48 protein-coding genes and 1 pseudogene (2 of these 49 running past the window's edge) are annotated in these 57,671 nt (G+C 33.0%); 36 read left to right on the forward strand and 13 right to left on the reverse strand.

All coding sequences use genetic code 11. From position 1 onward, the window contains the following. Nucleotides 1–1,729, forward strand: the 3' portion of a protein-coding gene (locus tag DFQ02_RS06250; RefSeq protein ID WP_116040146.1) for a SulP family inorganic anion transporter. 134 nt of this gene lie to the left of the window's left edge; 1,729 of the gene's 1,863 nt are visible here — the last part of the coding sequence; the start codon falls outside the window, past its left edge; its stop codon occupies nucleotides 1,727–1,729. A 24-nt stretch (nucleotides 1,730–1,753) separates the two neighbouring features. Then, complete coding sequence (locus tag DFQ02_RS06255) at nucleotides 1,754–2,383, forward strand: carbonic anhydrase family protein (RefSeq protein ID WP_116040147.1); 630 nt, start codon at nucleotides 1,754–1,756, stop codon at nucleotides 2,381–2,383. Nucleotides 2,384–2,432: 49 nt separating this feature from the next. Here the strand turns inward: DFQ02_RS06255 and DFQ02_RS06260 are convergent, their stop codons facing one another. Beyond that, a complete protein-coding gene (locus DFQ02_RS06260) occupies nucleotides 2,433–2,966 on the reverse strand; it encodes a CvpA family protein (RefSeq protein WP_116040148.1) in 534 nt (177 codons plus the stop codon). 68 nt (nucleotides 2,967–3,034) lie between these two features. Here DFQ02_RS06260 and DFQ02_RS06265 point away from each other — a divergent pair, with 68 nt between their 5' ends. Continuing rightward, complete coding sequence (locus tag DFQ02_RS06265) at nucleotides 3,035–3,391, forward strand: hypothetical protein (RefSeq protein ID WP_116040149.1); 357 nt, start codon at nucleotides 3,035–3,037, stop codon at nucleotides 3,389–3,391. 37 nt (nucleotides 3,392–3,428) lie between these two features. Continuing rightward, nucleotides 3,429–4,448: a phenylalanine--tRNA ligase subunit alpha gene (gene pheS, locus DFQ02_RS06270; RefSeq protein WP_116040150.1), complete on the forward strand. Its 1,020-nt coding sequence runs from the start codon at nucleotides 3,429–3,431 to the stop codon at nucleotides 4,446–4,448. A gap of 176 nt (nucleotides 4,449–4,624) precedes the next feature. On the opposite strand, the gene DFQ02_RS06275 is transcribed toward pheS, so the two are convergent. Next, nucleotides 4,625–5,077 carry a DUF3157 family protein gene (locus DFQ02_RS06275; protein ID WP_116040151.1) on the reverse strand — a complete coding sequence of 151 codons (453 nt, stop codon included), beginning with the start codon at nucleotides 5,075–5,077 and terminating at the stop codon, nucleotides 4,625–4,627. Nucleotides 5,078–5,139: 62 nt separating this feature from the next. Here DFQ02_RS06275 and DFQ02_RS06280 point away from each other — a divergent pair, with 62 nt between their 5' ends. From DFQ02_RS06280 to DFQ02_RS06320, 9 genes are all read left to right on the forward strand, one after another. Continuing rightward, complete coding sequence (locus DFQ02_RS06280; protein ID WP_116040152.1) at nucleotides 5,140–6,279, forward strand: aminotransferase class I/II-fold pyridoxal phosphate-dependent enzyme; 1,140 nt, start codon at nucleotides 5,140–5,142, stop codon at nucleotides 6,277–6,279. Next, nucleotides 6,276–6,689, forward strand: a complete 414-nt coding sequence (locus tag DFQ02_RS06285; RefSeq protein ID WP_116040153.1) for a putative signal transducing protein — start codon at nucleotides 6,276–6,278, stop codon at nucleotides 6,687–6,689. Before DFQ02_RS06280 ends, DFQ02_RS06285 begins: the two co-directional genes overlap by 4 nt. Further along, nucleotides 6,686–7,303, forward strand: a complete 618-nt coding sequence (gene bioD, locus DFQ02_RS06290) for a dethiobiotin synthase (RefSeq protein ID WP_116040154.1) — start codon at nucleotides 6,686–6,688, stop codon at nucleotides 7,301–7,303. The genes DFQ02_RS06285 and bioD overlap by 4 nt, the downstream gene beginning before the upstream one ends. After that, a complete protein-coding gene (gene bioA / locus DFQ02_RS06295; protein ID WP_116040155.1) occupies nucleotides 7,300–8,565 on the forward strand; it encodes an adenosylmethionine--8-amino-7-oxononanoate transaminase in 1,266 nt (421 codons plus the stop codon). Before bioD ends, bioA begins: the two co-directional genes overlap by 4 nt. Nucleotides 8,566–8,664: 99 nt before the next feature. Then, nucleotides 8,665–9,822: a beta-ketoacyl synthase N-terminal-like domain-containing protein gene (locus DFQ02_RS06300; RefSeq protein WP_116523814.1), complete on the forward strand. Its 1,158-nt coding sequence runs from the start codon at nucleotides 8,665–8,667 to the stop codon at nucleotides 9,820–9,822. Between the two features lie 79 nt (nucleotides 9,823–9,901). Beyond that, nucleotides 9,902–10,789 carry a carbon-nitrogen hydrolase gene (locus DFQ02_RS06305; protein WP_116040156.1) on the forward strand — a complete coding sequence of 296 codons (888 nt, stop codon included), beginning with the start codon at nucleotides 9,902–9,904 and terminating at the stop codon, nucleotides 10,787–10,789. Nucleotides 10,790–10,792: 3 nt separating this feature from the next. Further along, nucleotides 10,793–11,833 carry an agmatine deiminase family protein gene (locus DFQ02_RS06310; RefSeq protein WP_116040157.1) on the forward strand — a complete coding sequence of 347 codons (1,041 nt, stop codon included), beginning with the start codon at nucleotides 10,793–10,795 and terminating at the stop codon, nucleotides 11,831–11,833. 69 nt (nucleotides 11,834–11,902) lie between these two features. Next, nucleotides 11,903–12,997: a biotin synthase BioB gene (gene bioB, locus DFQ02_RS06315; RefSeq protein ID WP_116040158.1), complete on the forward strand. Its 1,095-nt coding sequence runs from the start codon at nucleotides 11,903–11,905 to the stop codon at nucleotides 12,995–12,997. Nucleotides 12,998–13,143: 146 nt separating this feature from the next. Continuing rightward, nucleotides 13,144–14,016 (forward strand): cupin-like domain-containing protein, encoded by an 873-nt coding sequence (locus DFQ02_RS06320; protein ID WP_116040159.1) that lies wholly within the window; start codon nucleotides 13,144–13,146, stop codon nucleotides 14,014–14,016. Here DFQ02_RS06320 and DFQ02_RS06325 read toward each other — a convergent pair. Beyond that, the gene (locus DFQ02_RS06325) at nucleotides 14,006–14,479 is read right to left on the reverse strand and encodes a regulatory protein RecX (RefSeq protein WP_116040160.1); all 474 of its coding nucleotides are present in this window, start codon (nucleotides 14,477–14,479) and stop codon (nucleotides 14,006–14,008) included. The genes DFQ02_RS06320 and DFQ02_RS06325 overlap by 11 nt on opposite strands. Before the next feature lie 76 nt (nucleotides 14,480–14,555). Between DFQ02_RS06325 and DFQ02_RS06330 the strand changes: the two genes are divergently transcribed. Beyond that, a complete protein-coding gene (locus DFQ02_RS06330) occupies nucleotides 14,556–16,934 on the forward strand; it encodes a T9SS type A sorting domain-containing protein (protein ID WP_116040161.1) in 2,379 nt (792 codons plus the stop codon). Nucleotides 16,935–16,936: 2 nt separating this feature from the next. Here the strand turns inward: DFQ02_RS06330 and DFQ02_RS06335 are convergent, their stop codons facing one another. The 4 genes from DFQ02_RS06335 to gdhA form a co-directional block, all read right to left on the reverse strand. Next, complete coding sequence (locus DFQ02_RS06335; protein WP_116040162.1) at nucleotides 16,937–19,348, reverse strand: TonB-dependent receptor plug domain-containing protein; 2,412 nt, start codon at nucleotides 19,346–19,348, stop codon at nucleotides 16,937–16,939. 4 nt (nucleotides 19,349–19,352) lie between these two features. Next, on the reverse strand, nucleotides 19,353–20,072 hold the full coding sequence (gene recO / locus DFQ02_RS06340; RefSeq protein WP_116040163.1) for a DNA repair protein RecO: 720 nt from the start codon (nucleotides 20,070–20,072) through the stop codon (nucleotides 19,353–19,355). Next, nucleotides 20,072–22,423, reverse strand: a complete 2,352-nt coding sequence (porZ, locus tag DFQ02_RS06345) for a type IX secretion system anionic LPS delivery protein PorZ (protein WP_116040164.1) — start codon at nucleotides 22,421–22,423, stop codon at nucleotides 20,072–20,074. The genes recO and porZ overlap by 1 nt, the downstream gene beginning before the upstream one ends. Before the next feature lie 107 nt (nucleotides 22,424–22,530). Beyond that, on the reverse strand, nucleotides 22,531–23,874 hold the full coding sequence (gene gdhA / locus DFQ02_RS06350; RefSeq protein ID WP_116040165.1) for an NADP-specific glutamate dehydrogenase: 1,344 nt from the start codon (nucleotides 23,872–23,874) through the stop codon (nucleotides 22,531–22,533). A 199-nt stretch (nucleotides 23,875–24,073) separates the two neighbouring features. Between gdhA and DFQ02_RS06355 the strand changes: the two genes are divergently transcribed. Continuing rightward, nucleotides 24,074–24,904: a THC0290_0291 family protein gene (locus tag DFQ02_RS06355; protein ID WP_116040166.1), complete on the forward strand. Its 831-nt coding sequence runs from the start codon at nucleotides 24,074–24,076 to the stop codon at nucleotides 24,902–24,904. 11 nt (nucleotides 24,905–24,915) lie between these two features. Here the strand turns inward: DFQ02_RS06355 and DFQ02_RS06360 are convergent, their stop codons facing one another. Then, nucleotides 24,916–25,374, reverse strand: a complete 459-nt coding sequence (locus DFQ02_RS06360) for a DinB family protein (protein ID WP_116523815.1) — start codon at nucleotides 25,372–25,374, stop codon at nucleotides 24,916–24,918. A 77-nt stretch (nucleotides 25,375–25,451) separates the two neighbouring features. On the opposite strand from DFQ02_RS06360, the gene DFQ02_RS06365 reads away from it, so the two are divergent. After that, a complete protein-coding gene (locus DFQ02_RS06365; RefSeq protein ID WP_116040167.1) occupies nucleotides 25,452–25,805 on the forward strand; it encodes an arsenate reductase family protein in 354 nt (117 codons plus the stop codon). A 177-nt stretch (nucleotides 25,806–25,982) separates the two neighbouring features. Here DFQ02_RS06365 and DFQ02_RS06370 read toward each other — a convergent pair. From DFQ02_RS06370 to DFQ02_RS06385, 3 genes and pseudogenes are all read right to left on the reverse strand, one after another. Beyond that, nucleotides 25,983–27,210 (reverse strand): annotated as a pseudogene (locus DFQ02_RS06370) (IS3 family transposase). A 378-nt stretch (nucleotides 27,211–27,588) separates the two neighbouring features. Further along, nucleotides 27,589–28,428, reverse strand: a complete 840-nt coding sequence (locus DFQ02_RS06380; RefSeq protein WP_116040169.1) for a DUF4382 domain-containing protein — start codon at nucleotides 28,426–28,428, stop codon at nucleotides 27,589–27,591. A gap of 974 nt (nucleotides 28,429–29,402) precedes the next feature. Further along, the gene (locus DFQ02_RS06385; RefSeq protein WP_245940216.1) at nucleotides 29,403–29,825 is read right to left on the reverse strand and encodes a hypothetical protein; all 423 of its coding nucleotides are present in this window, start codon (nucleotides 29,823–29,825) and stop codon (nucleotides 29,403–29,405) included. Between the two features lie 729 nt (nucleotides 29,826–30,554). On the opposite strand from DFQ02_RS06385, the gene DFQ02_RS06390 reads away from it, so the two are divergent. The 5 genes from DFQ02_RS06390 (at nucleotide 30,555) to DFQ02_RS06410 (ending at nucleotide 35,261) form a co-directional block, all read left to right on the forward strand. Beyond that, the gene (locus DFQ02_RS06390) at nucleotides 30,555–31,259 is read left to right on the forward strand and encodes a DUF4382 domain-containing protein (protein WP_116040170.1); all 705 of its coding nucleotides are present in this window, start codon (nucleotides 30,555–30,557) and stop codon (nucleotides 31,257–31,259) included. A 292-nt stretch (nucleotides 31,260–31,551) separates the two neighbouring features. Continuing rightward, nucleotides 31,552–32,874 carry a tyrosine-type recombinase/integrase gene (locus DFQ02_RS06395; RefSeq protein ID WP_116040171.1) on the forward strand — a complete coding sequence of 441 codons (1,323 nt, stop codon included), beginning with the start codon at nucleotides 31,552–31,554 and terminating at the stop codon, nucleotides 32,872–32,874. Between the two features lie 3 nt (nucleotides 32,875–32,877). Further along, a complete protein-coding gene (locus tag DFQ02_RS06400; RefSeq protein WP_116040172.1) occupies nucleotides 32,878–33,588 on the forward strand; it encodes a hypothetical protein in 711 nt (236 codons plus the stop codon). A 103-nt stretch (nucleotides 33,589–33,691) separates the two neighbouring features. Further along, entirely contained in the window at nucleotides 33,692–33,955 is a 264-nt protein-coding gene (locus DFQ02_RS06405; protein WP_116040173.1) for a helix-turn-helix transcriptional regulator, read from the forward strand. A gap of 7 nt (nucleotides 33,956–33,962) precedes the next feature. Next, entirely contained in the window at nucleotides 33,963–35,261 is a 1,299-nt protein-coding gene (locus DFQ02_RS06410) for a primase-helicase family protein (protein ID WP_116040174.1), read from the forward strand. 121 nt (nucleotides 35,262–35,382) lie between these two features. On the opposite strand, the gene DFQ02_RS15250 is transcribed toward DFQ02_RS06410, so the two are convergent. After that, nucleotides 35,383–35,721: a helix-turn-helix domain-containing protein gene (locus DFQ02_RS15250; protein ID WP_220340227.1), complete on the reverse strand. Its 339-nt coding sequence runs from the start codon at nucleotides 35,719–35,721 to the stop codon at nucleotides 35,383–35,385. Nucleotides 35,722–35,751: 30 nt separating this feature from the next. On the opposite strand from DFQ02_RS15250, the gene DFQ02_RS06420 reads away from it, so the two are divergent. From DFQ02_RS06420 to DFQ02_RS06450, 7 genes are all read left to right on the forward strand, one after another. Further along, a complete protein-coding gene (locus DFQ02_RS06420; RefSeq protein ID WP_116040175.1) occupies nucleotides 35,752–37,077 on the forward strand; it encodes a tetratricopeptide repeat protein in 1,326 nt (441 codons plus the stop codon). A 93-nt stretch (nucleotides 37,078–37,170) separates the two neighbouring features. Beyond that, on the forward strand, nucleotides 37,171–37,617 hold the full coding sequence (locus tag DFQ02_RS06425; protein ID WP_181896365.1) for a JAB domain-containing protein: 447 nt from the start codon (nucleotides 37,171–37,173) through the stop codon (nucleotides 37,615–37,617). 11 nt (nucleotides 37,618–37,628) lie between these two features. Next, nucleotides 37,629–37,916, forward strand: coding sequence for a helix-turn-helix domain-containing protein (locus tag DFQ02_RS06430; RefSeq protein WP_116040177.1), 288 nt, complete (start codon nucleotides 37,629–37,631; stop codon nucleotides 37,914–37,916). A gap of 191 nt (nucleotides 37,917–38,107) precedes the next feature. Next, nucleotides 38,108–41,545 carry a VIT domain-containing protein gene (locus tag DFQ02_RS06435; protein WP_116040178.1) on the forward strand — a complete coding sequence of 1,146 codons (3,438 nt, stop codon included), beginning with the start codon at nucleotides 38,108–38,110 and terminating at the stop codon, nucleotides 41,543–41,545. Nucleotides 41,546–41,705: 160 nt separating this feature from the next. Further along, nucleotides 41,706–42,614: a trypsin-like peptidase domain-containing protein gene (locus DFQ02_RS06440; RefSeq protein ID WP_116040179.1), complete on the forward strand. Its 909-nt coding sequence runs from the start codon at nucleotides 41,706–41,708 to the stop codon at nucleotides 42,612–42,614. Between the two features lie 97 nt (nucleotides 42,615–42,711). Then, nucleotides 42,712–43,254: a YcjF family protein gene (locus tag DFQ02_RS06445; RefSeq protein ID WP_116040180.1), complete on the forward strand. Its 543-nt coding sequence runs from the start codon at nucleotides 42,712–42,714 to the stop codon at nucleotides 43,252–43,254. Beyond that, nucleotides 43,254–44,078: a hypothetical protein gene (locus DFQ02_RS06450; protein ID WP_116040181.1), complete on the forward strand. Its 825-nt coding sequence runs from the start codon at nucleotides 43,254–43,256 to the stop codon at nucleotides 44,076–44,078. The genes DFQ02_RS06445 and DFQ02_RS06450 overlap by 1 nt, the downstream gene beginning before the upstream one ends. 26 nt (nucleotides 44,079–44,104) lie before the next feature. On the opposite strand, the gene DFQ02_RS06455 is transcribed toward DFQ02_RS06450, so the two are convergent. Then, nucleotides 44,105–45,172, reverse strand: coding sequence for a competence protein CoiA family protein (locus tag DFQ02_RS06455; protein WP_116040182.1), 1,068 nt, complete (start codon nucleotides 45,170–45,172; stop codon nucleotides 44,105–44,107). A gap of 157 nt (nucleotides 45,173–45,329) precedes the next feature. Here DFQ02_RS06455 and DFQ02_RS06460 point away from each other — a divergent pair, with 157 nt between their 5' ends. The 8 genes in view from DFQ02_RS06460 to DFQ02_RS06495 are tightly spaced (at most 45 nt apart) and all read left to right on the forward strand, a layout consistent with a single transcriptional unit that may run on beyond the window. Continuing rightward, on the forward strand, nucleotides 45,330–46,802 hold the full coding sequence (locus tag DFQ02_RS06460) for a DUF2779 domain-containing protein (protein WP_116040183.1): 1,473 nt from the start codon (nucleotides 45,330–45,332) through the stop codon (nucleotides 46,800–46,802). Between the two features lie 18 nt (nucleotides 46,803–46,820). Further along, complete coding sequence (locus DFQ02_RS06465) at nucleotides 46,821–51,695, forward strand: DEAD/DEAH box helicase (RefSeq protein ID WP_116040184.1); 4,875 nt, start codon at nucleotides 46,821–46,823, stop codon at nucleotides 51,693–51,695. Between the two features lie 5 nt (nucleotides 51,696–51,700). Then, nucleotides 51,701–52,330, forward strand: a complete 630-nt coding sequence (locus DFQ02_RS06470; protein WP_116040185.1) for a hypothetical protein — start codon at nucleotides 51,701–51,703, stop codon at nucleotides 52,328–52,330. Nucleotides 52,331–52,375: 45 nt separating this feature from the next. After that, nucleotides 52,376–54,937 carry an AAA family ATPase gene (locus tag DFQ02_RS06475; protein ID WP_116040186.1) on the forward strand — a complete coding sequence of 854 codons (2,562 nt, stop codon included), beginning with the start codon at nucleotides 52,376–52,378 and terminating at the stop codon, nucleotides 54,935–54,937. After that, complete coding sequence (locus DFQ02_RS06480) at nucleotides 54,930–56,180, forward strand: McrC family protein (RefSeq protein WP_116040187.1); 1,251 nt, start codon at nucleotides 54,930–54,932, stop codon at nucleotides 56,178–56,180. The genes DFQ02_RS06475 and DFQ02_RS06480 overlap by 8 nt, the downstream gene beginning before the upstream one ends. Nucleotides 56,181–56,194: 14 nt before the next feature. Further along, nucleotides 56,195–56,713 (forward strand): hypothetical protein, encoded by a 519-nt coding sequence (locus DFQ02_RS06485; RefSeq protein ID WP_116040188.1) that lies wholly within the window; start codon nucleotides 56,195–56,197, stop codon nucleotides 56,711–56,713. Further along, the gene (locus DFQ02_RS06490; RefSeq protein ID WP_116040189.1) at nucleotides 56,700–57,317 is read left to right on the forward strand and encodes a hypothetical protein; all 618 of its coding nucleotides are present in this window, start codon (nucleotides 56,700–56,702) and stop codon (nucleotides 57,315–57,317) included. The genes DFQ02_RS06485 and DFQ02_RS06490 overlap by 14 nt, the downstream gene beginning before the upstream one ends. Before the next feature lie 7 nt (nucleotides 57,318–57,324). Further along, nucleotides 57,325–57,671, forward strand: partial view of a hypothetical protein gene (locus DFQ02_RS06495; protein ID WP_116040190.1) — the 5' portion only. 277 nt of this gene lie beyond the right edge of the window; 347 of the gene's 624 nt are visible here — the first part of the coding sequence; the start codon lies at nucleotides 57,325–57,327; its stop codon lies off the right edge, out of view.

The raw sequence follows: 57,671 nt of genomic DNA on the forward strand, positions 1-57,671 counted from the left end.
TTTTATTAGCTTTTTTGCAGCACTTTTTGGAGGAACAAGTACACAGATTTCTGGACCAACAGCTCCTATGACCGCTGTTAGTATGGTAATTATTGCCGGTATTATTGCTGCTAATGATGGCGACGTCAATAAGGCTTTACCAGTAATACTCACAGTATTTTTGTTAGCAGGACTCATGCAGATAGGTTTGGGGGCTTTAGGTCTTGGTAAATACATAAGATATATTCCATACCCAGTGGTATCTGGCTTTATGACAGCCATAGGTGTTATTATACTCATTACTCAAATTTTACCATCGCTGGGTTATTATCCTAAAGAAGATTTGGAGTATGTTAATCAATTTAAACCACAATCTGAGGAGATTATATTAAAGAATATTCTTAGAGAAGAAGCTGGCGAAGGTGTTTTGGTATTGGAAAATTTTAAAGAAACCATAACCCGCGCAGAAAAAATTACAGAAGAAGACATTTTAAGAGAGAGTAAAACCTTAGCAGGTAAAAAAGCCTCGGGAGTTTTAGGTACTATTAAAGTTTTACCAAGAGCTTTACAAAACACTAAATGGTTAGAGTTGGCATTGTCTATAGGTACTATAATTATCATATATGGATTTAAACGAATCACTAAGCTAATTCCTAGTACTTTGGTAGCACTTATTGTTATGTCTGGAATAGCTATTGGTTTTGGTTTAAATTATAGACCAATTGAAGAAATTCCCAGTGGCTTGCCAATTCCAAATATTGAAATATTCACTCAATTTAAGTTAAGTAGTCTAACACCATACATTTTTACGGCACTAACGCTATCATTATTAGGAGCTATAGATTCTTTGTTAACCAGTGTAGTTGCAGACAACATGACAAAGACCAAACACAAGCCAAACAAGGAATTGGTTGGACAAGGTATTGGTAATAGTATTGCGGCAGTTTTTGGAGGTATTCCAGGAGCAGGAGCAACCATTCGTACAGTTGTAAATATTACTTCAGGAGGAAAAACCAAACTATCTGGTATGATAGCTGGTTTGTTATTATTTGTTATTTTACTGGGTCTGGGACCAGTGGCATCAAAGATTCCTGCTGCGGTTCTTGCAGGTATTTTAGTTACTGTTGGTATCGGGGTAATGGATTATAAAGGTTTAAAGGCTATTCCTAATTTACCAAAAGACGTTAGTATTGGTCCTGTAAAATTCAGTATGGAAGTAGTCATCATGCTAACTGTTTTAATTTTGTCTACTTTTTGGAACTTAGTTTATGCTGTAGGTATAGGGTTGGTTATTGCTTCACTAATGTTTATGAAAAAAATAGGAGATCTAACAGCAGAACGCTCTGATGTAAAACCACTTAAAGAAGAGACTTGGGCAGATGAGTTTGGTTTTCCTGAAAACTTAAAAGAAGAAGTATTTATTAAACATATTAAGGGCCCTTTGTTTTTTGGGTCAACAAGTGAATTTCAACAATTAGCTGCTCAAATACCCGATACAGCAAAAACTGTTGTAATTCGTTTTGATCGTATGCAATATATGGATCAGACTGGTTTATATGTTCTAGAAGACATATTATTAGATTTAAGAAAAAGAGGGGTAGATTTCTTGTTTGTTGATTTATTGCCACAACCAAGATATATGATGGAAAGAATTGATATTATTCCAGATTTTGTGCCTGAAGAGCATATTTTTGACACTTTTAATGAGTGTATGAAATGGATAAAAGAAAATGTAAAAGATAGATATTAATTGAATTAATTAAGACAAAATATTATGAAAGCACACACGCAAGAAACTCAAGCAACAATGACACCAGAAAAGTCATTACAGTTCTTAAAAGAAGGTAATGAAAGGTTTGTAAAGAACTTAAAAGCTAATAGAAATTTATTAGAACAAGTTAATGACACAAAAGAAGGGCAATTTCCTTTTGCAACAATTTTAAGTTGTATAGATTCCAGAGTTTCTGCAGAATTAGTTTTTGATCAAGGATTAGGAGATATATTTAGTGTAAGAATAGCAGGAAACTTTGTTAATGAAGATATTTTGGGTAGCATGGAATTTGCTTGTAAACTTGCAGGTACCAAGTTAATTGTAGTTTTAGGACATACCAGTTGTGGAGCTGTTAAAGGCGCTTGTGATAATGCCGAAATGGGTAATTTAACTAAACTCATACAAAAAATTACACCAGCAGTCAATGCGGTAACAGAACCAAAAGATGAAAGTTTGAGAACCTCTAAAAATTTAGATTTTGTAGATACAGTTTCTAAAAAGAATGTAGAGTTAACAATAGAAAGAATTCATAAGGAAAGTCCTATTCTTGATGACATGGAAAAAAATGGAGAAATAAGAATCATTGGAGCCATGTATAATATAACTACAGGAGCCGTTGAATTTTATGACTAAGCAAAAACTTATTTAAATGTTTTAATGCCGCTTATAAGCGGCTTTTTTTTTATGCCTTATTGTTCATTACATCATTATCGGTCTTAGTAGATTCTTTATTTTCAAACTCTAAGATATAAGGTAAAACAACAGGCACAATAGCCTTAACATGAGTATACAAAATAGAATTCTCTAAATCATCTTCATTAGCAAAGGGAATAGATTTATTAAACTTATCAAAAACAATAAGAATTACGCTCAATATAGCAGCAATTTTCAGAGCTCCAAAAACACCTCCTAGAATTTTATTAACGAATCCTAAAAAAACAAAATCTGCTATTTTTGTAAGGGCTTTTCCAGCTAAAAAAATAACTACCACAATTACAACAAAGGTCATGGTAAAGGCAACAATATTGATGTATTTTAATTCCCAGTCAACTTTTTCAACCAAATAATCGGCTGCAAAATTACTAAAGTGAATAGCACCCCAAACTCCAGCTACTAATGCCACTAAAGAGGCTATTTCAACAAAAAGTCCTTTCATCAATCCTCTAATAAATCCATATAAAATTAAAGCCCCTAAAATGATGTCTATTACACCCATAATATTTCAATTTAAACAAATATAAATAAGAGTCCCTAGTTTATTAACTTTGCAGCTTAAAAATTAGTATGTCTAGAGATGAACAGTTAAAGGCTCGTTGGGAGCAAGTAGTTGAGAAATTATCAATTCAATTTGCTGATGGAGATACTATAGACCTTGATGCTATTATTTATTTAATAGGGGTTCAAGAGCTTGGTCAATTGAATAGAACTTTTAAAAAAGACCAGAAGCTAGACCTCATGCACATAGCTATTTGCAAACTGTTGGTGCCCTATGGCTATTACGAGTTAGATTTTGTAGATTCTGATGGATGGCCACACTACAAGATGTTGGAAAAATTACCTCATTTAAAAGCGGGAGAACAAAGTGTACTTATGAAAGAGGCTATAGTAAACTATTTTTTAGAAACTGAGTTTATAGATTAACTTTTATTAAATTTGCCCTCTATTTTGAATTTATATCATGATTGATAAGTTAAAAGAGCTCATATCAGAAGCAGAAACATTTTCAGCCCAAACAAAAGAAGAGGTAGAAGCGTTCCGTATAAAGTACTTAGGTAAAAAAGGATTGTTAAATGACTACTTTGCCGAGTTTAAAAACGTAGCAAATGAGCAAAAGCGTGAGTTTGGTCAAACTATAAACCAGCTTAAAAAAATAGCTGAAGAAAAAGTAAAATCCTTAAGAGATGAGCTTGAAAGTAAGGAAGAGGTTAAAGGTGTTTACGGTGATTTATCACGACCAGGAGAGCCTATTCAAATAGGAGCGCGTCACCCAATCTCCATAGTGAAAAATCAAATTATAGATATTTTTTCACGTATTGGTTTTAATGTAAGTGAAGGTCCAGAGATTGAAGACGATTGGCACAACTTTACGGCCTTAAACTTACCAGAATATCACCCCGCTCGTGATATGCAGGATACCTTTTTTATTCAAACCAATCCTGATATACTTTTAAGAACACATACCAGTTCGGTTCAGGTGCGTTACATGGAAAATAATAAACCACCTATTAGAACCATTTCTCCTGGTAGAGTGTATAGGAATGAAGCCATTTCTGCAAGATCGCACTGTTTTTTCCATCAAGTGGAAGGATTATACATTGATAAAGACGTAAGTTTCGCAGATTTAAAACAGACATTGCAATATTTCACAACCGAAATGTTTGGTAAGTCTGAGATTCGTTTGCGTCCATCGTATTTTCCTTTTACAGAGCCAAGTGCTGAGGTTGATGTGTATTGGGGTTTAAAAACTGAAACTGATTACCGCATTACCAAAGGTACTGGTTGGTTAGAAATTATGGGATGTGGTATGGTAGATCCTAACGTTTTAGAAAATTGCGGGATTGATTCTAAAGAATACTCTGGTTTTGCATTTGGTATGGGTATAGACCGTATAGCCATGTTATTACATCAAATTGGGGATATTCGTTTGTTAAGTGAAAATGATGTGCGTTTCTTAGAACAGTTTAAATCGGCTTTATAATTCCTACCTTTTCTTAACACGTTCAAAAGTTATCTTTAAAACATACCTAAAAGAAACTCACCTTTGGCTATCTCCAACAGGAGATTTTCTGAAACCACAAATTTGTTGTCACTTTTAGAACACACTTAGCATACTCCTCTAAACTAAAAGAATCAATAAAGTTTGATTCTTAAGGCTTAAAAAATATTCAATTTTTTAGCAATATTGTGTCCTGAACGCTTATAAGTGACTTTGGTGCCTTTAACACAAAAATCATAGTTACCACTAGCTTTAGTTTCTTTAACAGACAAGAGTATGACATCTTCCACATCACATTTAAAATCTTTGGCTACTTTCTTTTTTACGTGTTCTATGGTAGCACGTCCTTTTTTTAGCTGATTTTGAATTTTTTTATCAAGGTTAGGTTCTTCAAAATCTAAGGGTAAATTACAGACTGTTTCGTTTGATGATTCCAGTTTTTGAGTTTCTTCTTGTTTAGTTGCTTGAGGTTTTACTAAATCAATATATTCCCAAGTAAAGTCGGCCTTTAATAATACACGACGACCATCTTCTGTTTTAACAATATGGTTGTCCTGAGAAAAACTTAAAAGTGAAATAAAAAAGAATACTGTGATGAGAAATGATTTCATGATTATAAGAAAATATAAATTTTGTGAAACTCAAAAGTACAAATTTTGCATACATTTGTTTTATGCAATTCCCTAAAAAACTTGAAGACAAACTAAATCATCGAAAGGTAAATAATGCTTTGCGAACGTTAAAAAATCAAAATAATCTCATTGACTTTTCATCCAATGATTATTTAGGGTTTGCAAAAAACCATACCATTTTTGATAACGCCCATTATTACTTAACCGGACATAACATAAAGCAAAACGGCGCTACAGGATCGCGGTTGTTATCAGGAAATCACAGTCTATATCCTGTTGTTGAAAGTATTTTAACCAATGTTCATAATAGTGAAGCAGCCCTCATTTTTAATTCGGGCTACAATGCTAATGTAGGATTCTTTTCGTCTGTTCCTCAAAAAGATGATATAATTATATATGATGAGCTAAGTCATGCCTCTATTAGAGATGGCATTGCTTTAAGTCATGCCAAAGCCTATAAGTTTAAACACAACAACTTAGAACATCTTTCTGAGATGCTGAAACGAGTTCAGCATGACAATGATACTTATGTAGTCACCGAATCTGTTTTTTCAATGGATGGTGATTCTCCGGAATTAGTAAAATTATCTGAGTTATGCAGAAAACATAATGCTTATTTGGTGGTTGACGAAGCTCATGCGGTTGGTGTTTTTGGAAATAATGGTGAAGGCCTCGTTCAGCATTTAAAACTAGAAAACTATGTTTTTGCACGTTTGGCAACTTTTGGAAAAGCTCTTGGGTGCCATGGAGCCGCTATTTTAGGAAATGAACAGTTAAAACAGTATTTAATTAATTTTAGTAGAAGTTTCATTTATACTACGGGTTTACCACCTCACGCTTTGGCTACTATACAATCCGCCTATTCAGAAATGTCAGTTACAGACCAAAGACGTAAATTACTTCAAAACATTGTCTATTTTAAGAACGGTATCTTGAATAACAAACTGCATGATGTATTTATTGAAAGTCATTCAGCCATTCACTGTTGCATTATTTCAGGTAACGAAAATGTAAAATTTATTTCAGAAAAACTTCAAAGTAAGGGGTTTGATGTTAAACCTATTTTATCTCCAACAGTTCCTGACGGTCAGGAAAGACTGCGTTTCTGTTTGCATAGTTATAATTCTGAAAAAGAAATTATGGAAGTTCTAGCCTTACTTGGTACTTTTGTCAAAGCATGACAACAACTTTTAGAACTTTAGCAAAATACACCTATTCCTCGGAAGCTCAAATTATTAAAGGCCGATTAGAAGCAGACGGAGTACAGGTGTTTTTGTCGGATCATATTACCATTAATACAGATCCATTGGTTAGTAATGCTATTGGAGGAGTTAAATTAAAAGTACTTTCAAGTCAATTTGATGAAGCCAAAGACATTCTTGATGCTATAGAAACATATTCAATTAATGATGAAGGGAATGCTATTCACTGCCCAAACTGCCAGAGCGATAAAGTTGAATTATTTTCTTCGGTTAAAGATTTTAAATCGCTATTCTGGTTTATTTTTGGACTTTTATTTTCAACACTTCCGTTCTATACAAAATATAAGTATAAGTGCGAAAATTGTAAAACAGAATTCAATTTAGAATGAACACATATTTCATAACAGGTATATCCACCGATGTTGGAAAAACAATCGCCTCGGCTATTATTACCGAAGTATTAGAAGCTGATTATTGGAAGCCCGTTCAAGCCGGAGATTTGAATAATTGTGATACTAAAAAAGTGCAAAAACTGGTATCAAACTCCAAATCAAGATTTCACCCTAATAGTTTTGCTCTAAATACACCCATGAGTCCGCATGCCTCAGCTGAAATTGATGGAGTTTCTGTTAAAGCATCAAAGATTAAGCGTCCTGAAACTACAAATCATTTAGTGATTGAAGGTGCAGGAGGACTTCAAGTACCAATTAATGACACAGAAACTATTCTAGATTTAATACAACCCGAAGACAAAATTATTGTGGTATCGCGCCACTATTTGGGTAGCATAAACCATAGTTTACTAACCATAAATGTATTGAAAGACAATGGATTTAAGGTAGCTGTTATTTTTAGTGGAAATGAACACCCATCAACAGAGGGAATTATAAAAAAAATGACCAACGTCACCGTTATTGGAAGAATAAACGAAGAACCCTATTTTGACCAAAATGTGATAAAAGAATATGCTAATTTATTTAGGGATAGTTTGAAAGCAATATGAGTTTAAAACAACGTGATAAAAAACATATTTGGCATCCCTTAACACAGCATAAGTTGCACCCAGAAGCTATAGCCATAGTTAAGGCAAAAGATTGTATACTTTATGATGAAGATGACAATGAGTATATCGATGCTATTGCTTCATGGTACACCTGCATGTATGGGCATTGTAACGACTATATAATTGATAGAGTTACAGCCCAAATGAAACAATTAGATCAAGTTGTTTTTAGTGGTTTTACGCATGAACCGGCGATAAAATTATCGGAAGAGCTTATTAAAATCCTTCCTAAAAATCAAGAAAAAGTATTTTTTAGTGATAATGGCTCTACTTCTGTTGAGATAGGTATTAAAATGGCGTTACAATACCACTCCAATAAAGGCAGTAAACGCAATATTTTAATCGCTTTTGAAGATGGTTTTCATGGAGACACCTTTGGAGCTATGAGCGTTTCTGGCCTATCCGTTTACAACGGACCTTTCGAAGAATTTTTTATTACGGTTGAACGCATTCCAACACCAAATGGAACCAATAATCAAGACGTTCTCGACAAACTAAAAAACATCATCGAAAACAACAAAGTAGCTGGATTTATCTATGAACCATTAGTGCAAGGGGCAGCCGCTATGAAGATGTATGATATAAATGGTCTAACTGATATCTTAAAACTTTGTAAAGAAAATAATATTATTACTATTGCCGATGAAGTAATGACAGGTTTTGGTAAAACAGGCAGTTATTTCGCTTCAAAACAATTAGAAATAAAACCAGATATTATTTGCTTAAGTAAAGCCTTAACCGGAGGTTTATTACCTATGGCAATTACATCTTGTTCTCAGGAAATATACAATGCCTTTTTCAGTGATGATATTGGCAAAGGACTTTTTCATGCGCACACCTATTCTGCTAACCCTATAGCTTGTACTGCTGCCGTGGCAAGTTTAGAGCTATTACAATCGGATGAAATTCAGAATTCTATTAAAGCCATAATAAAATCACACAAAAAGTTTGGAGAACGAATTGTAAATCATTCGAAGGTTAAATCTATTAGGCAGACTGGCGTTATTTTTGCTTTAGATTTAGACATTGAAATGGAGCGTTATGGCAACCTTCGTGATAAGTTATTGAACTTTTTTATGGATAATGGTATTTTTCTGCGTCCGCTAGGTAATACCATTTACATACAAGCACCCTATACCATTTCTCAAAAACAATTAGAGAAAATATACAAAACCATTGAACAGGCTCTGGAAATAATATAAATTTGCCAGTTGATGTCACCCTGAATTCGTTTCAGGCTCTCATCAAAAAAATTAAGATGCTGAAACCATCCTGATATTAATCGGGACACCATGAAAAAAATGTATAAACCAATTTCTATTACTGCTGTTGCTTCTATTTCGTCTTTAGGAAAAAACCATGAAGAGGTTTGGAAAAATTACAAGAACAACAATCATTGTATTTTAGAAAAAATATTTCAAGGAAACAGCGCGTTGGTGGCTTCCATTTCTGAGGATAACAAAAAGGAAATTGAGAAATTAAAGTTGTCAGACAGTAAATACAAATCGTTGGATGATACGGTACTTTACGCCATTTACGCTTCACGTGAGGCAGTAAAACAAGCTGGTTGGAAATCTTCCGAAAACTTCGGAATTAATATTGGGTCATCCAGAGGAGCCACATCTCTTTTTGAAAATTACCACAAAAGTTTTTTAAAAAATAACAAGGCTAAAACACTAAGTTCGCCAACAACTACTTTAGGCAATATTGCTTCGTGGGTAGCTCATGATTTACAAACTCAAGGCCCTGAAATAAGTCACTCCATTACTTGTTCCACGGCGTTACATGCCCTATTGAATGGTATAGCTTGGATTAACTCAGGCATGTGTAACAAGTTTTTAGTTGGAGGCAGTGAAGCACCACTAACCCCGTTCACTATTGCACAAATGCAGGCCCTAAAAATTTATGCCAACAATAATGAAGATTATCCCTGTAAAGCTTTAGACCTTTCTAAAAATCATAATACCATGGTGTTGGGAGAAGGTGCTGCTATGGTTTGTTTAGAAGAAGGTGAAAAAGATAATGCTTTGGCTACAATTAAAGGAATAGGTTATGCCACTGAAATTCTAGAACATAACATTTCTATTTCAAGTGATGCTCAATGTTTTCAACGTTCCATGAAGATGGCTCTAGGTGATTTTCCTGCTGAAGACATTGATGTTATTGTTATGCATGCTCCAGGAACTATAAAAGGAGATCTTTCAGAATATAAAGCTATCGAAGCTATTTTTAAAAATGATTTGCCTGCCGTAACATCTAACAAATGGAAAATTGGGCATACATTTGGGGCTTCGGGTACCTTAAGTTTAGAGTTGGCTATATTAATGTTACAACAGCAACAATTTATTGAAATACCATATTTAAAAAACCAAAAACAGCCTAAAAAAATTAAAAATGTTTTAGTAAATGCTGTTGGTTTTGGTGGTAATGCTGTTTCTATTTTACTTTCTAAACTTTAGAGGCTAAATTTTCAGGGAAAAAAAACATAAAGACCTTAAAATACTTATATTTAAACCCCTTTTATAACATCAAAATAAAATGTCAAAAAGAGATTATACTATTGCGGTTATCCAGTTAAATTTAAACAATACCCCTGAAAACAATCTTAAAAAATGTATTGAATGGGTTAAAAAAGCTGCTAAACAAGGAGCAGAAGTAATATGCTTACCAGAGTTATACAGCAGCCATTATTTTTGCCAAAGCGAAGACACTGATAATTTTAAATACGCCGAACCTTTATACAGTACATCTTTTAATGCCTTTAGTGAACTATCAAAGGTATTAGGAGTTGTAATCGTTGTACCATTTTTCGAGAAGCGAATGGCTGGTGTTTACCATAACAGTGCTTATATTATTGACTCTGATGGAACTGAAGCAGGTTTGTACCGTAAAATGCATATTCCTGACGACCCGCATTTTTATGAAAAGTTCTATTTCACACCTGGCGATTTAGGTTTTAAAACTATAAAAACCAAAAAAGGTAATATTGGCACCTTAATTTGTTGGGATCAATGGTACCCTGAAGCGGCGCGTTTAACTGCTTTACAAGGAGCAGAAGTATTGTTTTACCCTACAGCTATTGGGTGGCATCCCAAAGAAAAAGAAGAATTTGGAAAAAATCAACATGGTGCATGGATGAATGTGATGAAAGGACATGCGGTTGCCAATGGTACGTATGTGGCTGCAGCTAATAGAATAGGTTTAGAAAAATATGTACCAAATACCGATGGTATTCAGTTTTGGGGTTCTTCCTTTATTTGTGGCCCCCAAGGTGAAATTTTAGCACAAGCTTCGCATGACCAAGAAGAAATTTTAATGGCTACTGTTGATTTAGATTTACAAGAAAATGTTCGTCAAAATTGGCCATTCCTTAGAGACCGTCGCATAGATATGTACGATAACATCACCAAAAGGGTAATTGATTAAATAATGGATAGTAATGCTTGGCGGTTTCCTGCCGAATGGGAAAAACAACAAGGGATTTTATTGTGCTTTCCGCATAATGGCAACGATTGGCCCGGGAAATACGGCGCTGTTCAATGGGCATTTGTAGAGTATATTAAAAAAATCGCAACTTTTGAAGATGTTTTTGTTGTGGTGGCTAATAAAAAGCTTCAAGATAAACTACAGGCTATGTTGCAAATGGCCGCTGTTAATTTGAATAGAGTATCTTATATTATTCATAAAACCAATAGAAGTTGGATGCGAGATGCGGGTCCAATCATCGTTAAAAAAGGGACTAAAAGAAAAGCCTTGAACTTCAATTTTAATGGGTGGGCAAAATATACCAATTTCAAATTAGACAAACATGTTCCTAAAAAAGTTGCTTCATTTCTAAATATAGATTTAGAACAAGTGGTTTACAATGGCAAGCCAGTTGTTTTAGAAGGTGGAGCTTTAGAAGTAAACGGTAAAGGAACTCTAATAACCACCGAAGAATGTTTGTTAGACCAGAAAGTGCAGGTTAGAAATCCAGGACTAACAAAAGCTGACTATGAGGCTATTTTTAAAACATATTTGGGAGTTACCAATACCATTTGGTTAGGCGATGGCATTAAGGGGGATGATACCCACGGACATATTGATGATTTGGCGCGTTTTGTTAACGAAAACACCATTGTAACGGTTGTAGAACCAAACAAAAGCAACAATAATTACAAACCTTTACAAGATAATTTAAAACGTTTGGAAAACGCTACCTTAGAAAATGGTAAAAAACCAAATATTATAACCTTACCAATGCCTAAAACCATCATTTTTGAAGGGTTGGAACTACCTGCTAGTTACGCCAATTTTTTAATTTTAAATAACTGTGTATTGATGCCAACGTTTAATGATGTGAACGATAGAGAAGCTTTAAACATATTATCAAACTGTTTTAAAGATAGAGACGTTATTCCTATAAATGCCATAGACCTTATTTGGGGTTTTGGCACATTACACTGTTTAAGTCAGCAAATACCTAAGTAAGTTTTATTTACTAACGGTATACCTTACATTTTAAATTAGTATTTTTGATTTTGATTAACCCATCTGTTTATGAGTGAAACAAGACACAACTGGACTAAAGAAGAAATTCTAAATATTTACAATAAACCTTTAATGGAATTACTTTATGAAGCGGCTACGGTTCATAGAAAAAATCACGACCCCAATGTGGTTCAGGTAAGTACATTACTTTCGGTAAAAACAGGTGGTTGTAGCGAAGATTGTGGATACTGTCCACAAGCGGCGCGTTATCATACTAATATTGAAGGCAACGATTTAATGAGCGTGCAACAAGTAAAAGCGCAGGCATTAAGAGCTAAAGCAGGAGGAAGTTCTCGTGTTTGCATGGGAGCTGCTTGGAGAAACGTAAAAGATGGTGAAGAGTTCGATCAGGTTTTAGAAATGGTACGTACCATCAACAAACTAGACATGGAAGTTTGTTGTACATTGGGTATGCTTACCGAAAATCAAGCTAAAAGGCTAGCAGAAGCAGGTTTGTATGCCTACAATCATAACTTAGACTCTTCTGAAGAATACTATAAAGAAGTTATTTCAACCAGAGGTTATCAAGATAGATTGGATACTATTGATAACGTTAGAAAAACCAATGTAACCGTTTGTAGTGGCGGTATCATTGGTATGGGTGAAAGCTTAGAAGACAGAGCTGGTATGCTAGTGGCACTCTCCACTTTAAATCCGCAACCAGAATCTACTCCCATAAATGCCTTAGTGGCAGTTGAGGGTACACCTCTAGAAGACCAAAAACCGGTTTCTATTTGGGACATGATACGAATGGTAGCCACAACCAGAATTGTCATGCCAGAAACTCAAGTTCGTTTAAGTGCTGGAAGAACGCAAATGACACGCGAAGGGCAAGCCATGTGTTTCTTTGCGGGAGCCAATTCTATTTTTGCAGGAGATAAACTATTAACAACACCAAATCCTGATGTAAATGAAGATATGGAAATGTTTGCGGTTTTAGGATTAGAACCTCAAAAACCGTTCACTAAAAAAGTACAACCTCAAACAGTTGAAGCTGAAGACTCCCAGTTTAAAAGTTTAGGTGAAAAACCCAAATGGACACGACCAGACCACAAAATTGACCGTAACGAAGCTGCTAAAGAAAAAGCGAAGGATTTTAAGTAGTTTACACGTTTTTCATACTGCGTTTAGGGTTGCAGGCAGGCGTGTAATGCCAAAAGCCCAACCATGCTAAAGGCGTGGTAACATTCAAATATAATATTTCAAATTTATTAACGTTTTCTTAACTTTGGGCATCTAATTTCAACAACTTGAAACTGAATCTACAAGACATTCCAAGGGTTAAAACCATTACCAAACAGGATTTTATCAAGTATTATTTTAAACCACAAAAACCAGTGGTTATTGAACATTTAATTGAAGATTGGCCTGCATACCAAAAGTGGCGCTTAGACTATATTAAACAGATTGCCGGTGATATAACAGTACCTCTTTATGACGACCGACCTGTAGATTACAAAGATGGCTTTAACGAACCACATGCAAAAATGAAAATGGCAGATTATATTGATTTGCTAAAGCGCGAACCCACCAAATACCGTATTTTTTTATGGAATATCTTAAAGGAGATTCCACAGTTACAGAAGGATTTTAAATTTCCCGATTTTGGCTTGCGTCTCATGAAAGGAATCCCTATGCTATTTTTTGGCGGTGAAGATTCTCATACCTTTATGCATTACGATATTGATTTGGCCAATATTTTTCATTTTCATTTTGAAGGCAAAAAACAATGCATCTTATTTGACCAAACCCAGAATGATTACCTTTATAAAATTCCACATTCCTTAATAACCAGAGAAGATATTGATTTTAAAAACCCAGATTTTAATAAATGGCCAGCCCTTAAAAAAGCCAAGGGCTATGTTACAGAATTAAATCATGGTGAAATATTATATATGCCTGAAGGTTATTGGCATTACATGCGTTATATAACCCCAGGATTTTCTATGAGTTTGCGTGCCACGGCTAGAAACCCTAAAAATTTTAGTAAAGCTGTTTATAATATATTTTTTATGCGCCATTTTGATAATGCCATGCGCCGTTTAAAAGGTCAAAATTGGATTGATTGGAAGAACAAACAAGCCATTATTAGAACTCACAAAACAAATGGTATTAGGGTATAAGCTCATTTACTTTTTTGTAAACCAAATCACTTTCCCAGCCTCTATACAATAAATAATCTGCTAACTTCTTTCTTTTCTTATATTTGTTTTTGTCTGTTATACTTAAAACTTGCTTTTGAGCTAAATGATTAAAGACATTATAATAATTTTCATCATCAATTTCATTAATTGCTTGATTTATATTAGTTTTGGATATATCTTTTTTCTTTAGTTCTGAAGTTAATCGATATTTCCCCCATTTTTTAATACTGAACTTACCCCTTACAAATGCTTTGGCAAAACGTTCTTCATTGAGAAAGTTATGCTCTAATAGATGAACAATAATTACATCTATTGCTTCAGGAATCATATGCATTTCTTGAAGTTTTTGTCTAACTTCTTTATGACAGCGTTCCTGATATACACAATAGTTTTCAAGCTTTCGTTTAGCTTCCTCTAAAGTGTATGTCTGTTTTTTAACCATAGATTGGTGGTAAAGAATTGATTAATAGCAAATCTGAATTTTTATTTTACCAAATCTAAAAATTAAACTTGACTGAATGATAAGAAATTGGCAAATTTCAATTATAACACTTTGTGCTATTTCATTTTATGGTTATTCTCAAAGTATTTTTTCTAATGATATCACAGGGAGCAATCCCCATTTAGACAACCCATATATAATTGGACAAATTGTAGACCCTAATATTTCTGTAAATGGTATTGGCCGAGGAAGTGGATTGTTTAATCCACCTAATACAAATGATAGGTACAACGCCAGAGGATGGGACTCTACTACTTTAGACGGTAATGATTATTTCGAATTTACTATAGTCCCTAATTCAGGATACGAAATAGATTTCGTTAGCTTTATCTTCAACTCTCAACCCTCTAATACTGGACCTGTAAATATCTCCGTAAGAAGTAGCCTCAATGGATATTCTAGTGACATTGGAACACCTGTTATTGGTGGCGTTGGAGTGTCGACTCAATCTTCCATTGATTTATCTAGTGCTACATACCAAGATATCTCTACTTCTATAACTTTTAGGATTTATGCATGGGGAGGATCTAACACCAACGGCACTTTCAGCATAAACGATTTTATATTCAATGGCACAGTTTCGCCACTATGCTCTACTACTACAACTTGGGATGGATCCTCTTGGGATAATGGCAATCCAAATATAAATAAGGCAGTTGTTTTAAACGGAGATTACAGTACATCTGCCGATGGCGGTAGCTTTAGTGCTTGTTCGTTAACAATCAATTCTAGCACCTTATCTATAGATGATAACGATTATATAGAAGTTCAAAACCATTTAGATACCAATGGGGATATAATTGTAAGGCCGCAAGGTGCTTTTGTTCAGATTGAAGATTCAGCAACAGTTAACGCATCAGGTAACATTACCGTAGAAAAAAGGACAGCTCCAGCCAATAATTGGTATGAATATACTTATTGGAGTTCTCCAGTAAATGGAGCAACTATCGCGAATGGATTGGCAGATGCTCAATCTGGAAGGATTTTCTCCTTTAATGCGCAAAACTATTTAGATGCCACTATGGAGGTGAATAATGACAATACAGCCGCACCTGGACAAGACGATGTTGATGATGATAATAATGCTTGGCAATCTGTTTCTTCAGCAACTGTAATGTTATCTGGATGTGGATATGCATCAACTCATAACCGTGTTATATTTGAAAGTAGCCCAGGGTCTCCTAAACAGTTTATTTACACATTTGAAGGCCCTTTTAACAATGGTATTATTAACGTTCCCTTATACAGAAATGATTCTGAAACCAATGACAAAAATTGGAATTTTATTGGGAATCCCTACCCCTCTGCAATCGATGCAGATGCCTTTTTTACAGCTAACCCTGACACGGATGGTATTATTTACTTATGGTCTCAAAACACCCCACCTAGTGCTACGGCTAATGGCAATGAAGTTTTAAACTTTTCTGACTCCGATTACGCTATAATCAATTCAACTGGCGAATCGGCGGGTGGAGATGGCTTAACACCTTCGAGGTTTATACCTTCAGGCCAAGGTTTTTTTGTTAACTATAGTGATGCTGCCACCCCAATTTCTACTACTGGAAACATTAGTGAAGGCAGTGTTACCTTTAACAACTCGATGAGGGTTAGAGGCTTATCTAATAATAGTCAATTCTTTAAAACTGCTAATTCAAAACCAAAAACAACTTCGAATTCAGAAAGTAATAATGTTGATAACAAATTATGGATTGATTTAACATCAAACAATGGCGCTTTCAATCAAATACTAATTGGTTATGTTGAAGGAGCAACTAACAAATTTGATGGATCTCGCTTTGACGCTGCCAAGACTAATTCATTAGAAAGGTTTGTCTCTCTCTATTCCACCATTAAAGGATCCGATAAAAAATTGACTATTCAAGGAAAAAACCCTTCTGATTTAACTCTTAACGAAAAAATTAGTTTAGGTTTCAGTACGACAATTCATGTTCCGACACAATACAAACTTTCTATTAATAAGTTACAAGGAGATTTTTTATCAAACAATACTATTTATTTAAAAGACAAAGTATTAAATAAACATCATGATTTGTCTACTTCAGATTATTCCTTTACTTCTGATATAGGTGAATTTAATAATCGATTTGAAATCGTTTTTAAAACTAATAATGGTTTTGAAAACTCTGAAAAGCAAATGAAAGATGGGGTCAAAATTTTCGAATCAAATAATGGCAATGTAACCTTTTCATCTATTAATGATTTAAACATCAAATCTGTTAAAATATTTGATTTTTTAAGCACCCCTTTATACGACTTAAAAGGTACATTTAATTCTAAAACCTTTGAATTATCTAAACTCCAAAATGCAGTTTATATAGCTAAAATTGAGTTTTCCAACGGAGCAACCATTACAAAAAAATTCATTAAAAAGTAAAATTACAAGCTATACTTTAATGATAGAATAAAGTTTCTTCCAGGTGCTGCAATTCCAGATGAATAAGTTCTGTATCGTTGGTTGGTAATATTTTCTAAGGCAGCTGTGAGAGTAGTATTTGTATTTAATAGATATTGCGTTCTAAAATTACAGGTATACCATGATGGGCTATAAGGATTCCCATCAGCATCCAAAGCATATAAATACTCCTTCTGAATTTCAGAAGGGGCCAAGTCATTAAAAGCTAGGTCATCATTGTAGTTTAGAAAAAAATCAAGTTTAAAATCTTTGTAATTCCAAACCAAATGGGTGTTACCAAAACTAGGAGCTACATGTCTAATGGGAACTTCAACAGACCCTGCTTCTTCAGTGCCACCAATAATACTATACTGCGATGATAACTCCAAACGATTAGTAATAGGCATTTTTAGCCCAACTTCAAAACCATAAATCCAAGCTTTAGAGGCGTTTTGAATAGCTTGTACGGTACTTAACTCACCGTCATACACAATATCACTTTCACCATTTAAGGTATAATACCTTCTCACCAAAGCATTGTCAAGATAGGTATAATATGAACTCAGATCTAAAATTAACTTGCTATCAAAGTCTAATTTCAAACCCAGTTCACCACCATAAGCATACTCAGGTTTTAGGGTTTCATTGGGCACCACAACTGTTCCAGGTTGAGAGTCGAAAACTTTACCAATATCATCAATATTGGGTGCTCTAAAGGCAGAAGATGCATTTAATCTCCATTGCATAATTTCGTTAGGTGACCAACTTATACCAGCAGTTCCGGTAAGTGCACCCGCTGTATTTTTAGAAGTACTAAATGGTAAATTTAAAAAGATATTATTTTCTTCAAAATTGGCTTTTGAAACAATATGATTGAACCGAAGCCCAGATTGAAACACGAACTTTGGATTAGGCTTATATTTGATGCTGCTGTAAATTGCTGAAGATTGCCAACTAGCTCCATTTGGATATCTGGATACTGTAGGAGAAATAGCGCTATTAGATATGTTCTCTTCTTTTCCTTCAGATCTTACTTTATTAAACACATACTCTAACCCATAATAAAACTGCGTTTTTGGGCTCAATCGCTTTTCTAAATCTACATTGAACGAATAGGCATCTACAGATTCTGCTCTAATATTTCTAGATACAGACTGGAAGTTTCGGTCTTTTCTACTTTCCTTAAAGTTTTGGTACGCCATGGTGGTATTAATTTTATCGTATAAATTAGAACGACTACTTAATTTGGTAATCTGAAAATTAGATAAAAACCATTGCTGTGGGCCATAATTCCATTCTGCAGAACGTAGGATGTCGTCATTATATCTAATGAGTCTATCATATCTGGGAATATCAGAGGTAGTGGTATAATACAGCCCTAAATCAAAAGTTAAATTTTCGTAGGGTTTGTAGCGAGCTTTTTGCATCAAATTTAGTTGATTATAAGCTGTGTACCTTTGAATTAAAGGGTTACTATTTTGAATAACCTCATCACCATTTTGGGTTGTTATAACAAATTCTGGCCTTAAATATTCGTCTGGTCCATATTTTCCCATTTTTAAATCTCCAAAATCAGAATAACTAGCACTGGTAAAAAATCCAAATTTCTTATAACCTAAATTTAAATTAAAGTGACTTGTCTTTTCATCATTGGCAGAAGCATACCTTACAACGACATTCGATTTTATGAGCAAAGAATCTGTATGGGATAACCTTGGCTTTTGAGTATAGAAGCTCATGACACCTCCAATGGCATCACTACCATAAATAACAGAGCCCGCACCCAAAGTCACTTCGGTATCTTGAATTGTGAAAGGGTCAATAGAAATGACATTGTGTAAATTACCGCCTCTAAAAATGGCATTGTTCATTCTAACACCATCTATAGTAATTAATAAACGGTTGGTTGAAAAACCTCTAATCATTGGACTTCCTCCACCTAACTGACTTTTTTGAACATAAACTTGTCCCGTATTTGCTAATAAATCAGCGCTAGTTTGTGGGTTAGCAAATTGAACACTCTGTGAGCGGATGCTTATTATTTTTTGAGGAATATCTTTTTTATACTGTTGAAATTTGGAGGCAGAAATTACAATTTCGTTCAGTCCTTGGGTGTTAGATTCTAAGAATACTGTTCTAGATGGGGTTAGTTCTTGTTTTGTAAGTTTTTTTAGTACGTGTGATAAGTGCTTAAAGTAAATCACCTCGGCATCGTCGAATTCGCTTATATCTGCCTCACCTCTAAAATTGGTGATAATACTTTTAGATTTATCAATGTTATAAATGGCCACATTAATAATGGGCTCTTGAGTTACTTTGTTTAAAACCTTAATGTTTTGAGCCTGAATATTTAAAAAAGCTATTAAGAAAAAAGAAAATGTAAATAAAAACTTCATGTTTTTAGTTAAAAACCTGATTAAATATAGCGAGTGATTTAGGCTGTTTAAAGTTCCCCAAATGTAGCTCAAAATATAGCAAAATCATATTTAAAAAAGATTGTCTTTGTTTTGAATGTATTTGTAATAGAGTAAGGTCATCAAATGTTGTGCCTAACAATTGTTTTAGGAGTGTTAAATTTTCACCTGAAATACTGTAATCATTGGTTTTTTTTACATCAAACTGTCCTTCACTAAGATTAAAAAAGGAAGCTTCTTTCTGAGTTGTATCTGGGTAAAAACCTAAGTATTTGGTTAGTTTGAGTAAAAACAACAAATGAAAGTTGGCAAAATTGGTTTGTGCATCTAACCAAAGCAAGGTGTTTTCTATATAACTAAACATTGTTTTGTTGGGTTCCTCTTCTTGTAAAACACTAGACAGCACCTCGGCCAAAAATATTACAATTGAGCTTTTTAAAACATTGGTGTGTAAACTGGTATAAACTTGATTGAGTTTGGTTTCCCTAATAGATTGTAAAGACCGATTATTTTTATATTGAATAACAAGTTGTAATTGTGATAGTAACTGAAAATAAGCTGCTTTAGTGTTGCCTTTTTTACCTCTTAAAACCCCTTTTAATATAAAACTAACAACACCAAGTTCTTCTGTATAACATTTTACAATAAGGTCGTAGTCTTTATACTTTAATTTTGAAAGAACAATGGCATTTGTAGTTATAAGCATTATCTAACAACCATTAGTTTTATAACTTTTGTTTCAAAAGTATCAAGGTCTGAGAGCATTACTAAATATACTCCAGACGCTACTATATTATTAGCTAGATTTTTACCATTCCAGTAAGCAGTTCCCCCATCAATTTCTAGGTTATAACCTCTGTATCTTTGATTTACCCTAGATTGCGCTTCGGCAACTAGGTTACCTTCTATGTCGGTTATCTTAATATTAACGTTTTGAGAAATATCTTTAATTTTAACTTTTTCATCAACAATATTAAAGTTTGGTCTAACCGGATTAGGATATGCAAATGCAGAAGCTAGATCTTCAGTTGGACTAGAACCCCCAGAACGATAAGACACTAAGCCTCTACTGGTTGCAATAAAAACAATACCTTTGGTCTCATCTAAGGAAATATCATTAATTGTATTTGACGGTAATGGCGAGTTGCTTCTTGTAAAATGATGAATAGTATTTTGTCCATCTGATGAAAAATAAAATAATCCAGAATCTGCAGTTCCAATCCATTTATTATTAGAACCATCAACTTCAATGTCGGTAATTAGTTGCTGAAATAAAAGCTCTTTAGCAATGCCATCTTCTTCAATAATTATTTCTTCAACTTGAATATTATCATCTTCAAAAAAACTGGATGTATTGTATAACACTCGAAGGCCACGGGCTGTTCCAATCCATAATTGATTGCGTTTATCAAGAGCTACAGCCCTTACATCATTAGAAGGCATATTTTCATCCTCACTCTGTATATGTTTGATTTTTGGAGTATTATTCTCATTAAACCCAATTATTCCATGATTATGACTCGCAACCCATTTCGTATTGTCGTTACCGACAAACAATTTTTTATAGCCTAATTCATCATTCAATCCATCTTGAATAATATCGGTAAAACTAAATGAATTCCATTGATTCGTATTAGTATTAAACGATTTTAACGGGTTATCTATTCTGCTAACTAACATCCATAAAACTCCACTTTCATCAAAATCTGCACCACCAACTCTTATATCCCCAACATAGCCTGGGTTATTTGGCAATACCAAATCCTCTAAGGTACTATTTGATTCATTAAATAAGTCTGTAGGAACATCATCATTTATCAGTAACAATCCATCAATAAAGGAACTTATAAATACTTGACTTGTATTAAAAGGATTTATATTAATCGTATTTAAACATCGAGCATCAAAATTAATATCAGAATACCTTGTATTAAGCCAATAGTTTTCTTTCAAATGGCTAATTCCTCTACTATTAAGAGGATAAGGATTTAAGGTTGCAGTGTACTCTCCAAAAGTAACCCAAACCCCACCTGGTTCTGCTTCAATAGAAAAAGGAATATTCATTAAAGGCCCTTTTGGATGTATTTCTTCAAATTCTATAGGATTGTCGATAGTGGTTTTTAGAACCCCAAAATCCTTTGTACCTATATAAACATTATTTGAATATTCAATTGCTGACGTATATTCTGTTTCAAAATTAATTCCTGTATTTATTTGTGATAATAAAGAAAAATTCTCATCGTAAACATAAACATTATTTTTGGTTGTAACAGTTAAGTGTTGATCTACAGATTTAATATATAAGGGAGTATCACTATATATAAATAGTTCATTTAATATATCATTAGTAATATCATAAATTCTTCTACTAGTATTTATAGCGTAAAGTCTTTGTTCCTGTTCCTCTATAAACAGATAATTACCTGTAAAAACCGTCTGCCAGTTTTGAAAATCAATTAAATTAGGGTTTGATGCCTGAGCCCTTTTAATTCCATTTCCACCTGAACAGGCCGCATAAATGAAGTCATTAAAAATAGCTGTTTGGTTTACTTGTATTTGACTACCATTATTCCCAATAAAATAAGTATCACCAAACTCTAATCTTTCTAAGTCAAATACAGAAATTCCGTAGTTTGTAGAAATGTAAATTAAGTTTTGATAAGGACTAAAATGATTAATTCTTTTGTCTGTTGGAGGAATTGTAGCTTTCTCAATAATATCTACTACAGATAAGACCTCATCACCATTATTAAATACTATTTCAATCAAGCCAGTTTCATAGCCTATTACCAATAACCCATAATCTTCACTATAATATGTGGTTGAAATGGTTTCACCAGACAATCCATTAATTGTATTAAACTCTTCAATTTCGTTTGTTTGAACATCTAAACTAAAAATAGCGTTATCTGCAACGGCATAAATTTTGTTATGCCCATTTACTACTTCCTTAACGTTATAATAAGAAAAATGTCCTTGCCATAAAGCAGAATAATCTTGAGCAAGTGATAGCAACGAAATAAAACTAAGTATTAAAACAAAATACTGCTTTTTCATAGTAGATTTATAAACTCCAAATATACTAACGAGTTTTACTTTAAAATAATATATTAATGAAAAAGCTTCTCTATAGAGAAGCTTTTAAAAATTAAAATTCATTTGTACTAAACAATACCCTGAGCTAACATAGCATCGGCTACTTTAACAAAACCAGCAATATTTGCACCCTTAACATAGTTTATATAGCCATCTTCTTCTTGACCATATTCAATACATGAATCATGAATGTTACCCATAATTTCTTTTAATTTTTTATCCACCTCTTCTCTGGTCCAGTTAAATCTTAACGAATTCTGGGTCATTTCTAAACCAGAAGTAGCAACACCTCCTGCGTTAGAGGCTTTTCCAGGAGCAAATAATATTTTCGCCTTATGAAATGTGTTAATTGCACCATTGGTAGAGGGCATATTGGCTCCCTCGCTTACACAAATGCAGCCATTACTTAACAACGATTTTGCATCGTTTAACTTTAATTCATTTTGTGTAGCGCAGGGAAGAGCCACATCACAAGGTACTTTCCATGGCGTCTCTCCTTCTGTATATTGGGCATTGGGGTATTCATTTAAGTATTCTTTTATTCTACCTCTTTTTTCATTTTTTAAGTGCATAACAAACTTCAGTTTTTCGGTATTGATACCATCAGAGTCATATATATAACCTGAAGAATCTGAGAGCGTTAAAACTTTGCCTCCCATTTGAATGACTTTTTCAGCAGCATATTGGGCAACATTACCAGAACCAGAAATGACTACGTTTTTCCCTTTTATAGAGTCATTTTTAGTGTTTAGCATGTTTTCAGCAAAGTAGACGGTACCATAACCTGTAGCCTCTGGTCTAATTTTAGAACCACCCCACGAGAGTCCTTTACCAGTTAATACGCCCGTAAAACCATTACTTATTTTTTTGTACATACCAAAGAGATATCCAATTTCTCTAGCACCAACCCCTATATCTCCTGCAGGAACATCAGTATTGTGACCTATGTGTCTAAATAATTCGCTCATAAAGGCATGACAGAAACGCATAATTTCATTATCACTTTTGCCTTTAGGATCAAAATCGCTACCTCCTTTTCCACCTCCCATAGGTAGCGTAGTTAAACTATTTTTAAACACTTGTTCAAACGCCAAGAACTTAAGAATACTCATATTAACCGTGGGATGAAACCTTAGTCCTCCTTTATAGGGTCCAATAGCAGAATTCATTTGAATTCTATACCCTCTATTGACTTGTATTTCTCCATTGTCATCAACCCAACAAACTCTAAAAGTTACTACACGTTCTGGCTCAACCATTCTTAACAAAATGTTTTTACCGTAGTAAATATCATGCTTAACTATATAAGGCAAAACAGTTTCAGCAACCTCTTCTACTGCTTGTAAAAATTCTGGCTCATTAACATTACGTTGTTTTACCAGATCTAAAAACTCATTTATAATACTTTTCATACATAGAATTTACGTTAATATTAAAAAATATTCAATTTACACCAACAAAGATACATTATCTTTAAAAAAGACGTACATTTTTTTTATATTCTTCAATTGTGAATTGCTTAATATTTATTCACCTACTAAACCGTTGTTTGTTAGTTGATTCTGTTTTTATATATTTGTTCATTAATGCTCCAAAAAAGTAAAGCCTATTATGCTTAACTTGAAACAGTTAGTTTTTTTGTTTTGCTTGTTAGTTACATATCAAGCAATGTACTCTCAATTAGGTTTTTCCCATGAAATTGGTGTGATAGCTGGTCCCGTAGAATTTAGAGCGGACTTTGGTAGTCGTTTTGATGAAGAAACTAATCTTGGTAACTCTGGGATTGGCATCGGTATTGTGCATTATATAAACTTTGCCTATCGTGCCGATTGTAATTGTTATTCAACAGACACGTATTTCAATGACCACTTTAAATTAAGAAATGAAATTTCATGGAACTATACTAGGTTAGATCACCATGGAGAATGGGTGAAGCCTAAATATACTTCGGCTAATGCAGATAAGTTAAGAGCTCACCATGGAGTAGCTGAGAATTTTGACATAGGAACTCAATTAGAGTACTTTCCAAGAAGTATTAGATCCTTTCAAGCTTTTAGTTACTTACTAGCTCCATATGTTAGCTTAGGAATCCATTATACAACGTCCTCTCCTCAAGGATGGACCGATTATGGTGACCAAGACATCTTTAATGCTGCAAACATTTATTCTTATTGGTATCAAGACCCACGGTTTTTACCTGCTGTTCCTGCAGGCGAACAAAGGGAATATCCTGTTAATGTAAACTCATTCTCAGATTGGTCTATGGTAGCAAGTGTAGGAGCACGATACAAAATTGGGGTACTTTCTGATCTATTAATTGATTTACGTTGGCAGCTTTATTTTAATGATTGGGTTGATGGATTCAACCACAAACTAAGCTACAATAAATTTAATGATTGGTTGATATGGCTAAATGTAGGCTATATCTATTATTTAGACTAAACCTTCACCCATTACACCGCTTTTAGTAAAGACATTACAATTCCCAAGTGCATCCCTTCATGGAATAAAATAAACTGTAACGATTCATCTATGTCCGTTAATGTATTCCCAGTGGTTGAAACGGTATACTCATTAAAGTTTTTAAAAACACCTTTTTTGTAGTTCTCAATCGTTTTTTCTAAAGAAACTTCCAATAAACCATTTATTTCATCTACCTCATCTTGAGTCACAGGTCCTTCTGGCGTAGTTCCTTTTCTATATTTGTCAATTAAAATATCACTAACCATGGTTGGTAATCCAGACAATTTATAAGCCAAAAGTTGTTCTGTAACAAGAATGTGTCCAATATTCCAAATAATGTTATTTCTATGACCTTCTGGGATTTTATTTAGGCTCTCTAACGAAGTATTTTCTATAATTTTTTTAAATGATTTTCTCGTTTTTTGTAAAATTTCTAATGGAAAAGCCATAATCTTTATTTTTGAAGTAAATATAGTTTTAAATGCTATAATAGCGTTTATTTTTGTAGCAAATAGTATTATTATAGATGAAAAAAGTTTATTACTTAAAAACATGTAACACCTGTTTAAGAATATTAAAAGAGCTTAACCTTTCTTCAGATTTTATGCTTCAGGACATCAAGATAGAGCCAATAACTGTAAAACAGTTAGAAGAAATGCGAGAACTAGCCGATAGTTATGAGTCTCTTTTTAGTAAGCGCTCTAAGCTATATACAGATATGGGGTTAAAAAATCAAGTCTTAGAAGAGCGTGATTTTAAACATTACATATTGGGGCATTATACCTTTTTGAGTCGACCGGTTATAATAATTAACAATGAAATTTTTATAGGTAATTCTAAAAAAACCATAGAAGCGGTAAAGGCAAAAATCAACAAATAGCATTGTTAATTAGTTTTTAGAGTGAATTAAAGATAAAGACTATTGATTATAATCAATAGTCTTTAATTTTAAAAAGTATTACGTTCTAAATTAAGCGCTTTTGTTTTTATTTTACCTACTATTTCTCTATACACTGAGTCGTCCTAAAATAGGTTGACAGTTTTAGAATAAATTAAATTAAACCGATGAAGCTAGCTTCATCGGTTTTTTGTTGTGCATAAAGTTAGGTGTTTTCATATTAAGACTCAAATGAGGTCTTTTGTTGTTATAAGTGTTGATTGATTCTTTGACTAATTGTTCTAGTTCATTACCATTGTTACATTTATAAATCAAGAACTCTTGTTTTAAGATACCATTGATACGTTCTGCCAAGGCATTTTGTAACAATCATAACCATCAGTCATCGAAGGTCTAACATTGTATTTTTTTAAGGCCTTTTGATATATAGAGGCACAGTATTGCAATCCTCTATCAGAGTGGTGAATGAGTTCTTTATTTGAACCCCTATTTTTGACAGCCATATTAAAGGCCTTTACCACGTGTTCTGCGTTCATATTATCACTTAATTTATAGCCTACTATTTTTCTGCTATACGCATCTGTGACCAAGGACAAATAATGTGTTTTCTCTCTGCTTTTTATATAAGTGATATCGCTTACGAACACATGTTCTGGTCTTTCTGGTATAATAGTCTTTAAAAGATTAGGATATTTCTTCAACAAATGTTTTGAATTGGTGGTCTTTGTATAATTCTTTTTAGGCCTTATTAATAAATGTTCTGTTTTTAAATAAGCAAATAAGGCATCTCTCCCTATTTTTATTCCAAGTTTATCAAATTCTGGTTTTAACAGATGGTAAAGTTTACGTGTACCTATTCTTGGCATATCCTTACGAATATCAAGAACTAAAGATTTTACCTGTGATAAAACCTTAGTGCGTACTTCTCTTCTGTGTTGAGATTGATAAATGGCTTGTCTACTTATCCCTAACAACCTACAAGAACGGGATATGGCTATCTGTTTTTCTTATTTGATGATTTGGATTGTTGGGATAAAAACTTTTTTCTAATAGAAGTGCCGTGGTGTTTATCTGATACATCTATCATGGTATTAAGTAATAAGTTCTTTAAACGCTCATCTTCCAGCTCGCATTCTAAGCGCTTTATCTTTTGGGCAGGGGTTTCTTTAGATTTTGGCAAAACTCTATTCTTTGGATTGTTCCAATCTAAGGTACCATATTTTCTCAGCCATACCAAAACGGTACTCCTTCCTTGGATACCATAGACCTTTTGAATCTGTTTGTAGGTGTAACTGCCTTTTTCTACTTCAGATACAATGCTCAATTTAAAGCCCAAATTGTAATCGCGTTGGGTACGCTTAACCCTTTTTCCTAATGGATCTTTCATAATAAGTCGATTTTGTTTCAACTTATTTTAGGACGGGACACACAGCATAATAAAAAAGCCCAACATTTCTGTTGGACTTTTCTGCTGAATTGTTTGGAATCAGGAACTCTTCTTGTCAATAGACAATTGAATTAAAATTGCCATAAGTATCCAAATTATCCATGTTTCCCCATGAGTCATTTCATAGTTTGACCCTGCTAATCTAGCTATTGTGAGCACAACATAAACAACAATTGGAGAAAGAATAAGGGCTACTAAAAGATTAATAACTGTTTTTTTAATATTCATGACATATGGTATTAGTTAGTCTTGTAAATATACTGAAATTCTAATAAGACAAACTTAAGACATGTAATAGTTTCTATTTTTTTTTGTCTATTATAGAGGTAACAATTCTACAGTACCTACATCTAATACCTGTCCAACAGTTACTCCTATATTTTCAGATTCATAGCCTTGATAACCTTCTACAGCTATTTTAAGCTTATAACTTCCTGCTTCCAGTCCTTGAATTAAGAAATTACCTAAATCATCTGTCATGGTGTCTGTTACCTTAGTATCATCTAATTTATAAACCTCTACGGTAACATTCTCCTTAGCTACAAGAGATTCTTCAATAGTTTCTAGAACCGTACCACTAATAGAACCAGAATTAACTTGAGCATTTACTCTTATAACAGGTTTCAAATTATACATTCCAGAATTACCAGCTTCTACTACTGACTCGCTTACAACCCAGTCCAATATAAAGGTATATGAGAAGCCTCCTTGTAATTCTTCATTTAAATTCAACTTTAAACCAGATTGTAAGGCACTTGGGGTGTCAAGAGGAATTGGTTCTCCTCCCTCTCCATTTTCTCTTTCCATGACTAATGTGTTGTTTTCTCCTAGTACCAATCTTATCTGTTTTAACATTCCTGAAGGAATTATTTGGTCTACTAATAATAAGTCATTTCCAGCTACTAATTCTGTTAAATCCACATTGATAGGATATCCATTTTCTGGAATGAAACTCATCCAACCTTCTTCACTATCCGAAGTATTATATTGAATATCTACAATCTCAACATTAACTTCAAGATAATCTCCTGGCTCATCCACTAATTTTAATTGTACTCTTGCTGTATTATCCCCATCATTATTGCAACTTTGTATCGCAACTATTGATAATAACATAATACCAACACCTATAAAGGCTTTTAAACTTTTTAAATTCATAACTTCTTTTTTTGTATGTATTTTATATACGTACAATAATACTTAACAGGTTATTTTTCTGAAAATTTATTGCTTTTTTTCGTTAAAGTGCACAGTATAAATTGCTATTTTTTGGTTGAAATACATAACAAGACTAAGTAAAGTACAAAGAAGCTATTCCATTAAAATAAAAAAGACTGTCTTATCATTAAAAACAGCCCTTTATATTGTTCTTCTTAACTAGAACAGATTTGATTAATAGTATTACATATATAGAAACTATTTAACCAGTAAAAAATTATAGGATAAAGTTATAGTTAAATCAGATAGTCAATCATTTACAGCCAACTATCTAGTTTAATTACTTCTCAAGCATATATCCATAAAGAAAGGTGAACTAATTAATTCACCTTTCTTTGCCCCAAATCTACCATGAACTTAACCTACTTATGTTATGGTATCCGAAAAGTAAACATCATATTTGACTCACAAATAAAATTAACGACCAATAACCAAAATATTAGTTCATTTTAACATTTAAATTCATTCTCTATATTTTTCAAAAAACAAAAAGCCACTTTTTACAGTGGCTCATGTAACATATAATAAGTTTTATTAGGGGGCATTTGTTCATGGAGAATATATTTATTGAGTAAATTTGAGGCACTTTACTATAAAACAATTAATAAGCCTTATACACTACCTATTTAATTAACTTTTAGCCAACATGCATGATATAAACGATAAAATGAATGAAATAATGTTATTCTAGTTTTTAAAAAGAAAAGTTTTGGGTACAAAAAAACCACCTAATTTCTTAGATAGTTTTTAAAGGTTGATCGATTAATATTGTTTTGTCGAGCCAATTTAATGAGGAATTGGAGCGTTTTGCCTTACTCTATATAAACAAATATAAATATTATGGTCTTACTCACTAGATACAAGAATTCAATTACAGAGCCATAATGAGTTTATTAGTGATTTTTTGGAAATCGTTAATTTCTCTCAAAAGTCAAATAATCTGTTCCTCCGTTGCCTCCACTAATATCAATTAACTCAATTTTTATAGCTGACTGTGAAATAATATCCCAATCATCCGTCAATTCCTCAAAATCAATAGGAGCTGCAAAGAAAATATTAAAATCCAAATCATTTGAACTATCATCACTACTACTGTCATTTGTAATACTCCATGTGCCATTGTAGGTATTCGAACCATTTGTTGCAGTTAGTACACCGTTATCTCCAAATGTGAAATTATACCCAGTGAAATGATTTAACTCATCATCCCCACTATCAATATATTTTGTAATTCTCCATGTATCCTTCTTTACATTATTTTCAATTTCACTAATTACAGCTTCATTATTTGTGGTACTATCATCAGAAGAACATGCCATTATTACAATTAATGTCATAACAATAAAAAAATTGTTTTTGATAATTCTAAATTTCATGTCGTTTTAATGTTTTCGTTTTAAATCTTACTTATATAACAATTCAAACGAAAAATTTCCTACCATTCGTATAAAAAAGTTTGTTTAAAAATTATAAATCCCCAATAAACAATCAATATTTGAATTATGGAATCCCCTAGGTTTTTCGACAAAAAAAGCTAAACAGTTGTGTTGAACTTTTTTCTATTTGCTCCCCCTCCCTCCCCTCCCGAACGACTCAAATCGTTCAGTAGAGTGGGTTTGGCTTCCCCCTTGCAACGAGACAGGCTTCTTCGCTCAAAAGTTAAAACTAAAAAAGCCCACACTTTCATGTAGTCTTTTCTATTGTTGCTCCCCCTAATATTATTTTGTCGAACCAATTCAATGAAGAACTATTGAAGTTTGCTTCATTTTATGAAAGCATGTAAATAGCCTTATTATCAAGTGGGTAGGTTTCAATTATCCTACTAAAAATTTAAATTCAAGACCTTTGCAAGTTGCCATTTTTAGGAGTTAATGCACATAATACATATAATGCAGTTATTTATAATGTGTAGCTCATTTTACTGCATAAAAAACTCCAAGCCACAAATGTAATTTCGGCTCATACTTCATCTTATTTTACTTTTCATCTCTGATAAAAAACAATAAAAGGTAGGAGTTTCAGTTATTTAGTTGTTATATACGTATAAACCCAAATTATTTAAAATCATGAAAAATTTAAATTTTAAAATTTTATACCTACTATCAATCTTAGTTTTAAGTTGTTCTAATAATGATGAAAACGGAGGTGTTAATTTAACTATAAGTGCCAGTAATTCAAGTGCTTCTAAACTTACTTCAGGTATTAAAACATCTAATGCCGAAGTTGTTTTTACTGACTTCAAGATTTCTATAAGGGACGTTGTATTTAAAAACGATGACGACATTAATAGTAGTCTTGATACAGATGAAATTCAATTTAGAGGTCCGTACCAAATTGATTTATTGGATAACACAGATGCATTATCTCAAACCATAGGAAATGCATTTGTTCCTGATGGAAAATATAAAGAAATGCGATTTAAATTTCACAAAGATGAGGACCTGCCTGCTTCGAATGACCTATTTGACAAATCTATTTATATAGAAGGCACGATAGATGGGACTCCATTTGTTTTTTGGCATGATACCAGTGAAAATCTTGATGTTGGCAGAAGTACAGGTGTTTTAGTTCAAGGCAATACGGTTAATTTTACCGTACAATTTAATATTTCCCAATTTTTGAGCTCTCTTAATCAAATTGATTTAAGCCAAGCAACTGACAATAATAATGACGGGTTGATTGAAATTTTCCCTAATGATGAAGATGGAAATCAGGATATTGCTGATGCTTTAAAAGACAATATTAAGATGGCTGCTGATTTGTTAAATTAATTTTTTAAAAAGAAAATAATATGTTTAAAGGCCATCTATGTAGATGGCTTTTTTAGCACCCCCCTTTAAAACCAAAAATCCCCACTATTTCTAGTAAGGATTTTTGCTAGTTGCTCCTCAGGTTGGGAAGGCTATTTCTGAATCTCTACAAATCTCAGAAAACTCAAACACTCTGAAACACTACAAGTTTCAAGATTAAACATTTGTACAAATTTCACAGGATTTCAAATAATTTCCATTTGGTTGGATAAACCGTTGGATAAAAATTAACTTTACATAAATACAAAAGAATATGGCAACAATTAAGTTCTACCCGTATTTGAAAACAGGAAAGTCTAAGGTTTATGTTCGTGTAACTATTAAACGTGGACAAGATTTTAGACTATCAACAACGCTTACAATTAAAGATGCTACAAAATGGAATCCAAAATCTGGATTACCAAGAAAGAATGAAATATCTAATAAGAAATTATATAACTCTTTGTTAAGATTAGAAGAAAGACTTGAAAACGAAATATCAGAAGTTGAAAAAAATCAAACAAAAAGCACTACAGATATATCAAGTCAATGGGTAAAAGAAATTATACTCGATGAGTTTAATGAATCCGTACCAACAGACAAGGAATTACTCGTTCCTTTTGGGCAGTCATTTGTAGATAGTCTTCCTAACAGAACTTATCAAAAAAACGGAGTGCGAAAAAAGTACTCTATTAAAACAATTAATAAATATCAAAACATAGTAAATAAAATATCTGACTTTCAAGATTTCTCTAAAAAGAAATTTAAAGTTAATATGGTTGATGATAATTTCGCTGACTCATTTTTAAACTATTTAACAGATGAAATGGGGCTGTCGGTAAATACCAAAGGTGGATATATAAAACGGCTTAAAAAACTCATAAAAGAGGCTGAAATAAGTGGTTTAAAGGTTAACTCAAAATACAGACTCATTAGAGGTTTTGAAGATGAAACCATAGTGACCTTTTTAACCTTTGATGAAATAGATAAAATCATTGAAAAAGAAATGCCAAACAAACGGTTAGAAATAGCTAAAGACTGGCTAATCATTGGTTGTTATACGGCACAAAGAGTTTCAGATATGTATCGCATGAAAAAGAATATGATCGTAACAGAAAAGGGCATTAAATACATTTCATTAAAGCAATATAAAACTGGCAAGCAAGTTTTTATTCCCGTACATCATCATGTCGAAGATGTATTAAAAAAATATGATAACAACTTCCCTCCTAATTTTTCCGATAATGAACAAAGCCACAGATCATTATTATCTGCATTAATGAAAAAGGTTTGTGAAATAGCTGAAATTAATGAAAAGGTAAGAGGTCGATTCAATGGCAAAATAGGAATCTACCCAAAATATAAGTTAATTCAGAACCATAGCTGCAGGCGCTCGTTTGCAAGTAACTTTTATGGATTAGAAGGCTGGACAACACCGATGATCATGGAGATCACAGGTCATGACACTGAAAAAAGCTTCTATAGATACATTGATAAGGACAATTTTTATTTGAGTATAAAAGCAGCCGAAAACTTTGCTAAAATGAAAGAGGATGCCGAAAAGGCAAAGAAAGAAACAAAACTTAAAAGAGCATAATTAATGTCTGATAGTCACATTAAATTTTTTCAAAGTCTAAGAGGTAAAAAAATTGAAACATTAAACGTTTTAAATAGGCTTCTTGTTCATCTGACATCATTTAACAATAATTCTATTAGAAAAATTCAAATAGAATTAGACCTTTATTTAAACTCAGAGAAAGAAAAGGAAGCCAAGAAATACTCAATTGAGGATATCAATAAAAGAGTTAGCTATCTAAAAGAAAACAACCTTCCTATTCCATATTTAGGAATAGCGCGGACAGATGATAATCCATACGATGTTGAAAAGCTATTCTTTGAATTTGAGTTTTACTCATTGGAAAGACTTTATGAAGTGCTTTACGTATTTGATAACCATTTAGGGACTAAGAACTACCCTGCTTTTGAAGAATATTTCAACCATGTTACAAATAAAAATGAAAAATTAGATCATCTTAGAAAGCACTTTGCATACAGAGAAAGCTATGTAAGTTATGCTATTTTAATATTGGCCTTAATCGATTTAAATATTTTAATCATTGAACCTGGACAGCAAAAAAATTTATTTAGAGCATGGTACGATTTTATAGGAAAAATACATCTAAAAGAAGAAAAATTCACAAGTATTTATAATCATATTGATACAACTCCAGATGGCAAACTCACCTATTATGAGAAGGACAAGATCCTCTTCAATACTATAAAGAAAAAAATAAAAGACATTTTCGACTGAAGAATCTCAATAATGGACTTTAATGGACTGTCCATTTTATATTATTCTAAATAGATCATGTTGGTTTTAATTTTGATACAGAAGAATAAAAAACTGAATCAAAATGAAACAATTAATATTTACTATTGACCCCGAAAATTTTAAAAACGAAATCGTTTCAGATATTGTTAAGCAGCTAACAATTTCAAAAACCAATCCTAATCCTGCTTCAAGATTACTCACAAGAAAGGAAACTTCAAAGCGATTGAGGATTGCTTTATCCACACTCTGGCGACTTACTAAAGATGGACAAATTGAAGCCGTTTATTTAGGTAATCGTGTATTCTACACAGAAGAGGCCATTGAAAATGCTTTAATTAAAATATAATAGGGCCATGAATACAAATACACACAACCCTAATAATCGCTCCAACGATCAGGTTAAAGTTAATAAAAATAATCCACAATTCTTTGAATATGAACATAGTCCTATTAAAAATTTTATGAGAGTAGGACACGACTATTTTGAAAAGATTTACAAAACTGACAGATATGGAATAATAAGACAAGAACTGAAGGTTAGAAAGAAAAGTGAACTAATATCTGATTTTGGACAAGAATTAGTAAAGCAAATCAAAAAGTACAAAGACTTCATTTTAGTCCCGGATAATATTAATTACAAAGAGGTAATTAGTGATTGCTATAATCTTTATCAACCTTTTACCCACAAACCCTTAGAAGGTGATTGGAAGTGGACCAAAATCTTCTTGGAACATGTATTTGGTGAACAATATCATATTGGATTGCAATATATCCAAGCGCTATATCAAAACCCAGATAAAACGCTTCCTATATTGGTATTAGTTTCAAAAGAGAGGGAAACAGGTAAATCCACATTCATAGATTGGCTTACAAGCTTGTTTGGAAGTAATATGATAATAATTGATTCCAAGCATTTATTGAGTAATCATAATGCAATTATTGCAAGAGCCAATATAATTGCAATTGAGGAAACTTTTATCGACAATCCAAAATTGATGGAATCTATAAAAGCTCTATCAACGCAAAAAACTATTACTGTTAACCCTAAATATGTGCAAACCTATACGAGCCCTTTTTTTGGAAAAATTATTATGGCTTCAAACAATGAAAGAACTTTTATTAAAATTGAGGAAGAAGAAATTAGATATTTCATTAGAAAATTGACTAAACCAAAAATCACCAACTTCAATATACTCGATGATATAATAAATGAGACTCCCGCATTTGTATTTTCTTTAAACAGCCTTCCTAAACTGAATTGGAATAGATCAAGACAACTTTTTACAAAAGATGAACTGCAAAATGATTTTCTCTCAAAAGTTAAGGATGAAAGCAAAAGCAGGTTATATCACGAGCTGTATGAAATATTTGCTAATGAGTTCAATACCAATTCAAAAAACAGGCTTCATGTCCTATATACCTTGAAGGAAATTAAAGAAGCTTGGTTCAACAACAATCCTAAAGTCGACAGTACTGAAATAAGAAAAGTGTTAACGGATGAATTCGGTTTTAACAATCATAAGAATACAATAAGATATGGATTACAGAACCAAAAAATTGGCAAACCATATATCATTGAACGAAGTTTTTTTGAAAATGACATAATTAACATAAACGAGAATTTGCCACCACCCCCTCCTATAATGCCTTAGCCTCAAAACTTTTGAGATGTAACTTTGTAACAACAATATCCAAAATCTTTTCTTGAAATTTGATTTTGGATTTTTTATGTTTTAGTTGGTTACTTAGTTACAAAAGACAAAAATTAATAAGTTAACATTTAATTGTTTTTGAGTTATTATCAAAATCAAACAATTCCTTAACCGGAATTTCTAAAGCAATTGCTAATTTGTTGGCTGTACTGATTTTTGTATTAATAATGCCCCTTTCTATTCTGCTAATTTGCGAGTATTCCATTTCAGATTTATAAGCAAGATCTTCCATACTCATCCCTTTACGCTGACGAAGCCTTCTTAAATTAAATCCAAAACTAACGATAAACTCTAAATCTTCTTCCGTATTACTCACGGAAATAAAGGTCGTTAGTAGGTTTAAATTATAGTGTGGCACTGATGCCACATTATTATTATCTTTAACAAGGCAATTATTCAATTTAAACTATTGCCATAAATACATATTATAATGAAACACCTCCTAATTATTTTGTTTATTATTACTATAAAGATTGGTTTTTCCCAAAGCCAAAAATCAAGTTATAGTCTTAGCCTAAAAGAGATTCACAAAGAAGTGAATACAATTGCATATATCCCCGATTCAATTTCTGTTAAAACTTTCCATTTTAATTTTCAAAACTACAAATTCAATGTAAAGCAATCCTCTGTAAAGGAATCTACATGGTATAATGACGAAACGTTATCAATCACAATTTTGGATCCCAGAAAAATTAGTTCTGAAATCATAATAAAGGACAAAAGTATTGTGGGTGATATATCTGTATTATATAATGAAAACTCAATTTACCTTTATTTTGAACACTTCACAATGGGAGCTACAGCTGGCCCAATGGCAGGTCATGGTTTTTTATACACGTTTACTCTTTTTGATATTCTTGAAAATAAGCATTACGAATTAATCTATAAAGGCAGAGGGGATTTCAGCGATCCCATGGTGTACAAAGGAGAATTTATTATTGATCACTTAATTAATCACCCAAAAATATTAAGCTTTTTATACATCAAGTCAATACACTCGAAAAATATCCATGACTCAAAATACTCTGTTAAGTCTAATTTAGAAAATGGGGACCCGGAATTTTTACTTGCTTTGGCAAAAATATATCACAATGGAAGGTACACTGCCAAAAACCATGAAGATGCTTTACATTGGTATACTAAAAGTGCTGAACAAGGCAATGCAGATGCCCAATTGGCATTAGGCTGGATGCATTATTATGGTGAAGGTGTGTATCAGGATAAAGAAAAAGCACTAAAACTATTTAACAAAAGTGCAAATAAGGATAATTATGAGGCACAAAATGCTCTTGGCCAAATCTATTATAGAGGTGAGGTGGTTCAAAAAGATTATAATAAAGCTTTTTATTGGTTTGATAAAAGTGCCTCACATGGTTATTATTTGGGGGAAAACAATTTAGGGTTAATGTATCAATATGGGCATGGCACATTAACTGATAAAAAGAAAGCCATTTATTGGTATAGAAAAAGTGCTAATAAGGGTTGTAAGATAGCACAACACAATCTCGCTACTATGTACTATAATGGTGATGGCATATTAATAGATAAAGAAAAAGCTTTTGAACTTTTCAAATATAATGCAGAAAGAAACTATATGGCCTCACAATTCAACTTGGGATTAATGTATTTCCGAGGGGAAGGAACCGAAGTAAACAAAAGTCTGTCGGCTCATTGGATAAGAAAAGCTTATGAAAATGGAAACAAGGAGGCTAAAAACTTTTGGGAAGAATTTGAATTATGGAAATATGATAATTAATACAACTTTACTATGACATAAACCGCAACTAAAATACATTTATTAACCAAAGGGTAGCATTAACGTGCTGCCCTTTTTTAATGCTTTAAAATCATGAAACATTCAATTGCAGAAATTAAAGTGAATTACACCCCAAGAAAATTAAAATCTAATACTAAAATCACATGCAGTCAAAAAGCATATGAAGTGCTATTAGAATCTTGGGACAAAGGAACATTAGAACTCCAAGAGGAATTCAAAATTTTGCTTCTAAACAACTCAAATGAACCTCTGGGACTCTATGCGCTCTCTAAGGGAGGAATTACATGTACACCTGTTGACTTGAAAATCATGTTTGGTGTTATTCTAAAAAGTGCTGCCACAGGATTTATATCGGTTCATAATCACCCTAGCGGAAAGCTTCGACCTAGCAATCAGGATTTAGCTCTACACAAAAAAGTAAAAAAGATTGCCAATTTTCATGAGATTAATTATTTAGACAATTTAATCATTACGGCTAAAAATGGTTACTATAGCTTCCAGGATGAGGGCGATTTCTAAATTAGACACATATGGAAAAATCAATTTTATTACACAACATCACCCCAAATGAATTAAAAGATTTAATCATTGCTGATTTAAAAATTGAATTGGAAAAAATTCTTAATCGAGTAAATGAACAAGAAAACTATTCGGTTGATGAGGTTTCCAAACTACTTGATTGTTCTAAGCTAACAGTCTATAACTACATTAAGAAAGGTGTATTACCAGCTTCAAAAATAGGCAGACGCCATATCATCAAAAAAAGTGATTTAGATGCATCAATTAAAGAAGTAAAATCTTTAAAATATAAGAGATAAAACATTCTGCTATTTTGAAAATCCTATACACTTACATTAAATAAACCTTTTCCCTTTTGAATATTTTTAATGCTATATTCAGTATTTAAATGCTCGATATAGTTCACTCATCCAAAAGTGCCTTTCACTAATTGCCTCTTTATTATTTGAAGTTTAATAATGAGCTTTACTTCAAATAAATCAACACCACCATGAAACCACTTTTACGCTATCTTCTGTTCCTTATCTGTTTATATTCATTTTCTCAAAATGCACCACAAGTCGTTTTAAAAGACTCTGGAAAACTAAAGCTGTCACATTTGAATGTTGCTGTTAATATCACTGGTAATTACGCAACTACAACATACGACATGAAGTTTTATAATGGACTGAATAGAACATTAGAAGGCGAACTGGTATTTCCTTTAGGTGAAGGACAAACCGTTTCACGCTTTGCTATGGACGTCAATGGAAAACTACGTGAGGCCGTAATCGTAGAAAAAGAACTAGCAAGAGTAGCTTATGAAAATACCGTAAGACAAAATATAGACCCAGGGTTATTAGAAAAAACCGAAGGCAACAATTACAAAGCCAGAGTCTATCCCATTCTACCAAAATCATATAAGCATCTTGTTATAACCTATGAGCAGGAGTTGTTCTCATCAAATGAAAAGCTTATTTATGAATTGCCATTAGGTATAAATGAGACCATAGATCAGTTTTCATTGGCTATAGACGCATATACCGATCATTTACCAAGAATGGAAAACAATGCTTATAATAAGCTCTACTTTAGAAAAAAAGATCAAACCTACAGAGCTAATTTTGAAGAAAAGCACTCCCTTCCTAATAAACCTATAATTATTGAAATTCCCAATAAGTCAGGTCAGGAAAGTGTACTATCCCACAGTGATTATTTCTATATAAATAAAACACTTACTCCCAATCTAAAATTAAAAGACAAACCAAAAGACATTACAATACTTTGGGATGCCTCCTACTCCATGCGTAATCGTAAGTTAGAGGAGGAATTAAAGCTTTTAGGGAATTATATAAGCTACTTGCAAAATGTCAATATTAACTTAGTAAGCTTTAGTAATGCCGTTCATTCCAACACCATGTTTAAAATTAAAAATGGGAAATGGCATACTTTAAAAGAACACATTAATAACATTACCCATGATGGTGGAACAGCATTTAATAGTTTTCAAAACTTAGATGTTAGCACCGATGAAATTCTTTTGTTTACCGACGGATTATCAAATTTAGGATCCTTTTCAAACATTAACAAAGGAGCTATTTACACTATCAATTCAGTAGTTTCAGCTAACCATAGCAACCTTAATACCATTGCAACTAATTCAGGAGGCAATTACATTAACTTGGTGAGACTTGATCATCAGAGAGCCCTAGAACTTTTAAAACAGGAAACGTTTCAGTTTTTGGGCATTACAGCTAACAAATTTGTCTCCGAGGTTTACCCCAATAAAAAAACAAACATTACCAATAATTTTAGCCTTACTGGAAGGTTTTCACAAAACACAACTTTAGAGCTCCTATTTGGATATGGCGGAAAAGTTACACAGAAGATCCCTATTTATATTGGATCAGCCGAAAGCTCTAAATTGGTGAAACGGCTATGGGCTAAACAAAAACTTAAAGACCTAAACACAAATAAAAAAGAAAATAAGGACCGTATCATTAAACATGCTAAACAACACCATCTGATTTCAGATTATACTTCTATGCTAATATTGGATAGACTGGAAGATTATGTACGCTATAGAATAGAGCCTCCGCAAGAATTGAAGCGAGAATACAAACAGCGTATTAAAGAGTTAGATGACATCGAAGCTGAAAGAAAAGAAGAAATACAGGAAAGAAGAGCAGATCTATTTGAAGAGTATCAGGATATTTTAAACTGGTATAAAACAAAATTTCCATTAAAATCTAAGAAAGTCAAAAAGATTACACAAAGTGCAGAACAAAGCAATACTAATACAACCCAGAATACACAGGAAGCATCACCCAGAACTCAAACTACCATTCCAGTTAATCAAACAAGGAATCGTACCCATATTGATTCCACAAAGAGAATAGTTAGCGGTCAAGTTCTAGATACATCAGGGCAACCATTACCGGGAACAAACATCTATGTAAAGGGAACTTCAAGAGGTGCCCAAACAGATTTTGATGGTTACTTTGCAATTAATGCAGAAGTAAATGATGAATTGGAATTTTCATTTTTAGGATTTACTCCAAAAAGCGTTACTGTAGGTACCCATAGCAATATTCGTATTAATCTTGAAGAAGATGCTTCCATGCTCGAAGAGGTTGTTGTAATGGGGTATGGTGTGCAAAAGAAATCCTATGTAACAGCTGCAGTTACAACAGTGGTTACACAGGCTTTAGCTGGACGTGTTTCCGGAGTGCAGATAACCACTAATGCTGGAACTCCAGGGGATGGTTCTACTGTTAGTATTAGAGGCAATACTTCCATAGCAAATAACTCCCCTCTTTTTATTGTTGATGGAGTTGTATCAGAAACCAATCCATTAGCTAAATTAAAACCAGAGGACATAGAATCTATGCAAACACTAAAAGATGATGCCGCCACAGCATTATATGGGTCAAGGGCGAGTAATGGCCTTATTCTTATTGTAACCAAAGACGGTAAGGATAAAAATCAAGATGCCATTGAAAAATTAAACGAGGAAATAGCCGAAAAGATTGAATTAAAGCCATGGAATCCAGACACGCCATATATTCACATTTTAGAAAAAGAAGCAACAGTGGAGTCTGCATACAATGTGTACTTAAACTTACGAAATCAATATAGCAATAGTCCTTCATTCTTTCTGGATGTTGCCGACTTCTTTGATCAACGAAAATCACCTGAACTGGCTATTAGGATTATAAGCAACCTCATTGAGGTAGAGCTTCATAACCATGAATTAATGCGAGCGCTTGCATACAAATTAGAGTATTTTAAGCAACACCAATTGGCTACTATTGTTTATGAAAAGGTCCTTGAATTAAGACCGGAAGAACCACAATCGTATAGAGATCTAGCATTGGCATATGAATACACAGGAAGCCCTAAAAAAAGCTTTGACTTACTATATAAATTATACAACGGTGACTTATTGGAAAAGGATGAAGATGAACGCTTTTATGGCATTGAACATGTAGCCTTTACGGAACTAACACGTCTGGTTTCCAAATACCAGCATAAGCTTAATTTAAGTGAGGAACAACAAAAAGAATTTACTGATATGCCCCTAGATGTTAGAGTCGTTATTGACTGGAATCATAACGACACCGATATTGATTTATGGGTAACCGACCCCAATGGAGAAAAAGCGTACTACAGTAACTCTGAAACTAAAATTGGTGGTAGAATGTCCGAAGATTTAATGGAAGGCTATGGCCCGGAATCTTTTTCTCTTAAAAAGGCAATCAAAGGTAATTATGAGGTTATGGTGGATTATTATTCAGATAACGTTCAAAAAATATCAGGGCCAACAATTCTTAAAGTAACCCTGTTTACAAACTATGCCAAACCCAATGAGCAAAAGGAAACTATTGTTGTTAGATTGGATAAAGAAGAAGATGAGGTTGAAGTAGGAAATTTAAGGTTTAATGAATAAAAAAATAACCATATTAATTCTTTCTAGGATTAGGTCCTCAACGTAGGATTTTCATTTCGTTTTATTAAATTAGATGCGTTAGTAGAAAAGATTTGTTTTTTCCTATTAGGGTGGAATAACAAGAAATCTGTTATGTCTGAATAAATTAAAGCTCAATGCAATGCCTTGGAATCAATTACAGTACACTACCGAAAAAGAAATAGAGAATGCTCTTAGTGACTTAGTAACAGTTGCTTCAAGGCCTAAGGAAGGAGGAGGAATGGTTATTGGCACAGCTTTTCCAATTTTTGCTTCTGACAACCATACTATGATGCTTACTGCAGCTCATGTTATTGAATTTGCTTTCAAAAAATCTTCTCACTATTCAGAAAGAAAAGATGCAAGAAGCCTCTCCTATTTGCCCGGATCAAGTAACAAACCATATAAAATGATAGATAATTGGATTAATGAAACCGATGATCTATGGTGTCTAATTGCAGAGGGGAAAGAGGTGGTTAAATGCAATGTAATAGGAATTTGTCTTAGACCTCCATTAGATATGGCTTTATTAATCTTGGACACTAGCCATTTAAAGAAAAAAACAGCTGTTTTTCAGATTAATTCCGATATTCTTAATGTAGGTGATAAAATAGTCCTGACTTCATTTAAGACATCTGGAACAACAAGAGATCTTGTTGCAAAACAAGGAATTATTACAGAAGTAAAATCAAATGGAGCCTTAGTAAATGCGCCAGTTTATCAAACTAATATTCCTATTGAAGCTGGAGCAAGCGGTGGACCAGTATTTAAATTTAACGGAGATTTTTATGGAACTAAAGATGTCGTTGGGGTGGTTTCATCCGATTTTTCTCCACAAGAAGCATTTGAAAACCCAAAGATTGACGGATGTTCCTATATATCAATTATTTGCTCTGCAACACCTCTTCAAGTAGTAAGCACAAATGGTGAAACCATGACTTTTCAAGATATGTGCAATCGAGGATTGATAAGTGATATTGGCAGTTATATAAAAAAGGTTAAACTAACCTATTTTGAGGATGGCAATTGGTCGCAGACTTTTCCAAAATGATAAGGTAACACACAATGAAGATTCTGCAACCCCAGTATTTACTTAAAGCTGTGATTGTATATATTTATTAGGTATTTACATAAATATTTCACATCCAATGGAAATTATAGACAAAGCAAAAGAAAATATCAAAAAGGAAGTTACGGATATTGAAAACCGTACGGATATGACTGACGACCAAAAAGTAACTCGTATTTGTACCGTATTTGGAACCACTTGCGCAGCGATTGCAGTACAGCCCATACCTTTTGCGGATATATTTGTGTTGACACCTATCCAAGCATATATGGGCAAGAAAATTGCAGATATCAGAGGGTTTAATATATCTGAAGCTGGGGCAAAGGAAATTTTTAAAGAGCTTGCAGGTCTAGTGGGATTAGGTTTTTTATCTCAACAATTAGTTATTGGAGCTTATAAAACAGTTCTACCATTTATTTCGGGCGTAACCACAATTCCACTCGTTTTCGGACTTACTTACGGCATGGGAAAAGTGATGGATTACTACTTTGAAAGAAAGGTAAAAGGACAAAAAATAGATCCTGAAATGATGAAAGATATCTTCAAAAAAGCAAAGGCGGAAGGAAAGCAAAAGTCAAAAGAGCATAAGGATGAAATCAAGAGAAAAAAGGACAAATTATAATGCCAACAATTAAATACATAAAAAAAGAATTTGACAATCTTTTAATTGTTTCAACATTGGCAAAAATTGCTTACCAAAACTTTGATGCTTTAAGTGAAGAAGAAACATATATTCTACAAGCTCTTAAACGAGCTAACCCAGAATTAGAAAATCAAACAACAGAAGAAATAAGCGAACACCTTCAAGATTTAGACGAAACCCAGCTTTTAGGTTTGAGTAATAATGTTAAAGGAATTTTACACGAAATCCAATTCGTTGAAATGGAAAACAATGATGGAGATAGCGTTACAGCCGCCATGTTTGGAGACACCAATCACCAAAATACAGATATTCTTTTGACCGATAATAACACTGGAGAAGTAACAGAGATCCAATTAAAAGCAACTGATAATCCTTCTTATGTTCAAGATTGGATAGACAATCATCCCGAAGGAGAAATTCTTGTTACAGAAGAACTAGCTGAAAAAATGAATTTAGAAACCAGTGGCATATCCAATGAAGAATTAACCACGGATGTTCATGATTTTTTAGATAAGCTAATTGAATTGGATGAAAATGACGAACTTTGGGATTACATTCCAACGTTACCGGCAATCTCCATTGCTGTTTCCTCATTTTATTTATTCAAACTATATAGAGACAATAAAATTTCTTTTAATACTTTAAAAATAAAATTCATCAAACTGACCGGAATGAAAGTGGCTAAATTCACAATAATTGCAGGGTTAATGATGATACCGGTAATTAATGTAATTGTTGGCGCTGGAATTTTATTTAAGCTCTTATACGGAGCAGGAACATTAGCAAATAAATATGTCCCTTAATTAATTAGGTGTATTTAACAATTAGACTACCTAAACCCACAAGAAACCTCAACAGGCTCATTTATATAACAATCAAAATAAGGACACTTTTTACAATCAAAAGGATCTACAAACACCTCTCTTCTTAGTTCATTCAAAATAGCCCAAGTACGTTGAATCTCTTTTTGTTTGTGCGAAGGAAGAAATTCTTCACTCTCATTTGATGGAGAAAAAAACCATTTAACATCGTTAATAATTGTGTAATCAGCTCCACTTCGTGTCTTGCTTAACATACCATCCCATGTAACACATCTTTTTAATTTATTAAAAATCATATGCTCTGCATGAATATCCTGCAATTTTGATTTCATGATTTTTGGGCAGCATATGACATCGTCATAATTAGTTTTTAGAATTTTAAAGCCTTTACGTCTCGACTCACCAACTTTATATTCATATAAGGCTTTTTCGTAATCTTCTTGGGCTTTTTGGGCTTTCCTTAACCTTTCCTGTCTCTTATCATATCTCTCTTTCAAAAAAGCCTCTTGGTTGCTATAAATCCATTTTTTCAAATCCACAGACTCTATGAGCTTATCCCTTAAAGTAGTTTTATCAAAGTTTGGTTCCAGTTTAGATAAATCTATTTCAATCGTCGAGACTCCAAAATTTTTTAACTTTTCAAGTTTTTCATCATCAACAAAATGCGTAACAGCTATTTCTACAAAAACTTTTTTATTGCCAATATTTAAAACAATATCTGGTCTAAAGTTCCCAAAAGAAACTTCTAACTCAACAGAATCAACTTCTACTTCACAACTCTTGGTCAGAACAACACTAATTCGATGTTGATGATCATAAACTTTCAAAGCGGGAATTACAAAACGTTTTTCTGCTTCAATAATCTCCTTTGCTAATAAATGCAGCATGGATTCATAGGCCCCTTCACATTCTTCAGCATGATAATGGGCGAAATGATGCTGTTTAATTTTACCCTTTCTGGCAACTAAAGCCGACTTACAATATGGACAAACACAGTTACAGGCTTTTCCAGAAACAACCTGACTAATATGAACAAGTTCCTTCTTATGAAGTGCATAGGTTAATTCAATAGACATAATCCAATAACAAATTCAGATTTGAGCTAAACAAAAATACACTTCTCATGTCTTTTTTGTGATTTTTCTTATACTTTTTTCTCATAAATGGGTATATTTAAACTCTCTCTCATTTTATAAAAATAGCTGGCAAAAATTATTATGTAGTAGTTTATTAATGCAACTAACAAAAACCAATTTTATACAGTATTTGCAATGCCCTGAATCATTGTGGCTATTAAAAAACAAACCGGAAAACTATCCCAATGGGGAATTTTCATTGTTTCTTGAAAAATTAGTAACCGAGGGTTATGAAGTTGAAGCTTATGCCCAAGATTTGTTTCCGGAAGGATTGAAGCTAGAATCATTTGTCTCACCCGAGAAAACCAAAGCCAAATTATCTGAAAACCACTCACACTTTTTTCAACCGGCTTTTGAAACGGCTAAAGGTGCTTTGGCAGTTATAGATATTCTTGAAAAGAATCAAGATGGCTCATACAATATTTATGAGGTTAAATCATCTACCTCCATTCATACCGATAAAAAACACAATCACCTAAAAGATGCTTGTTTTCAGAAGTACGTGATGACGGAATGTGGTTATAATATCTCAAAAGTATTTATTATTCATTTGAATAAGGAATATGTAAAGAATGGAGAGATCAATCCCAATGAATTATTAGAGATTAAAGATGTAACCGATAAATTAGATGAAATCTATTCCGAAACGGTTAATGAAATTAATGCTGCTTTAAACTTTCTTACAAAACAAATTGATACCTCATCAAACTGCTCATGCATTGAAAATACCAGAAACAATCATTGCGACGCCTTTAAATATTTTAACCCAGAGGTCCGACAGCATAGTATTTATGAAATAAACGGAATACGGGCTAAAAAAATAATCGAGTTACGCGATTTAGGAGTTTTAAATATTAAGGATATTCCTTCTGATTTTGTACTTAGTGAAAAACAACAACTTCAGGTCGTTTCTAATATCCAAAAAAAACCATTAATTCAAAAAGATGTAATTAATGAAACACTGAATAGTTTAAAGTTTCCACTTCATTTTATAGATTACGAAACCTTTCCAACAGCTATTCCCAAAGTTGATGGCATGAGACCGCATCAACATCTAACATTTCAAGTATCTATTCATACATTAGCAGAAGATGGAATGATTTCTCATTTTGAATATTTGGCTGATAAAATGGAACTGCCCAAAAAGTTAATTGAGGGCATGGAACAATTTACAGGAAGCACCGGAACTTTTGTTTCTTGGTATGCTCCCTTTGAAAAAAAGCGAAATGAGGAAATGGCAAGTTTATTTCCAGAACATAAATCATATTTAGAATACATAAATAGTCATATGTTTGACTTGGAGAAACTATTCTATACAGCTTATGTAGATTATAGGTTCTTAGGTCGAACCTCAATAAAAAATGTATTGCCTGTTTTGGAACCAGAGCTATCGTATAAAAATCTTGAAATTCAAAACGGAACTATGGCATTAGACACATGGGGTAGATTAATGTTGGAACCTGAATCCTTTGAAGATACAGAAACGGTAAAAAAAGACCTTCTAGCCTATTGTGAATTAGATACCGAGGCTATGGTTAGGATTTACCAGAAATTAAAAAATTTAAATTAATACACCTACAGATTATAAATGACCACGTTTAAATCCCTACTTAAAAAATATCGAGACTACGCTTTTTCAGAACATGATAAAGGCAATAAGTTCGAGCGTCTTATGGCAGCCTATTTGCAAACAGACCCCAAATATGCGAATAAATTCCAAAAAGTCTGGTTATGGAATGAATTTCCAGGCAGAAAAAATTTAGGAGGCACTGATACGGGAATCGACATCGTAGCATTGACCAATGAAGGCGATTATTGGGCCGTTCAATGTAAATGCTATGCTGAAGGTACGATAATAGATAAAAAAGCAGTCGATAGTTTCCTTTCAACGTCTAGCAGACAGTTTAAAAATGAAAATTTACAAACCGTTAGTTTTAAACATCGCCTTTGGATAGATACTACTGGTAAAAGATGGTCCTCGAATGCTGAACAAGTTATACTAAATCAAAACATTCCTTTAACACGACTAGGTTTATTTGCTTTAGAGGAAGCACCTGTGCAATGGGATAAGTTGGATGAAGGTATTTCTGGAAAATCTGCACAAACAGTAAAATACGCTACAAGACCTCATCAAGGAACGGCATTGCAAGCAACCCATGACCATTTTAAAGAATTTGATAGAGGGAAACTTATCATGGCATGTGGTACTGGTAAAACCTTTACCGCTTTAAGAATTGCAGAACATGAAACTAATAGCAAAGGACTGATTCTTTTTTTAGTGCCTTCTATTGCGTTAATTGGACAGACATTAAACGAATGGACAGCACAAGCTATAAACCCCATTAACCCTATTTGTATTTGCTCACAACCAGACATTACCCAAAAAAAGAAGAAAGGTGAAGATGCTGGTTTTGCAAGTGTGGTGGATTTAGCCTTACCGGCTTCTACGGATATCGATAACATCGTTAAGCAATTCAAGTATTATAAAACCCATGATAAAGGTGGTATGACGGTGGTATTCTCTACCTATCAATCTATCGATGTCATCGCCAATGCTCAAAATGCCCTTCAAAAAGAAGTTGGAGAGGCTTCCATGTTCGATTTGATCATTTGTGATGAAGCCCATAGAACTACTGGTGTAACGCTTAGTGATGAAGATGAATCTGCATTTGTGAAAGTCCATAGAAATGATTTTATAAAAGGCAAGAAGCGTCTTTATATGACGGCTACACCAAGACTGTATGACCCAAAAGCCAAGGACAAAGCCGCACAAGAAGATGTGTATCTCTGCTCTATGGATGATGAGGATATTTATGGGGAAGAGATATATCGTATTGGATTTGGAGAAGCTGTTGAAAAGAATTTACTAACAGATTACAAAGTACTTATCCTTACACTCAGTGATAAAGACGTGCCACCTTCTGTTCAAAAAATGATCTCAGATCAAGAACAGGAAATCAATGCCGATGATGCTTCTAAGTTAATTGGTTGCATTAATGCTTTGGCAAAACAAATGATTGGTGATGATGGTAAGCTTCGAGAGGTTGATCCTGGACCAATGAAACGTGCCGTAGCTTTTTGTTCCCGAATTAACCCAACTGCTTATTCAGCCGCTACGGCATCCACAACCATCGCTAATTATTTTAATACGGTTTCAAACGAATATATTGAATCCTTACCAGAAGAAGAACAATACCAACGTATCAGTACCGAAGCAAAACATATAGATGGCACCATGTCTGCCACAGAGAGAGAAGAACTTCTTACTTGGTTAAAGGAGGACAGTAAGGATACCCGAATCTTAACGAATGTGCGTTGTTTGAGTGAAGGTGTCGATGTGCCTTCATTGGATGCCGTGATGTTTCTATCTGCTAGAAATTCAGAAGTAGATGTGGTACAATCCGTTGGACGAGTCATGAGACGTTCTGAAGGTAAAAAATACGGATACATTATTATTCCTGTATTAGTACCTTCTGATGTTGAACCAGATAAGGCATTAGATGATAATAAGCGCTATGCTGTTGTTTGGACAGTACTGAATGCACTACGTGCGCATGATGATCGTTTTAATGCTACTATAAATAAAATAGACCTCAACAGAAAACGTCCAGATCAAATTCTAATTGGTCGTCCGGACTATTCTTTCGATGAAGAAGGCAATTGGGTCAATGAAAATGAAGATGGTTATAAAACAGAAAGACTGAATGAACAATTCACCTTTCAATTTGAAGCTTTACAAAATGTCCTTTACGCACGTTTGGTTAAAAAGGTTGGAGATCGACGCTATTGGGAACAATGGGCTCAAAATGTAGGTGAAATTGCCACAAGATTAGTAGAAAGAGTCAATTATCTTATTGAAGAAAAGACCGAGCATAAAGATGCTTTTGAAGCTTTCTTGAAAGGCTTACAATCAAATATTAACTCTAGTATAACCCAAGATGATGCAGTGCAGATGTTATCCCAACACATGATAACGAAGCCTGTTTTTGAAGCATTATTTGCAGGCTATTCATTTGTGGAGAACAATACCATTTCTCAATCAATGCAAAGGATGGTTACTTTATTGGAAGAAGGTGCTATTGAAAAGGATACTAAGGAGTTAAACAGGTTTTATGATTCTGTAAGGATGCGTGCTTCAGGAATAGACAATGCTGAAGCAAAGCAAAGCATCATTTTAGAACTTTACGATAAATTCTTCTCAAATGCCTTTCCTAAAATGCGTGATCAGCTGGGTATTGTTTACACTCCAGTTGAGGTTGTTGATTTTATTTTGCATTCGGTTAATGACGTTCTGAAAGATGAATTTGGTCAAAGCATTTCTGATGAAAATGTCCATGTATTAGATCCGTTTACCGGAACAGGGACTTTTATTACTCGTTTGATTCAATCAGGATTGATTAAAAAAGAGGATCTTCCAAGAAAATATGAAAGCGAACTACATGCCAACGAAATAGTATTATTGGCCTACTACATTGCGGATGTTAATATTGAAAATGCTTATCATGATATTGTGGGCAACGAAGATGATTATAAGCCCTTTGACGGCATAGTCTTAACCGACACCTTTCAATTAGGAGAAACTAAAGATTCTGTAATCTTTTCTGAAATGTTCCCGCAAAACTCTGAACGATTAGAAATACAGAAAAAAGGCCCCATTCGTGTGATTGTTGGAAATCCCCCTTATTCAGTTGGTCAGAAGTCTGAAAATGATGATGCAAAAAATCAAGAATATAAAATATTGGATTCTAAAATTGCTTCAACATATGTACGAGAATCAAATACTACAATGAATAAAGCATTATATGATGCTTATATTAAAGCTTTTCGTTGGAGTACGGATAGATTGACCCATGATGAGGGTGGGGTTATCGCTTTCGTAACAAATGGCTCTTGGCTAGATGGCAAAGCTACATCTGGTTTTAGAAAAACAATTGAAAAAGAGTTTGATTCTATATATGTATTCAATTTAAGAGGAAACCAACGAACTTCTGGTGAATTGTCTCGAAAAGAAGGCGGTAAAATTTTTGGTTCTGGTTCACGAACACCTATTGCAATAACCTTTTTGATTAAAAACCCAGCTAAAAGAAAAGAAAAAGCATTTATTAAATACCATGACATAGGTAATTATTTAGCACGTGAGGAGAAACTTAATATTATTTCAGACTTTGGTTCCATATCCAATCCAATAATGGAATGGAAGAATCTTAGGCCTAATGATGAAGGTGATTGGATAAATCAAAGAAATGAATTGTTTGATACATTCATTGAAATTGCAAGTAAAGAAAATAATAAGCAGGTTTTTTTCAATTCTAATTCTAACGGAGTTGTTACAAGTAGAGATGCTTGGGTATATAATTTTTCTAAAGCAGAGCTTTCTAAGAACATGAAAAACACAGTGACTTTTTATAATTCTCAATTGGTAACTTTTAAACCTGAAAAAGAGAAAAATAAGGATGCTAAAGTTGAAGATTATATTGATAATGATTCAAATAGTATTAGTTGGTCAAGAGCGCTTAAACAAGCATTAAGAGCTCTTAAAACGAGGGATTTTGAGTTAAAATCAATAATAACGGGAGATTATCGCCCTTTTGTCAAACAAAATTTTTACTTCAATAGAGATTTTAATGAGTGTGTTTATCAGCAACCTTCATTATTTCCAGATGAATCAACAAAAAATATTGTAATTGTAGCAACAGGGATAGGTTCTTCAAAGCCATTTTCAACTCTTATTTGTAAGGATGTCATTAATTTGGATATGATTGAAAAAGCACAATGTTATCCATTATATTTTTACGAAGAACGAATTAAGCAAACTCCAGGCTTATTTGACCAAGAAGGCGAAAGCGAATATATAAGGCATGATGGGGTGAGTAATTTTATTTTAGATCGTGCCCATAAACAATATGGCAAATCCGTTACTAAAGAAGATATTTTCTATTATGTTTATGGCATCCTACATAGTCCAGATTACAGAGAAACTTTTGCCAACGATCTTAAAAAAATGCTACCACGTATTCCTTTGGTTGATAAGCCTAATGACTTCTGGAAATTTAGTAAATCTGGAAGAGCTTTAGCAAATTTACACATTAATTATGAGTCAGTGCCACCTTATCCCAATGTTGAGGTTAAAGGTGCAGAGAAAGAGCATTTCCAAGTTACCAAAATGAAATTTCCAAAGAAAGATCAAAAGCATACCATTCTATACAATGGGCAAATAATTATTACCAACATTCCAGACAAAGCTTATGAATATGTTGTTAATGGAAAATCGGCCATAGAATGGATAATGGAACGCTATCAAGTTAAAACAGATAAGAAATCAGGTATCAAAAACGATCCTAACGACTGGAGCAAAGAACACAACAACCCAAGCTATATTTTCGACTTGTTATTGAGCATCATAAACGTCTCAGTTCAAACAGTTGATATAGTTAATGAGTTACCTAAATTGAAGTTTGAGTAAATAATATGATTAAAATTAATAAAGTCAAGGAACCTGATTTTTTTAAATCTAGCAAAGCAAAAACTATTACAAATACTATTTCAAGTCATTTTGCCGAGCCACTATCTAGGCGTAGTCAATCAAAATTTCCTATTGGTGACATTGAAGAAAAATTTATTTCCGGAAAATTGGATTATTTCCCTCTTTCAAATGACGATAAAAGAGCTACTTATGGCAATGACTTAGATGACGAAGAAAAAGTTAGACTATTAATAAACCCTTGTATAGACAAACCGGAATCCATAATAGGATATAATGATGACGGGGAGATATTACCCAAACCAGATATTACAGATAAAGAAGAAAAGATGGTCCAGAAGTCAGTTAAGATATTTGGACTGCAAAGAAGTGAATTACATAAGTCTAGAAGAGAAAAATGGAAAGATATTCAAGTTCAGATTGAAAGGATAAAAAGAGCCTACAAAAACTACATTAAGCATTCAGATCCAGACTTTCTAACTGATTGCCAACGAGAATTTGAAGCATTAAAGAATTATAAATCGAAGGACAAGGAGCACCTAGGGGTTGTTAGGTTTGTAATAAGGCAGGAACTATCAGAATTAAGAAAAATATTAATAGCTATCCAAGAAGTTTAAAATTTATAGTTTTTATGAGATTAAAAAGAAACAAAAAAACAACACATGGATAAAATCAATGTAAAACATGAATTTGCAGAATGGCTTTTAGAAAATGCTCCTATTTCCTACCATCAATATTTAGGAAGTTCTATTAACTCCATTTTGGAAAGACTTGACGAAATTAGTTCATATTTCCCTGATCAAAATTTCTTCGTGGTTAAAACGTCACAAGTTGATCTGCTAATCAAAGAATTATTAATAACGTTTGGTAAAAAAGAGCGAACCAAAAACCCAGATTTTATTGAATATGATAAACTAAAGGGTAACGGCAGACCAAAAGCAATTATGGGTAAAAATAATTATTTGAAGTTTCTACATGAGAAATTTAATAAAGGGGGCATTAAAGGAGATCCTTACTCTTGGGTGCGAACTCATAAAGAACTTTCTGAATATCTTTTAGATAAAGAAAAAGACCAACTAGAACTTATTGAAATTTTAAAATCTGCAGGATCAACATTATTCAATGATCAAGATCCAAAAGATAATATTATTCCACTAGAAGAAATTGACCCATTCACATTTTATTGTTATATAAATAAATATGGTCCAGAAACGAGACTAAAAATTTTACAGAATATTGCCAAAAAACTAGGTTTATTTGTTCCTAGTGGTGAATCAGGGCTACCTTCGACTAACCCGCAAAGAGTTTGGGTGTTTCCCTATAGGTATTTAAGAAAAAATGACGAAATAAATAGGCTGTGGAAATTTTTCTATGCTGTAATGAACAATTCTTTGAATGACGAATTGTTTCATGATACTCTAAAAATAAGAGGTATTGCTAATACTAAATTAACTGAAGTATTATTTTATGTCGATCCTGAAAACTTTTTTCCAATTAATGGGCCAACAAAACCATATCTAAATGATGTCTTTAATATTGATCCAAACTTTAATTCATTTTCAGATTACAAAGGTATTTTATCTCAATTAAAGTCAAAATCGAACAAACCATATTATCAGCTATCACATGAGGCTTGGCAATGGAACAATAACACGGTTGAGGAGCAAGCCGATCAATACCAAACAGAAAGTACTATGAAAGAAACTAAATCTTTAAACACAATTTTATTTGGTCCTCCAGGTACAGGAAAAACATATAAGTTGATATCTGAATACATTGATAAAGCAGAAACTATTTTGGCCAATGCCGACGATTCAAAAATTTTTGTAAATGACAAAAGTATATTTTGGCATTTGGCTCCTGGGCAATCCGCCTATTTATGGGATCAATTAAAGACACAAGATTATTTAGGTTATGAATGGTGCGATAAAAGTCTTGGAGATTTATCTAAAATAGATAAGGATATTGATCATTTTGATATGAAGTTTAGGTTCTCTAAAGTCCGCAAAGGAGATTACTTTTGTATTCTTTCAGGTAAAAATTTATATGCGATAGCTGAAGCTCTGCATGATTATGACCATAACCAAGCTTTGAACGCAGACTTCCCTTTTCAAACAATAGAAGTAAGATGGATAAAACAATTTGAAACTCCCCCTCTACTTAACGTCTCCAGTACGCAAAGTTTTTCTCGATTAAATGGTAGTAAAAGATGGGAATCACTAATAGACAAATTAGAAAAAGAAGATATTTATCTTAGTTCAAAAAGAGGTTCTACTCTAAAAAAATCAGATAACAACTATGCCTTGGTAAGTTTCCATCAATCCTTTAGTTATGAAGATTTTATTGAGGGTATTAAACCAGACCTAAACCAGAGTGATGATGATTCAGAGAGTAAAGTTTTAAGCTATGCAATACAAGATGGATTATTCAAAACTGCATGCGACAATGCTGCTTTCTTAGCTGGCTACAAAAACCTTAATGACTGTTTATCTGATACGAAAGAAAATAGGCAACAAAAATTATCAAAGGCTAAACCCTATTATTTGCTCATCGATGAAATTAATAGGGGTAATATCTCTGCAATTTTCGGGGAATTAATTACACTATTGGAAGATGATAAAAGGCTAGGCGGAAAGCATGAATTGATATTAGATTTACCCTATTCTAAAAACTCATTTGGAGTTCCTCTAAACCTCCATTTAATTGGCACTATGAATACTGCTGATAGAAGCGTAGAAGCCTTAGATACGGCTTTAAGAAGAAGGTTTTCTTTTGCTGAGGTAATACCGGATTCCAATGCATTAATCGATGCACATCCTAATAAAGGAATAGTGCTATCCAATAGTAGTGGAATAAATTTGGCAGAACTTCTGGACTCAATAAATAACAGAATAGAACTGCTTATTGATAAGGATCATAAAATAGGGCATTCCTACTTTATAAATGTTCTAAATATTGAAGATTTGATCAAAACGTTTAAGGATAAAGTAATCCCTCTTTTAGAGGAATATTTTTATGGTGATTTTGGTAAAATAGGGCTGGTTCTTGGAGAAGCTTTCATTGAAGAAGTCAAACAAGAAAGCAAGACAGTCTTTGCAAAATTTGGCCATGATGATAAAGAACTGTTTTTAGATAAAAAAATATATCGATTTACAGAGTCCAGTTCATGGACTTCAGAATCTTTTCATTCAATTTATAATAACAATAAGAAATTGAATGAATAAAAAAAACTTCATACAAGTTTTTGAATTCCAAAAGTTGAGATATACAGATGAAACCTCATTTAAGGAACATCACTTTGAAGCAATGGTCAAATTCAATGAAAAGAATCAAAATAAATATTTTACCATTATTCATAAGGGCGTGCAATTTAACAACTATGTTGGTGTGATTCAAATCGGTGGTCTTACCGTTGAGATTCTTCCTAAAGCTGATAATAATGATAATGCAGACGCAAATCTTTGGCAAGGAGTGCTCTTAAATATGCTACGGGTATGTAAACATATAAATGTTGCAAATATTTCCGAAACTGCTTTAAAAAAGAGATATAATTCAATACTTGAAATTTATTATGAGATGTATCTTAATGAGGTTGAAGATTTAATCAAGAAAGGACTTATAAAGAAATATAAGCGTGTTCAGAGTAATCAGTTGGCGCTAAAGGGTAAAATCATATTTGCCAAGAATATTCAGAAAAATTTAGTTCATGGAGAGAGGTTTTATTGCGAACATCAAATCTATGATAGAGACCATTTATTCCACAATATAATCTTTAAGGGCCTAAAGGTTCTCTCAAATCTTATTAAGGATAGTCTTAGAGACAAGCTAAATAGAATTTTATATGAGTTTATGGATTTTAAAGAAATAAATATCACATCTCAACATTTTGAAAAACTTAGCTTTAACAGAAAAAGCAACTCCTATAAAAAAGCAATAGATATTGCCAAAATGCTAATACTAAACTATTCTCCTAATCTTAATACAGGAAAGGATAATATGCTTACTCTACTTTTTGACATGAATATATTATGGGAGGAGTTTATATTTAGAACCTTGCAAAGACATAAACCAGATAATTTTTCAGTTTCCTTCCAGAACAAAAAAAACTTTTGGACCAGTATTGGTAGGACTAAAACAATTAGACCTGATATTGTAATAGTTGAAACAAAAAATGATTCAGATGTCACATATATACTTGATACCAAATGGAAGATCAGGGACACAAACAATCCCGATGATGGAGACTTAAAGCAAATGTTCGCTTACAACCTATATTGGGGTGCAGAGAAAAGCATCTTATTATTTCCAAAAATTAAACAAGAGGATAGTGAGTACGGATCATATCACGTTTCATTAAATCCTGTTAATCAAAATCAATGTAAACTGGGGTTTATAAACATTATATCCGATAACAACCTTTCTCCATCAAAAAAAATTGCTGAAGAGATTCTTTATAAACTAAATTAACTTTTTTGAAAAAAATGAAAATTAGATTTTTAATAATACTAGTAACATTTACCACAATAAGAATGGCATCCCAAAATAGTGAACAGGGAAGTTTTTATCCTTTAATCAAAGGTCAGAGCAAGACACTTACATGGTATAAAGATAAATATAGAGAAGTTATAAAAGATACTGTGACTTTAGGTGGAGAAATTTATAATCACATTGCTCAAATATTTCCTCCTAAAAACACTATAGATATTTATCTAAGAAACTCGAATGACACCATCTATTTTTATAATACAGTAAAAAAAACACATATGCCCTTTTTTGGTATAAGACCAGTTGTTGGAGAAACTATTGGGAATGGAACCATAGTTGAGGTTGAGGCCAAACTTAAAACACCAAAAGGTAAATTGACTGATCTTTTGGTTGTGGAAATGAACTATTCAAATGGTGCACAAGATACCAGATATTATAAAAAGGGCTTAGGTTTAGTAGCGGTAAAAAATAAGAACAAACTAATATGTTATTATATCGCAGATGAAACAAAGTAAATTGATTAATTGGTTTTTGAAGGTGAAGCATTGGAAGCTTTTTCTTCTTATGATTGGCTTTCCAATTATTGCTCAAATAATAACCATTGTGCTGATGGCTTTGGAAGTTCATTCTGGCGAAAATAACCAATCAGGGTTCCCCATTTCTTTTTTTGGGCTATTTCCCGTTATAATGTTATTATATGTTTTTTTTCATTTTGGTTGGTTTTGGTCTATTTCAATTGGTCTGCAAGAATATATCCCTACCGATGTCAAAATGAAAGTGAAAAAATTCAAGATTCTCTTTTGGATTCCTGTTATATATATAGCACTACTCGTTGTTTTTATGGGGCTATCATATATAGGTGTTCAATATAATGATAGTGCAAGTAAGGCAACTATTTCTGGAGCATTAATTGCCATGATACTTATTGTTCCGCTTCATTTATTTTCTATGTTTTGCATTTTTTATTGTCTCTATTTTACAGCCAAGACATATAAAACAGTCCAACTTCAAAGGGAGGTGAATTTTGGTGACTTTGCCGGAGAGTTTTTCTTGTTTTGGTTTTACTTTGTCGGTATATGGATAGTTCAACCAAAGATTAATAAGCTATTAAATAAATAATTTCTCAATGAAAAAATATTTCATCATTCTAATTGCTTTGGCAATCCATTTTCCAATAGCTCTTTTTAGCCAAGAAACCTTTAATGATGGAATAATCAGTATTGAATATTTTGAGACGGAACAAGTCTCGAACAAGTTAAATTTAAATTCTTCAACTAAAATTAGAGGTGAAGGGGTTCAAAAGATAAGCGTAAAATGCAAGATTAAATCATTAAATAAGCAACGGATTGATATAAATAAGTTTTCGTTAGTAGATACAATAAATAAATTACGATATCGCCCTACAGATGTATCTTATCAACCAGTTGCTGGTTATATGGTTTATGGAAAACTTTTAAAATCAGATATAAAAAA

The organism is Seonamhaeicola aphaedonensis, from assembly GCF_003386195.1.
Lineage (GTDB): Bacteria > Bacteroidota > Bacteroidia > Flavobacteriales > Flavobacteriaceae > Seonamhaeicola > Seonamhaeicola aphaedonensis.

Bases quoted from the DNA above. Each gene is read 5' to 3' on its own strand.
- DFQ02_RS06255 (WP_116040147.1), top strand. From the start codon at position 1,754: ATGAAAGCACACACGCAAGAAACTCAAGCAACAATGACACCAGAAAAG.
- DFQ02_RS06260 (WP_116040148.1), bottom strand. From the start codon at position 2,966: ATGGGTGTAATAGACATCATTTTAGGGGCTTTAATTTTATATGGATTT.
- DFQ02_RS06265 (WP_116040149.1), top strand. From the start codon at position 3,035: ATGTCTAGAGATGAACAGTTAAAGGCTCGTTGGGAGCAAGTAGTTGAG.
- pheS (WP_116040150.1), top strand. From the start codon at position 3,429: ATGATTGATAAGTTAAAAGAGCTCATATCAGAAGCAGAAACATTTTCA.
- DFQ02_RS06275 (WP_116040151.1), bottom strand. From the start codon at position 5,077: ATGAAATCATTTCTCATCACAGTATTCTTTTTTATTTCACTTTTAAGT.
- DFQ02_RS06280 (WP_116040152.1), top strand. From the start codon at position 5,140: ATGCAATTCCCTAAAAAACTTGAAGACAAACTAAATCATCGAAAGGTA.
- DFQ02_RS06285 (WP_116040153.1), top strand. From the start codon at position 6,276: ATGACAACAACTTTTAGAACTTTAGCAAAATACACCTATTCCTCGGAA.
- bioD (WP_116040154.1), top strand. From the start codon at position 6,686: ATGAACACATATTTCATAACAGGTATATCCACCGATGTTGGAAAAACA.
- bioA (WP_116040155.1), top strand. From the start codon at position 7,300: ATGAGTTTAAAACAACGTGATAAAAAACATATTTGGCATCCCTTAACA.
- DFQ02_RS06300 (WP_116523814.1), top strand. From the start codon at position 8,665: ATGTATAAACCAATTTCTATTACTGCTGTTGCTTCTATTTCGTCTTTA.
- DFQ02_RS06305 (WP_116040156.1), top strand. From the start codon at position 9,902: ATGTCAAAAAGAGATTATACTATTGCGGTTATCCAGTTAAATTTAAAC.
- DFQ02_RS06310 (WP_116040157.1), top strand. From the start codon at position 10,793: ATGGATAGTAATGCTTGGCGGTTTCCTGCCGAATGGGAAAAACAACAA.
- bioB (WP_116040158.1), top strand. From the start codon at position 11,903: ATGAGTGAAACAAGACACAACTGGACTAAAGAAGAAATTCTAAATATT.
- DFQ02_RS06325 (WP_116040160.1), bottom strand. From the start codon at position 14,479: ATGGTTAAAAAACAGACATACACTTTAGAGGAAGCTAAACGAAAGCTT.
- DFQ02_RS06330 (WP_116040161.1), top strand. From the start codon at position 14,556: ATGATAAGAAATTGGCAAATTTCAATTATAACACTTTGTGCTATTTCA.
- DFQ02_RS06335 (WP_116040162.1), bottom strand. From the start codon at position 19,348: ATGAAGTTTTTATTTACATTTTCTTTTTTCTTAATAGCTTTTTTAAAT.
- recO (WP_116040163.1), bottom strand. From the start codon at position 20,072: ATGCTTATAACTACAAATGCCATTGTTCTTTCAAAATTAAAGTATAAA.
- porZ (WP_116040164.1), bottom strand. From the start codon at position 22,423: ATGAAAAAGCAGTATTTTGTTTTAATACTTAGTTTTATTTCGTTGCTA.
- gdhA (WP_116040165.1), bottom strand. From the start codon at position 23,874: ATGAAAAGTATTATAAATGAGTTTTTAGATCTGGTAAAACAACGTAAT.
- DFQ02_RS06355 (WP_116040166.1), top strand. From the start codon at position 24,074: ATGCTTAACTTGAAACAGTTAGTTTTTTTGTTTTGCTTGTTAGTTACA.
- DFQ02_RS06360 (WP_116523815.1), bottom strand. From the start codon at position 25,374: ATGGCTTTTCCATTAGAAATTTTACAAAAAACGAGAAAATCATTTAAA.
- DFQ02_RS06365 (WP_116040167.1), top strand. From the start codon at position 25,452: ATGAAAAAAGTTTATTACTTAAAAACATGTAACACCTGTTTAAGAATA.
- DFQ02_RS06380 (WP_116040169.1), bottom strand. From the start codon at position 28,428: ATGAATTTAAAAAGTTTAAAAGCCTTTATAGGTGTTGGTATTATGTTA.
- DFQ02_RS06385 (WP_245940216.1), bottom strand. From the start codon at position 29,825: ATGACATTAATTGTAATAATGGCATGTTCTTCTGATGATAGTACCACA.
- DFQ02_RS06390 (WP_116040170.1), top strand. From the start codon at position 30,555: ATGAAAAATTTAAATTTTAAAATTTTATACCTACTATCAATCTTAGTT.
- DFQ02_RS06395 (WP_116040171.1), top strand. From the start codon at position 31,552: ATGGCAACAATTAAGTTCTACCCGTATTTGAAAACAGGAAAGTCTAAG.
- DFQ02_RS06400 (WP_116040172.1), top strand. From the start codon at position 32,878: ATGTCTGATAGTCACATTAAATTTTTTCAAAGTCTAAGAGGTAAAAAA.
- DFQ02_RS06405 (WP_116040173.1), top strand. From the start codon at position 33,692: ATGAAACAATTAATATTTACTATTGACCCCGAAAATTTTAAAAACGAA.
- DFQ02_RS06410 (WP_116040174.1), top strand. From the start codon at position 33,963: ATGAATACAAATACACACAACCCTAATAATCGCTCCAACGATCAGGTT.
- DFQ02_RS06420 (WP_116040175.1), top strand. From the start codon at position 35,752: ATGAAACACCTCCTAATTATTTTGTTTATTATTACTATAAAGATTGGT.
- DFQ02_RS06425 (WP_181896365.1), top strand. From the start codon at position 37,171: ATGAAACATTCAATTGCAGAAATTAAAGTGAATTACACCCCAAGAAAA.
- DFQ02_RS06430 (WP_116040177.1), top strand. From the start codon at position 37,629: ATGGAAAAATCAATTTTATTACACAACATCACCCCAAATGAATTAAAA.
- DFQ02_RS06435 (WP_116040178.1), top strand. From the start codon at position 38,108: ATGAAACCACTTTTACGCTATCTTCTGTTCCTTATCTGTTTATATTCA.
- DFQ02_RS06440 (WP_116040179.1), top strand. From the start codon at position 41,706: ATGCCTTGGAATCAATTACAGTACACTACCGAAAAAGAAATAGAGAAT.
- DFQ02_RS06445 (WP_116040180.1), top strand. From the start codon at position 42,712: ATGGAAATTATAGACAAAGCAAAAGAAAATATCAAAAAGGAAGTTACG.
- DFQ02_RS06450 (WP_116040181.1), top strand. From the start codon at position 43,254: ATGCCAACAATTAAATACATAAAAAAAGAATTTGACAATCTTTTAATT.
- DFQ02_RS06455 (WP_116040182.1), bottom strand. From the start codon at position 45,172: ATGTCTATTGAATTAACCTATGCACTTCATAAGAAGGAACTTGTTCAT.
- DFQ02_RS06460 (WP_116040183.1), top strand. From the start codon at position 45,330: ATGCAACTAACAAAAACCAATTTTATACAGTATTTGCAATGCCCTGAA.
- DFQ02_RS06465 (WP_116040184.1), top strand. From the start codon at position 46,821: ATGACCACGTTTAAATCCCTACTTAAAAAATATCGAGACTACGCTTTT.
- DFQ02_RS06470 (WP_116040185.1), top strand. From the start codon at position 51,701: ATGATTAAAATTAATAAAGTCAAGGAACCTGATTTTTTTAAATCTAGC.
- DFQ02_RS06475 (WP_116040186.1), top strand. From the start codon at position 52,376: ATGGATAAAATCAATGTAAAACATGAATTTGCAGAATGGCTTTTAGAA.
- DFQ02_RS06480 (WP_116040187.1), top strand. From the start codon at position 54,930: ATGAATAAAAAAAACTTCATACAAGTTTTTGAATTCCAAAAGTTGAGA.
- DFQ02_RS06485 (WP_116040188.1), top strand. From the start codon at position 56,195: ATGAAAATTAGATTTTTAATAATACTAGTAACATTTACCACAATAAGA.
- DFQ02_RS06490 (WP_116040189.1), top strand. From the start codon at position 56,700: ATGAAACAAAGTAAATTGATTAATTGGTTTTTGAAGGTGAAGCATTGG.